The sequence below is a fragment of the Psychrobacter sp. genome (genome assembly GCF_049295055.1).
Classification (GTDB): domain Bacteria; phylum Pseudomonadota; class Gammaproteobacteria; order Pseudomonadales; family Moraxellaceae; genus Psychrobacter.
In genome coordinates, this window is sequence record NZ_JBAQQF010000056.1 from 1 (window position 1) to 44376 (window position 44376).

The window sequence follows — 44376 nt, forward strand, 5'->3', positions numbered from 1 at the left end:
GCGTAGGCACAGCAAGCCAGAAAAACTCATCCTAGTCTCGCGTGAAAAATAACGTATCTGTTTTATTGGGTATCGACTATAACTAATATAAATGACCGCTCTAAACAACTTCTTTAAATAATTTTTAGAAATAAAAGCAACTTAGCCATAACGCCCGGTAATATAATCTTCTGTCGCTTTTTGTGCTGGGTTGGTGAATATTTGATCGGTTTCACCCATCTCTACCATGTCACCCAAATACATATAAGCGGTGTAGTCGGATATGCGCGCGGCCTGCTGCATATTGTGCGTTACGATAGCAATCGTATAGTCATTTTTTAAGTCGGTAATCAAATCTTCAATAGCACCGGTAGAGATAGGGTCAAGCGCTGAGGTTGGCTCATCTAACAGCAATACTTCAGGTTTGGTTGCCACACCACGGGCAATACAAAGCCGTTGTTGTTGACCGCCTGACAATGACAATCCCGAGGCCTTAAGTTTGTCTTTGACCTCGAGCCATAATGCCGCTTTTTTCAATGCCCACTCGACACGCTCGTCCATTTCTGCTTTGCTTAGCTTTTCGTATAGACGTACGCCAAACGCTACGTTGTCATAGATTGACATGGGAAACGGCGTAGGTTTTTGAAAGACCATACCGACCCGCGCACGTAGCAGATTGACATCCATCTCTTTCGCCAGAATGTTGTGACCATCAAGGGTGATTTGACCTTCGGCATGCATGTTAGGATATAAGTCATACATACGATTAAGCGTGCGCAATAGCGTTGATTTACCGCAGCCTGAGGGACCGATAAACGCAGTTACATTTTTTTCTGGAATGTCGATATTGATGTTTTTTAACGCTTTAAAATCACCATAATAAAAATCTAAATCTCGAATAGCAATCTTAGCAGGCGGCATATTGTCAGGCATATCCGCCATGGTTTGTTTGGTCAGATGAGCGCTATCTGGTTGCTTTTGCTGGCTATTAGTAGCCGTTGGCTGACCTAGTAAACGACCTTTGATATTATTTTTATCTGTTTTCTGCTTAGCGGCTTTTCTTTCTAGTACATCAGTCATAATCGTATCCAATTATTTTAGAATATTGTCAATATGGGTGCTAAACGCGCGCTATAAATTGGCTACTTAGTCTCTCTTTAGATAAGCAGTTTTTAATAACTAGCTATCTCGTATGATCTTTACCACCGATAAAGCGCGCCGCAATATTTAACAGTAATACCGTCGCGGTAATCAGTAGTGCCGCCGCCCAAGCCAATGCATGCCAGTTGTCATACGGGCTCATGGCAAACTGATAAATAGTCGTCGGCAGGTTGGCCATCGGTTGGCTCATATCGGTACTAAAGTATTGGTTATTTAACGCGGTGAATAGTAACGGCGCAGTCTCACCGGTAATACGAGCAAACGCTAACAGTACGCCTGTGGTCAGACCGGCTTTGGCGGCTTTAAGCGTGACCGTACTGACCAGCTTCCACTTCGGTGTACCCAGTGCATAGGCTGCTTCACGCAGGGTATTAGGCACAAGATTTAACATGTTCTCCGTCGTACGTACGACAATGGGGATCACAATTAACGCTAATGCCAATGCACCTGCCCAACCTGAAAAGCTTTGTCCTTTGACCATCAACGCATAAATAAACAGACCAATGACGATGGATGGTGCAGACAGTAAAATATCATTTAAAAATCGAGTCACTTTACCTAACAGGCTGCCATGTGAAAATTCAGCTAAATATATGCCTGCCATCATCCCGATGGGTGCACCAATCGCTAAACCTGAAAAAGCCAGCATCACCGAACCAATAATGGCATTACGCAGACCACCTTCTCCCATCGGTGGCGGCGTATCTGCTGTAAAAACAGGCATGCTAATTAAACCTTGAAAGCCTTCAACGAACAGTGTAATCAAAATCCAAACCAGCCAAAACAAACCAAAGGCGATCGCTGATAGAGCAAAACCAAGCCCCAATCTATTGATAAAACGACGCTTGTTATATAAGCGCTTGTCATAGCGCTCGTCAAAGCTTGAAGCAGGCTGGCTAGTCTGGGCAGTAGGAGTAGTGAGCGTTGCTAAAGTCATCAGACGTTTATCCTTTTTGGGGCAGATAGTGCTTGTAAATAGTCGATGTAAATATTGCCAGTTATCTAGCAGCTAACCAATATCAGTAGTAGCTAGGTACTAACTACGGTTAATTGCCAGCTTTTTGATCAATACGCATGAGCATCAGCTTAGATATCGATAGCACGATAAAGGTAATGACAAACAGGATTAATCCCAAATGCAGTAATGACGCTAAGTGCAGCTCACTTGAAGCCTCCGCAAATTCGTTAGCCAATGCCGATGTAATGGTTACGCCAGAAGTGAATAGGCTTGGGCTGATATTAAAGGCATTACCAATCAAAAAGGTCACTGCCATCGTTTCCCCTAATGCGCGTCCAAGCCCCAGAATCACGCCACCAACTACGCCGGCTTTGGTATAAGGCAAGATAATTTTGAACATGACTTCCCACGTGGTAGCACCCATGCCGTAAGCGGATTCTTTTAATAAGTCAGGTACTACAGAGAAGACATCGCGCATGGTGGCGGCAATAAAAGGAATAATCATAATCGCCAGTATTAATGAGGCGGTAAACATACCCAGTCCCATCGGCGCACCGGTAAATACTTTACCGATAATAGGCAAGGGTCCAATATTTTCAATAAACCAAGGCTGAATGTGATCGCCAAAAAATGGCGCAAATACAAACAATCCCCACATACCGTAAATAATAGACGGGATGCCCGCCAATAGCTCAATGGCAATACCTAAGGGCTTTTTCAAAAAGTTGGGGCATAATTCTGTTAAGAAAATAGCAATCCCAAAGCTGACGGGAACGGCAATACAGATCGCGATAAAGGAGGTGACGACCGTCCCATAAATGGGCGCGAGCGCACCGTATTGATCGTTCACCGTATCCCAGTTATTGCTGGTATAAAATCCCAACCCAAACTCGGTGATACTTGGCCAAGCACCCACAATTAACGAGAGCAAGATGCCGCCAAGTGATAATAAAACCAAGATGGCAAATGCTTTGGTGGCATTCACAAAAACGACATCGTAGCGTTTCTGTTTTGCCAATTGGGACCTTAAATCATTCATAAGTGTCTCAGCGTTGAATAGAATCAAGTCAAAATAGTAAAAGAGTCAATGAGGTTTTATCACAACAAACTTAAAAAAATCTTTAAATTTTCTGTGATAAAACCTCTCAAACCCATACCGGAGAATAGTGGTTTGAGAGGTTGGCTCGACAGTGATTATGCAATCACTAGGATAAACAGGTTACGGTGCAGGCTTATAGACAGGTTGGCCGTCGCTGCCTTTGACCTCATTCCATTTTGCTTTAAATAAAGTAACGGCAGTGTCAGAGAAGGGAACGTAGTCAAGTGCCAAAGCATCATCGCCACCTTGACCGTATGCCCAATCAAAGAATGCTAATACACCAGCGACTTGCTTGGCGTCTTGTGGCTGCTTATGTACTAAGATAAAAGTGGCAGCAGCGATTGGCCATGCTTCCTCTGTTTCAGAGTTAGTAATGACTTTATAAAAGCCTTCTTGTTGTGACCAATCGATATCACCAGCAGCAGCAAAGGTTTTGGCAGAAGGTTGAACAAAGTTACCTGCAGCGTTTTTAAGAGCCACGTGAGCCATGCCGTTTTGCTTCGCATAAGCGTATTCAACATAACCGATAGAGTTCTTCATACGTGTGACGTAGCTTGAAACGCCCTCGTTACCTTTACCGCCCGCACCAGTTGTTGACGTTGGCCATTTGACGGTCTTATCGACGCCAACGCTGTCTTTCCAGTCGTTTGAAACTTTGGCTAGATAATCGGTAAAGTTAAAGGTTGTGCCCGAACCGTCTGAGCGGAATACCGTGGTAATAGCAGCGTCAGGAAGGGTTAAATCGGGGTTCATGGCAGCAATTTTAGGATCGTTCCAGTTGCTTATTTTGCCAAGATAGATGTCTGCAAGCATTTCACCATCTAGCTTTAATTGACCGGGCTCAATACCATCAATATTAACGATAGGTACTACACCGCCTATGACAGTTGGGAATTGAATCAGACCCGCTTCGTTTAACTCGTCTGGTGTCATTGGCGCATCAGAAGCGCCAAAATCAACCGTTTTCGCAACGATTTGTTTGATACCGCCAGATGAGCCAATAGACTGATAGTTAACTTGACCACCTGTGGCTTTATTGTAGGCATCTGACCACTTAGCATAGATAGGCTGCGGAAAAGAAGCACCAGCGCCGGTAATACTCATCGATACATTTTCAGCTGACTTAGCATTGGAATCGCTACTAGAAGCCGTGGTTGCTTGCGCTGTTGGGGCAGGCTCATTGCTTTCATTGCTAGTGGTTGATTGATTACAAGCAGCTAAAGTAAAGGTACTAGCGACTGCTATAGCTATTAATGAATAACGCATTATTTCTCCTAAAATTAATCAATTTTGAGTATCAAGCATTTATAAACAACCATGACCATGGTTTTCTGAGGTTTGCTGAAATGATGCTCTACGGTTAATAAGGAGAGTGTGCCAAATGAATATGACAGTTTGATGACATCAAGCGTTTTATTAAAAAATAGCGGCTTATAAAAAGATGGTGATAAAAAAGACTATGATAAAAGAGCAGGCACAAAAAAAGCATAGCCAGTAATGTTATTACTGACTATGCTCATATTTACCAATGCTACTCGTTAAAAGCGTTTTTTGACTTAACTAAATAAGATTAAACCTTAGCAGCGCCTAGCAATTGACCCATTTGTACTGTTGAGCCATGCTTCATGGCATTTTGCCAATCAGTTTTTGCCGCTTTTGGTAGTACGACAATCGCGGTCGAGCCTAAATAGAAACGTCCAAGCTCGTCACCCTTCTTAAAACTCATGTCATGATCGGCTTCTTGAATGTCATCGGTACGTGTGATTTTGCCAGTCGCCACTGTTTCAATCCCAGCGACAATCATTGCACCGACCATCACAACAGCCGCTTTACCATAGGCGGTATCAAACAAACACACGAGACGTTCGTTACGAGCAAACAAATCTGGCACGTTGGCTGCCGTCGTATTATTAACCGAAAATAGGGTGCCAGGGACATAACGGGTTTTGGTCAATGTACCGTCAAATGGCATATGGACACGGTGGTAATTACTTGGCGCGAGATAGACAGTGGCAAAACTACCATCAGCAAAATAATCGCCGTCAGCATTGTCAGCCAGTAGCTGCCCGATATCATAGTCACGACCTTTGGCTTGTAGGAGCTTATGGTCATTGAGTTGCCCAAGCTGAGATATCATTCCATCAGCAGGACTGACTATACCGTTGACAGCGGTATCGATAGTGCGAGCATCGTCTTGGAGCTCACGGGTGAAAAAATCATTAAAGCTCTCATAAGCGTTTAAACTTTGACGCTCATATTCATCTAAGCTAACATCATACGCTTTAGCAAAGCTACGAATGAAAGCGCGTTTGACCCAAGGATGACGACTAGCCGCTAAGCGTCCAGCCGCTTTACTGATTTTTTGCTGCGGTACAAACTGTTGTAAGGTAGTAAATACATTCATAATAGAGGACCAAAGAAGTAGTTAAAGAAGCAGTTATTGAAATAAAAAAATGTGTTCTAGAAAATAATAGATAGTTGCATTTTATCATGGTCAGCAGCTGACTGTATGACCATAATCGTTAAAGGAAGTAAGTAATGAAAGCACTTATTCAGCGGGTAAATCATGCTAGTATCACTGTCGATGACTGCTGCATTGGCTCCATTCAGCATGGAGTATTGGCATATATTGGTTTGGGTCACGATGATAACTTACAAAGTGCGCAGCGGATGGTCGATAAAATCCTGACTTATCGACTCTTTGAAAATGATGACGATCCAGCCAAATACGGTAAGCTTGATAAAAATGTTCAGCAAGTAGGTGGTGGATTATTACTGGTATCACAATTTACCTTGATGGCAAAAACCGATAAAGGTCGTCGCCCTGATTTTGGCGGCGCGATGGCAGCTGATGCTGCTCAGGTATTGTTTGCACAACTGGTTGATTATGCCAAGACCCAGCATCCTACCGTTGCAACGGGGCAGTTTGGCGCTGATATGCAAGTTGCGAGTGTCAATGATGGACCACTAAACTTTTTATTAGAAGTTAATTAAGCAATTGGGATTGATATTAGGTAGGAGACGTTTAAAGTAAATGTCATCAAGCTGTCATAATTAATACGTTTAATAGGGAGAAGCTAACGCGCGCGTTTATTGCCTTTTCTGATAGGTTGAATGTTATCCTCTAACACCGAGAATGCCGTATGTATAATGAGCAAATTTTGATTGTTGAAGATGAATCGGCGATTCGTGAGATGATCGTCATGACGCTGGAGATGGCTGGATTTGAGAGTTTGCAGGCCGCCGACGTGTCAGAGGCGCATCAGCAAGTGGTAGATCATAGGCCAGCGCTGATTTTACTCGATTGGATGCTACCTGGAGATAAAAGCGGTATTGATTTTTGCCGTATGCTAAAAAATGATGTGCTGCTCGCTGAGATACCGGTCATTATGCTGACTGCCAAAAGTGAAGAAGATAGTAAGGTTCACGGTCTCGATGCTGGCGCCGATGATTATATGACGAAGCCTTTCTCTACCCGTGAATTAATCTCAAGAATCAAAGCGGTATTGCGGCGCAGTAGTGCGCTTGGTGGCGATAAGCCGATCGAAATAGGCAAGCTAAGCCTAGACCCCAAAGGTAAGCGTTTTATGGTTGATGATAAAATCATCGAGATGGGCCCGACAGAATATCGATTATTGGCGTTTTTTATGAGTCATCCAGAGCGTGCTTATACGCGGGCACAGCTGCTAGATCAAGTGTGGGGCGGCAATGTTTATATTGAAGACCGGACGATTGATGTGCACATTCGGCGTTTACGAAAATTACTACAACCTTATGATTGTCATACGTTAATTCAAACGGTACGCGGTACGGGTTATCGATTTTCTAGCCTAATTGAATCGAGTTAATAACTATAAAGTTGTAATCTGATAAAAAATGTTACTTAATAAAAAACGTCATTTAATAAAAAATGTCATGTAATCGAAACCTAATAGAATGTAGCTAATAGTGGGAAAAACGATGAATGAGCAAAATAATGCCAATGGAAAATGATCAACAAGGCAAATTAGAGCCAATCTCCCAGCACAATACAACCGACCAACTTAAAAAAATAAGAAGCGCCTTAAGAGCCTTACGTGATGCCGTGATTTTGCTCAATGACGATGATGGCTTGGAGTGGTGGAATCAGGCAGCAGAAGATTTGTTATTATTGCAATCAGCCGATAAGGGCAAGCACATCTTTGATTTTATTAGGGTGCCTGAGTTTCGTCAATACTATCAGGCGGCAATGACACCTAACACCGACGTCCATGAGGGTATACATATCGTCTCGTGGCGCGATCCTAATCGCTATCTGAAATGTGAGCTCACGCCCTTTGGTGACGAAAAACTACTGATTATTTATGATGTGACGCGCTTGCAGCATTTGGAAGAGGTGCGCCGCGACTTTGTGGCAAATGTCTCGCATGAGTTACGTACACCATTGACGGTGATGATGGGATATCTAGAGAATTTCTCAGATCAACCTGATATGCCAGCGCATTGGCGACGTGGTTTTGAGCTAATGACCCAGCAGACGGCTCGCATGAATAGAGTAGTAAATGACTTATTACTGTTATCTCGAATTGAAATCGAAGAGACTCATGAGCTCAATTACATTGATATGACCAAACTGCTTACCCATGTCTATGATGATGCGCAGGCGTATAACCAAGAATATGGGCATACCATTCACTTGCAGATAGACACTTATGACGGTCTGCAAGGCTCCGAGATGTACCTAAATAGTGCGTTATCCAATTTAGTCATTAATGCCATTAAATACACGCCGAAGGGTGGCAATATAGCTATTAGTTGGACCAAGACAGCAGAAGGCTGCCGATTTGCCGTCGAAGATAATGGAATTGGGATTGCCCCTGAGCATATCGCGCGTTTGACTGAGCGCTTTTATCGTATCGATAAAGGTCGTAGCCGTGCCACAGGCGGTACAGGATTAGGGTTAGCAATCGTAAAACACGTCTTGTATCAGCATGAAGCTAACTTACAAATTGAGTCAGTAGAAGGAGTAGGGTCGACCTTTAGTATGGTGTTTCCAGCTGCCCATATTCGCTCAGCAGCGACGAGTTGATACCAAAGTGGATCTCTTGATAGCTATAAATAGTGCATTGTTAATCCAATGAAAATATCTGCTTCATCGTTAATTTTTCCTTATCTGATAAATGGTTTTTATGAATTAATATTAGGGTATTTTAATTTATAAGTTTTGCAACTGGCTTAATTTTTTTGCAAAAGTGGGTAAGGGTTCACTGCGCTGCCATTAATATAAATGCCATAATGAACATGCGGCGGCGTGCCTTTAGCATTACCACTATCACCAACATAACCGATGATATCGCCTGTATTGACCCAATCATTAGGAGAGATGTCAGCATAGTCTTCTAGATGCGCATAATAATGTCCTGCGCCGCCGGGTCCAACGACGACTACCACGCGTCCACCCAATCTATCGTCTCCAACCTTGCTAATGATCCCTTGCGTAGTCGCTTCAATTGGCGTGCCACGCGGGGCAAAAATATCAATGCCTTCGTGTGAGCGCCCTTCGCTACGAGCGCCGCCCCAAGTGTCGGTTAAATGACGGTCTGGTAGCGGGCTTGGTAGGCTGTTTTCTGTAGGCAGTTCTTGCTGTAACAAACTAATCTGTTGCCATTTGGCCACCACAAATGACTGGGTTTGTTGGCCAATATTCGGTAAAAGTTTATCGAATACAAACAATAGTGCTAGTAGCAAAGCAGCCTTAATCAATACCTTTAACACGCGACTTATCAATGTTGGTTGTGCTGGTTGCGGCGACTGACTTCCTTCGTTTAGTTGCATCAATATCTCTTTATTTATTGTGTTATTTTCACTAATATTATATTGGTCTTGTCTTTTAACGTTTGTATCGCATTGTTATCTCTGGTTTTTATCCCCATAAATATAAGTGCAGTATTATTGTTTTATCTGATAAAACGCTGCTACTAAACTATCAACGCTGTTATTAATGGTTGGTTTTTTATTAATGATTTTCTATGAATCACACTCTATGACTGACTTTTTATGACTACTTTTGACACTGCACTTATTATTGATACTGAAACTGATCAAGGTCGTGACCCACGACCTATCCAAGTGGCGACGATTAATGTGGCTACTGGTTTTGAGTGGATGAAATACTTTAATAGTGGGCGCTCGATATCAGCAGTCGTCACTAGAATTCATGGTATCACTGATAATGATGTGGCTGGGCTTGAACGTTTTGAATTGGATGATTTTGAATTACCACAGTACTTAATTGGTCACAATGTACGCTTTGATTGGCGTGTCATTGGCAGTCCCTCTGCCAAGCTGATCTGTACTGTGAGACTGGCGCGTGTGGCGTTTCCCGAATGGAGTGCTTATGGTCAGTCCAAGTGTATTGAGCAATTATTAGGCAAGGGTGAGGCGAGTAGAATGACGATTGCCGCCCATGACGCGTTGGGTGATGCACGGATGTGTTATTTACTCTATCAGGCTTGCTGCGAGCGTTTAGAGATTGCGCCGACGGATTTTGTGGCTGCCCATGCTATCTCCAATAAAGCCAATCCTGTGAGTAAAATGCCATTTGGTAAACATAAAGGACAGCTGATTAAAGAAGTGCCCATCAGCTATGTTAAATGGATGCTCGGTAATATCCATAATATGCAGCCGTCGCTTTATTCGGCATTGACTAAGCGTATCAAAGCAGAAGAGGAAACAGTAAAGTCGCAAGATTAAATAGATTGATTTGAAGCTAAATGGAGTATTGAATCTATTGCTGCTTTTTCAACCAATCAATCGCCATTTGCCATAGCTCAGGTGCTTTCGCATTGGTTCTACTACTAAAATAACGCATATGACCGATATGGTTTAGCCCAAAATCTTGCGGATTTAAAAAGCGTTTTTCAACCGGCATTTGCGTAAATACGCGAATCATGTCATCCATATTTTTGCTATTGGCAATCTCGTCATCGCTAAAGCCTAGCCATAATGCTGGCATGGCAATGTCATCATAAAAGTGAGTGTGGATACTTTTGCCAAGCGCCGTTTTGATATAACCTGCGCCATTGCACCATTCGCGCCATTGACGAGCGACGCCACGCGGTAGCGGTTCGCCCATGCCGATTTTATCCGAAGGCGTATAACCTAATACCAAGTTCGTGAGTGGGATAAAGGCATCCATAAAACCCATTGCTTTTAGCTTATAAGGCATATCCATGTTTTTGATACGACCTGATGAGCAGGCGACATTAAATACGGAAGCAATAGATTGGTAATTGGGCATCAAGCCAATCAGCTGACCACCGGCGCTATGACCAATTAAGTGGTAAGTGGCATCGGCAAACTCGTCCTGCAAAGCATCGAGGATAGCTGGCATGTCATGACGGCCCCAGCTGATTAAAGAAGCATCACATTTTGCCAAATCGGTAGTGAGCGATTCACCGATACCTTCATTATCAAAGGTCAGCACACCAAAGCCCTGTTCTGCTAAATAATGGGCAAAATTGTGATAAAACTGACGCTTGATACCAGTCGCAGGGGCGATCATGACGGCTTTTTTTACAGCTGCTATAGGATGGTAAACGGTGGCGGTTAGCACTTGATTACGCTCAGTCATTATGGTCAGTGAGTAAATGTCGATATTAGCGTTGGTAGTTATGTCTTGTTGATCTAAAGAAAGTTGCACGTGTGGTTATACCTTTTGTTATCCAGATGGGCTCTATCATTTTTGTTGATTATAAATACTTCATTAACAGTGATTTATGGACGTCAAAGTAGCTATTAGAGCTTACGAAAATGTAGTAATTGCGTAGTGTTAAATAGCCATTAACACGAGATAGGATGGCTTGTGTTAAGATAAATGCTGACAATTATGCTTAATAGTATTTGTCTTAATGATGGGCAATTCATATATCGTTGAAAACTATTGTAGAGTATTCTAGAACTGTAAAAAATAACTTTAAAAACTATCAAGTCAAAATAATATTTTAAGTCGTATTAAGGAAGCTTTATGCAAATGAAAATTAATAATACCAATTATGAAGTGATTACCAGTCAAGATATTACCAATATTGAAAAAGCGGTGGATAAATCAAAATTAACGATGCCGTTGGTGGCAGTTTATTGTGGCTCGCGTTTGGGTAATGATGTGGTATATGAGCAAGCGGCGCGCGAGCTTGGCCTTGCGTTGGCAAACAATGGCATGGGCTTGGTTTATGGCGGTGCAAGTATCGGTTTGATGGGTGCAGTCGCGGATGAAGTCATTCGAGGCGGCGCACAAGCAGTCGGTGTGATTCCAACCTTTATGCTAAAGCACGAGATTGCCCATGAGCAGCTAACTTGTCTACATCTGACCGATACCATGCACACGCGCAAAACAGTAATGGCAGAATATGCCGATGCCTTTATTACTTTACCAGGGGGGCTTGGAACCTTAGAAGAAATCATGGAGATTGCCACATGGCGTCAATTGTATCAGCATGAAAAGCCGATGATTATTCTTAATATTAATGGCTTCTACGATCGTATGATTGAGCATTTAAAATATACCGCTGACCAAGGCTTTATGAAGCAAGAAGACCTTGAGCGCTTGGTAGTTTGTAATACGATTAACGAAGCCATTGACCTGCTAAAGACACTGGTAAAAATAGACGACGCTGTCGATACTGAAAAAATGGCTGGCAATTAAAAGCTAACATAAATAATGTTTATGACAATATCTTGAAAGAAAATAGCATTAGAAAAAAGCTACTGTTAGTTATACTAAAAAGGAGAGAATGACTCATAGTGAGCCATTCTCTCCTTTTCTTCATAGTTTTTTAGAATAGCTCACTACCAATCTTGATAGATGATAGCGACCATTAATAGCTAACAACTTACTGCATTTCAGTGGCGTTTAAATCATCTAATTCCATCTCGCAAATACTATGATTTACGCCAGCCATCGCTAGCGGAAAGCCGCGTTCTTTAGCTAAAGTACGGGCAAGCGTATCAATAGCCATGCTATCGTTATGCACTAAATACGCCCATTCGTGAGCATAGCGATTCCGGTCTGCTTGCGTATCATCATCAAGCAAGCCGAGCGCTGTCAGTTCATCGACAATTTGATCCGCCGCTATTAACGTTGATGACGCTTTGACATTCTCAGCGCGCGCATAGCGTATATTAGAATACAAACTCACATCGGCGACACGCAAGGTATCGTCCTCACCGGGAATTTGTTGCCCACCATATAAGGCATTACCAACCGTACGCGCACTATGGAAGGTCGGTACAAACTCAGCCACGTAATCAATAGCTTGCTGGCTACGCGCTTGTAGAGGCGCTTTATCCCAGCCATCTTCGATATAGTGCACGTATTGCTGAGGCAATTCAGGTTGGGCGCTGTCTTTGCTAGAAGCAACCAATCCATCATCAAACAGCGTGATAAATTTACTCATGCCATGTATCTGAAAATAGCCACCCGGATAAGGGGTTAGCTGTGCCATCCCTTCTGGTGTACCGCGATTGCCATAGACGATAATCTCTGGTATCTGTCCGCCAGTGTCACCCCAGTGGGTAATATAAGAGGATTTAAATTCGACCATACGCGTGACTTTTACGCCGACCATATCGTCGATCACACCCGTACGAAAGCCACAAGCATTGATTAAGTAATCAACTTCGATAGACTCAAATTTGCCATTAGGCTCTGAAGAAGCAGCTTGCTGATAATCAATACGCCACTTAGTGACATGATGGTCAGCGTTTGAGCAGTTTTCACAATCGACAGGCATCACTTGCTTAACCTGAGTGTCAGTAAAGACATGGGCATGCTCATAACCTTCTAATGCCAATTGTGCAGAGGCTGCTAAGCGAAAGATATTCCAGCCGTATTCTTGTACGACAATCAGTGGAAATTTGACTTTATTTAAATCCAGATATTTAGCGACTGGTATCATCCACTCGTCAACCGTATGAGGCACTAGGACTTGCTCACGCTCAGACAGCTCAATCAGTTGCTCATGATTATATAACTGATAATAATCTTCAGGTTCGCCCAGTACTTTGTTATTGGCATCTTGCTCAATAAGCTCACGATAAGCGTCGGTCAATATATCAAGACGCGGCAGCAAATCTTCGGGCAAGCCTGCATCGCGGGTCGGAACGGCAAATACCGTTGGGCGTACATCGATGGTATAAGGATAAAGACGTAAGATATCAATGCATTGTTTGAGCAGTGCGACGCAGTCTTCGTCAGGAATTTCACGATATAGATTGCCACCGGCATGCAGATGACACATCGGCGGACCGTCAATCAGCGATTTATTTTTTTCAAATACATAAGTTTCAAGCCCTAACGCCGCAAGGCGGATAGCAATCGTTGCCCCTGCCGTGCCACCACCAAGAATACCGACACGTTTGGTGGAATGCGCTTGATTTATCATAAAAGAGTGAGTCATTTTCGTGTTTATATCCTTAATAGCATTTGCATCAAGTGTTATGTAAAGCGGTACTTGGCATATTCATTAGCTGGCTTATGTATACTGATATGCGTGCAGAGGCAGTCAAGTTCAACAGTCATAATAAGCCTCAATGGTCATATTTTCCATTGTGTAGTAATTCTTAATCTACATGGCTATATTGTACGAAAAACTACAACTAATAGGATGGCAAATACGTAAGTGGATACATGAGTTTTGTCAACGAATAGCTATGATAAACTATAAGATAGGATATGTAAGTTCGCCCAATTTGTAATCTTTATGTGCTTTTGTAAGTTTATAGGGTGATAGAAACGACTATCTAGAAGCATATGTTATATTAAAAGTGCTTTAAATCAGATTTAAGCCTTTTGTCTTATTATTGCCTAAATGGTAAGACGACAATAAAATCCAATAAAAATGTATGACAACAATGACAAGGAAGTTATTATGAAACGTATTCTTATGTTATCTGCACTCTCAGGGGTCTTAGCGCTAAGTGGTTGTTCAACGTTAAACAACATGTTTGGCAATGACGATTCTGGTATGCATGATGTGCAAGCCACCAATAAAAATACCGCACCAGTCATGAGTAAAAACGGTATGTTGGTCGATGCAAGCAATTCTATGACCTTATACACTTTTGACAAAGACTCTATGAATAAGTCAGAGTGTGGTAGTGCTTGCCTACTAGCTTGGCCAGCATTTATGGCACCTAGTAATGCAAAAGCCTCTGGACAGTTTGCGGCATTTCAACGCGAAGATGGAAAATACCAGTGGGCGATGAATGGCAAACCTTTATATTTTTATGCGAATGATACAAAGGTTGGTGATAAAGATGGTGATAATAAGCTTGGCGTTTGGCATATCGTTAAAACCAAGTAAAAGCTAATCACGATATCAGCATCAAAAAAGCAGCCATTATAATGGCTGCTTTTTTTTAATGGTTTTTTTTGACAGTCGATTATTTTTTAACAATAGCAATAGCAATAACAACAGAGCACAGTTTTAGGGCTGACTCTTTTATGCTCAACGAACTATAAAGTTAATAGTAATTAGTCTAGATTACTTTATAAGTTACTTTATAAGTCATTTTATAAGTTATTTTACTTTTTTCTGTGCAATCACTTTTTTCTCTACCAATTCGCCATCGATTTGAATAGGTACATTGGTCGTGATGCCATCAGCAAAGGTCGTCATACCATAAGCAGTACGATCGATGTTACCGGTCGCGCGGAAGCCAATGACAGGCTCTTTAGTCATCGGGCTATTACCAATTTTCTTTAACGTCACATTCAAGGTGAGTGGTTTGGTTTGACCTAGCAAGGTAAAGTCACCCGTTACTTTTGCTTGTTGCGGATTGATAAAATCTACTTTGGTAGATTTAAAGGTCATCGTTGGGTACTTAGCAACATTAAAAAAGTCATTAGTCTTCAAGTGTGTATCACGAGCAGCCCACGCGGTATTAATACTGTCTGTATCAATGACGAAACTCATTTGGGTTTTGTCAGGCGCTTTCATGTTGTAATTCAAAGTGCCATCAACTTTATCGAAATGGCCCATTGTCGTTGAAAAACCTAAATGCTCCACAGAAAAACCAACACGAGTGTGTGAGTTATCGAGCTGCCATTGGGTAGGCAATGCGGCACTGGCTAATGTAGCGGCTGTAAGAGTCGATGCTATGAATAAAGCTTTTACGGTCGTGGTTAAAGCGTTTGCCATTATATTTTCCTTTATAAGGTTTTATTATAAGTTGCGATGGTATAGATAATATACGTCGTTTATAACGTATTAATAATTAAAAGTCAGTAGTTTTATTAATAATACCTTAACGACAGTGGTTGATTACAAGTGATTTATTGATGAATCAAACTGTTAATCAATGCGCTAAAGAAACGCTTTTAGAGGCTATTATCATTAAATAAAATGGCTTTTTTGTTATCGTCCTAGTCCCGATATACTTGCATCAAAAGGTAAAAACCGTTAAAATCGCTCTTTGATTTTCCCGCTGGGGAAAGGCTAAGAGAGTGGAAGTGTGGTATTGGGTGCTGGAATAAGCCAGTGACGCAGTTGCCAGACTGATAGATGCCCTTAGTGCCTCAGTTACGTATGCGCGGTCTGACGACTATTTTGATGTGTCGTCAACATGACTTAGCATACATCGGACATAGAGAGTTTATTATGCGTAAAGATATCCATCCTAATTACCAAGACGTTTTGTTTCATGACACTAACGCTGACGTGTTTTTCTTAACTCGTTCAACCGTTAAAACCAAGACCACTCGTGAATACGAAGGCACAGAATATCCATATTACCCACTTGATATTTCAAGTGCATCGCATCCGTTCTATACGGGCGAGCAACGTAAATCTTCTACTGAAGGCCGTGTTGCTAGCTTTAACAAACGTTTCGGCGCATTTGGTGGTCGTAAGAAAGCTGCTGACACTGATACTGACGCTGCAGAATAAGTCATACGTATTGCGTGACATTATTTTGAGGATACGTTATCTCAAGCATGCACTGTTATCGTATTAAGAACATAAAAAAACCGCTGATCACTCAGCGGTTTTTTTTATTTTGAGTTAAGCGTTAGATGATTTTCAGCTATTCAGCTCAGCGCTGCAAGGGTTCAGCAACTGTATGATCAGCTCTGATAACTGCTGCGCCCAATAGCCGTACATGAGGCTACTGGGATGAAAGCCGTCACTGGCAAACATCACGGCGATATCGATAGGCGTACCGTTCGCATGCTCTGCTATCATCCGCGGAAAATCAGTTGCCATGTAGGTTACGCCATCATGCTCAGCACAAACTTGTTGTAATATCTGATCAAGTTTATTCGCTTTTGCCCCTATAAAACCATTTAGCGGGACAGGTAGTGCAGGCATTTTCGCCATTTGTGGCAATCTTGAAAAAATCAGTGTACGCACACCAAATTTGCGCTGGGCAATCGCAATGATTTGTTCAAGTTGCTGTTGCCACTTAGCTGGCGAAACGTTAGCGGTGGTGTCATTGACGCCGACACTTAGCACCATCACATCAATAGGCTGGCTAGGGGCAGGTAGGATATAGAGCCTACGCAAAATATCAAAGCTAGTATGTCCAGTAGTCGCTTGCAACGACCAATTCAACGCATCAAAATGATTATGAATAGCGGGCTGCTGCACCAAGATTGGTATCAGCTTACCGGTTAGCGCTTCTTGCTGCGTCTCACTGCCAACACCAGCTGCTGCCGAATCACCAACGATCATTAAGTTTAGCGTTTGCTTGGACTCGTCTTTTGGCGTATCGGTAGAATTTTTTAGCTGCACGTTTAGTTGTACATGTCCATGCCTTTCCCCATTTGGCTCAGGCAAACGCACGGTATCACGCTTAATTTTGCGACCTTGATAGAGATATATCGGGGCAAGTAGCACATCCTTTGCGACCGCGGCAATTTTATTCGATGTTATTTTAGAGGCTACCATCCTGCGCGCTCCCGAATAGTGGTGAGATTCTCGTCAATTAACAACTGGCCATCGACATATACATCGCGCAGTAAATTGTTTTTTTTATCTTTCAGATTATCAGCTTTGATAGTCTGTAATTGTCCGTTACTGTCTTTTATTAGCGCTAGACGACCTTTTTTAGAGCGTTTAGAATGGCTAGTGACGGGATCTTTGTAGATATCTTTCCACGTACCATTGATTGAGATGGCGCTCGCTTTCATTGCCCAGCTCATCGTGTCGCGATTGACTTGTTGCAGTAAGCCGCCACCCATACCAAAGGTGATATTATCGGCGCTAAAGCCAGCTTTCATGACCACATCGATAATTTTACTTAAGCTTTGCGGTCCGATACCATCCCCTTGGATAATACGCACATAATCAGGCAAGACTTTATAGCCTTTACTATTCAAAGTCGTACCAAACTTCACTGTTAAGCGCTCTAAGGCTTCACGGACAACCTTGGTCGGCTCGCCGCTATCTGGCCGGATAACCAGCGTCCCACCCATATTTTTAACGTCTTCTTTTAACGTATCGCCCCAAATATTATCAATAGCATGCCATAAGTCATAGCTATCAGAGACCACTGAAAATGCTTTACCTTCACCGCCAAACTGCTTAATCATATTAGCAAAAGCATCAGTTTCACCTTCGCGTCCCCATGCGGTCATGGTGCTATGCTCAGCAGCAGGAATGGAAAATGCGGGCATATCATTGCCCATTTGATACCAGCGACTGGCAGCGACCAAGGCAGTCATAGAGTCTGTACCGGAGAAGTTGACTAAATGCGCCAAACTTCCTAACGATACCGACTCCAAGCTAGACGCGCCACGTGCCCCAAAGTCATGCAAGCGAAAGGGTAGCGAATCAGTGTTATCAGCGGACTTCTCAAGAGCCGCTCGAATAATACCTTTGCAATAGCGTGATACACTCGCAACCGTCGATGGATACCAAATCGCCCGCAATAGGGACGTTTCAATGTAGCTCGGTAGCCAGTAGAATTCAGGGTCGGTATTAATGACTTGGCAAACCACATTCGATACCGGCACGATTGTCCCTTCAGGAACCGCTTCAATACGTAGCGGCATATAACCACCATGCTTATCGACCAAACGCTCCCAACCGTCACGATTAAAAGTTAAGCCATGGGCGTGAATGAGTATCTCAGCCTCATCAATATCTTGATGAGTAATCGGCGTGCTTAGGTATTCTTTAATAAAAGCTTGCAAGCCGAAAAACACCACATCGTAATCGCCACCACGCGCCTCGACATAGCTGGACATATATTCGCTGCCAGCTGGGTATTGAACCCAATGTGAGGTTTTATAGCTGTCGCTATTAAGAATTAAATTATTAAGATTGCTAGTGTACATCACAGAACTCCTCTGCTTTGAGATGCCGCAATGACTGCGGCGATTAGCCTTTGCCGTCTATCGGCTTGGGCAGGAAAATTTATAACATTTTATCTATAGTCAATCCTAAATAAAAGAAGTACAAATATTATAACGTGCTGCTGGAATAAATTTTTCTTGCTTGCTGTGCCTGCGCAGACAGAGGCTACAAAAAATTCATACCAGCATCACTGTATTCTTTTAAAAGTGGATCAACTATATAATCTTTAATGAAAAATTATTGATTGAAAAGTAAGTTGAATAACACCTTACAAGCCAACCATTTTCATAATAATGGCATAGTGATCTTCAAACATCATTTTAGAATCAAGCTCTGCAAGCGGTAACCAAAAAGCTTGCGCCGCATCGTCACCGCCTTTTACTTTTGGTAAACCTTTTGGGTCATTTTTAAGCTGAAAATAAAATGCTTGGGTAATAGTACGACCGCGCGCAGAGCGATAAGGATCATCAAAGGTATGTTGACTGTGGCGCGAGCCGCGTAATACGGGTTCAGGGACTTTTAGGCGAGTCTCCTCGCGGAGCTCACGGATACAGGCATCGAATAGGGTTTCTTTTGGATTAAGGAAGCCACCCGGTAGCGCCCACAATCCTTGCCCTGGCATACTGCGGCGCTCAACGAGCAAAATATGCCCTGATTGGACGACCAAAGCATCTGCAGTCATAAAGGTTGGCGGATAAGGAGCAGATTCCCATTGTTTTTTATACTTATCAATAAAGCCGGCTTCTTCATGCAGCTGCTGATATTCGGCTGTCTTTTTGAAGTCGTTTAATATTTTTCGGGTTGATTCAGGAGTGCGCTCAGGAGTAGGGGTTGCGCCCATGAGATAACTGTCGCGGATAGGCGTGGCCGATAGATTGTGATAGCTAGGAACAGAAATTGATGCCCAGTGAGGGAATAGTGATAAGTAATAGGATGAATTGTCTTTAGAGTGTCCAATTAAGCCGATATTACTCTGCGAGTCACCAGTGACCGACCTTACTCCAGCCTGCACGTATTTTAGCCAACGCGTGTCATTATAGAGCGCATCATCGAGCGCCACGCAGTGAATACGTGCTGCCTCATCTGTGGAATAAGCGCCTTTAATCATAGCGGTGCGTTCAGCGACCGAAAACGGATTGCGTAAGCTACGCGGTAGATTGGCTGAGCCGATAAGTATAATCACATCGTCTGCGCGCTTTAATGCCTCGTCAATCACGGCTTTATGTCCGCTATGGAACGGCTGAAAACGACCGATAAATACTAAATAGCGATAATGCTGGGCGTCTCTTTCATCTAAACCAACCGTACTTTCTGCTGGGCTTGCTGCTTGGTTTTCTACTGGATTTGCCTCTAGGGCATGTTCCGATAATCTACTCATAAACGCCAACTCCGTGCGATACACGTATCAATTACTATCAATTTTTTATTCAAAATTATTCAATGGCGCTAATACTGACACAGCAGCTAACTTGCTGACAAGTGCAAAGATGTTTTCTGAGGTTTAATTGTCACTGAACCTTTGAGCCTGATAGAGAGAAGACAAGGCTAAGCTAAGCTAGTGGCTGTGCTTGTCAATCCAAGCTGCAACGGTTGGCCAAATCTCTGTAGCGGCATTCCGACTCATGATTATTCGACTGTGGCTATAATTTTCCAAGTCACCATTACTGATGGAGAATTCGCGAAAGTGGTTAGCAGGATTGTCAAAATCATTTAAAAACAGCTGACAACCACTGTCTGGGGCAATGAAATGATCGCCTTTGGCACTGATCGCGTAGATAGGCGCTTTAATCTTGGACATCTGCTGGCGATAATCAAAGTCTTTTGTATCATTGCAGGCTTGGTCGCTGGCTTGGATGTTCTGTCGGTTGCTATCTTGCATAGCCAAACTACTTTTAAAGTTCTTGTTCAGGTTCCAGTCATACCACTGAGTCATGGTATGGTAACTTTCATTAACGGTGCCTAGCTTGAATGGTTTTGCGGGCAAGAAGCCAAGCATTCGAGTGATTGATTTGGTCAGTAAAATTTTAGCGTGGCTTTTACGGTTCAGTGCCGCGCCATAAGCTTGGCAGGCAAACATACTGATGCTATTTATTTTATTAATATACTGTTTGTCTTGGGTCAAAAGTTTTTGAATCAAAAACATTGTTAAGCAAATACCGCCGCCACTATGAGTCACACAATGCAAGTTATCTAGTTTTAAGTCATCAAAAAAATAGCGAAAAGTGGCATCGAGATCATAGAGAGCGACGGTCTCGAAATTAAACTTATTCTTTTGTATAGAACTAGTACCGTGTCCGCGCCATTCCATGATGTAGCAAGTATGCCCAAGCTTCGCCAGATATCCTGCAATGCCCAAGCAGACTTTTTTGTCCGAAAATGTACCGTGAGTTAAAAGGACATTCTGACCGTTAGCCGTATTATTAGCTGTAGGACTATCCTTTAGGCTATCAAATACTTTCCATACGGCAATCTGTTCACCGTCTTTAGTGCTCACTAGGTTTAGGCTTTCTGTAAGCATCAAGGTTGCCTCATATAAATATACTGCTGATACGTCCAAACGTTTAATTTATACTTAATATTATTGCTAAAGTTGATTCATTTTAAAAAGAATACAGTGCTGCTAGGATGAATTTTTTGAAACCTCTGGAATAAGGAAGTCGCACCGCAAGCGAGAAAAATTTGTACCCTTTGTACTCATAGTACCTTGTTATAGCGGTGCCTATTTTATTCTCAACTGACTATATCGTTTATTACTAAAGCTATGAAATACAGATCGGGCTTTTGTAGCATAGCTCATACTTAACAGACAAAGATTAAATGTATTCTTAAATATTAAGATGGTGTGTTGTCATTTATGCTTGATAATAATGGTAGCTGCCTTAACATAGACTTTATTGCCAACACTGTATGTATCAGGAAAATCAATAGTGTACTTCAGCGGTAAGATACGCTTAAATCACAGTAGCGCGGTCGGAATTACGGTCTAAGTACGGTATAATCGACGATATTACTTGATAACCATCGCGAATAGGGCAATACAATGAACAGCAATGATAAATCGCGATGAGTCAGCAATTTCATATTTTCCCGAATAAACGACACAGCAGCCTTGATAGATATGGCGCTAATATCTTAGTGTCATAACGCCTACAGATAAATAAGGAATAATTATGAGTGAAAATAACGTAACAGATACTGCGCCTGCGGACTATGAGTCAGCGTTAGATACTGAGCAAACTGAGACTAAAAGTAACATCACCATCACTGAGGCCGCCCAAGGTTATTTGGCGGACTTACTGTCCAAGCAAGATACCGATGGTATTGGTGTACGTATCTTTGTTGAGCATCCTGGTACGCCGCGTGCTGAGTGTTGTATGGCTTATAATCAGCCGGGCGAAGAAGACAGTGCTGATTTGAAATTCAGCTATGACAATTTTTCTGCTTTTATTGAAGCGGCGTCAGTCCCTTATTTAGAAGATGCAGTTATTGATTATAATAAAGACCGTTTCGGTGGTCAGCTGACCTTCCGTGCACCAAACTCTAAAGTACCAAAAGTGGGTGCTGATGCCAGCGTTGAAGAGCGGATTAACTATATTTTACAGTCAGAAATTAATCCAGGTTTAGCAGCGCATGGCGGTGATGTGCAGTTACTTGAGCTGATCGATGAAGAAGGCATTGGCTTGACTGCGGTATTGAAATTCGGCGGCGGTTGCCAAGGCTGTTCAGCCGTTGATATGACGTTGCGTCAAGGCGTTGAAGTACAGCTGAAACAGCAAATACCAGAACTAACGCAAGTGATTGATGAGACTGATCATACGCGTACTGAAAATGCGTACTATAAATAACCGCTAAATAAATGCTAAGTAACCGTCAAAAAGCAGCTAAATGATAAATGTAGATGGCTACTAGAATATTGCTACTAACTGTCTCATTAGTTTGGTTACTTATGAATATTAGTCATTAAGCGATAAGAAATTTGCTGTTTTATTCATATAGAAGCTGAGTTATGATTAACTCAGCTTTTTTTATGTCTTTAGTTTTTGTAGCGATGCTAAAAGCACATTTTTTATAGTAGCTTATAGCAATGTTTTGCTAGTGACATTTTAGATAATTAATACTTTTGATAACTAACTTTTTACTTTATATTTAGGAGCACGTTATGAGTAATGAACAATCAGCTAACCAACCACAGCAAAAGCAGCGCCTTGAAACGCTGGCTATTCACGCTGGTTATAGCGTTGAACCGACCACTAAAGCAGTTGCAGTACCCATTTATCATACCAGCTCGTATGCCTTTGATAATACCCAGCACGGTGCCGATTTGTTTGATCTCAAGGTTGCAGGTAATATTTATACCCGTATCATGAACCCGACCAATGCGGTATTAGAAGAACGCGTTGCCGCACTTGAGGGTGGTATTGGTGCGCTTGCGGTTGCATCAGGGATGGCTGCTATCACTTATGCCATTCAAACGATCTGTGAGGCTGGTGATAATATCGTCGCAGTTTCGACTTTGTATGGTGGTACTTATAATTTATTTGCCCATGCGCTGCCGCGTCAAGGTATCGAAGTCCGCTTTTTTGACTATAAGAACCCTGAAGCGATTCGTGATTTAATCGATGATAAAACTAAGATGGTATTTGCTGAGAGTATTGGCAACCCATTGGGTAATATTATAGATATTCAAATGCTTAGTGATATCGCTCACGAGTATGGCGTACCAGTAGTGATTGATAGTACGGTTGCGACGCCTGCGCTATGTCGTCCGTTTGAGTTTGGTGCTGATATCGTTATCCATTCATTGACCAAATATATGAGCGGTACAGGCACTTCGATTGGTGGTGCTATTGTCGATAGCGGTACCTTCCCTTGGGGCGATTACCCTGAGCGCTTCCCGTTATTAAACACCCCTGATGCTAGCTATCATGGCGTAAATTTCGTTAAAGACGTTGGCACTGCTGCCTTTATTGCTCGTGCTCGCGTTGCGCCTCTTCGTAATACTGGCGCGGCACTCAGCCCACTCAATGCTTTTGGTATTATGCAAGGTATGGAGACGTTAAGCTTACGTATGGAGCGTCATGTACAAAATGCGCAAGCCGTTGCTGAATATCTGCGTGATCACGATAAAGTAGCGTGGGTAAAATATGCTGGCTTGCCAGATCATCCGGATCATGAGCTTGCCAAAAAATACATGAAAGGTACGCCATCTGCTATTTTGACCTTTGGGGTAAAAGGTGGGCTTGAAGCAGGTGCACGCTTCATTGATGCGCTGCAACTGATTACGCGCTTGGTCAATATCGGTGATGCTAAATCATTGGCTTGTCATCCAGCGACGACGACACATCGTCAGCTCAATGAGCAAGAGCTTGAAAACGCAGGCGTGAGTACTGATATGGTTCGTTTGTCGATTGGTATTGAACATATCGAAGACATCAAAGCAGATTTAGAGCAAGCATTGGCTTCTGCTTAGTTTGCAGTTCTTTGCTTTAAAAGCAGATTAGTTGATAAAATAAAAAGCCCATATCGATTTGATATGGGCTTTTTTTATTCATTAAGCTGTAGATAGATATAGTCGGTTCAAAATAAATACGATTGTCACAATATTCTGCTGGTATCAATTTTTCTCGCTTGCTGTGCGCTTCGCTAGACAGAAACTGCGAAAAACTTATACCAGTAAACCTGTATTCTTTTTAAAATTAATAGACTAAATACTGCTAAATATTAGGCTTTACTACTTAAACAGACAACACACGTTTTGCAATTTCTTGGTAGTTTTGCGACGCTAAACGTGGACCGAACTGCTGAATCACTTGTGCGGCTACTTCGCTGGCAAGACGACCACATTCTGGCAAGCTATATTGTTGCGATAATGCGTATAAAAACACACCAGAATAGTTATCGCCGGCCCCATTGGTATCGATAACGTTGGTGACTGCTGGCGTAGCAACATCATGGACTACAACCTCTGAATCTGCATCAGGTTTGTGAGCGATAACGGCCCCCTTTGCGCCATCAGTCACGACGGCAATCTGGCAATAATCAAGTAGCGCACGTGCGGCTGCTTTTACTTGCTTTTTATCGGTGAATAATTTTGCTTCTTCGCTATTACAAAATATCACCGCGACTTTGTTGCCGAGCATATTAAGTAAACCGTCTTTGGCAAACTTAACCACGGCTGGATCGGCAAAGCTCACCGCAATCTTTGCATTATGAATACCCGCTTGCTGACGTAACTGAGTCATTGCTGGCTGGATACCCTCAGACATGGCTAAATAGCCTTCTAAATATAGCCAATCAGCCTGTGTTAGCGCTTCAAAGTCGACGTTATCAGCGGTAATGTCGCTTGAAGTACCAAGGAATGTTTGCATGGTGCGCTCGCCATCTTCGGTGACTGCAACCACACATGAGCCGGTCACACCACCTGCATGGATGGACTGTGGCGATGTCGCAACACCAGCTTCATGCAAGTCTTTTAGGTAAAACTCACCTTGCTTATCATCACCAACGCGGCACGCATAAAAAGGTTTACCGCCTAAACTTGCAAAAGCATACATCGCATTGGCCGCTGAGCCACCACCGGCTTGTTTTGATGGTTCAATATCGGCAAGCTTAAAATAAGCTAATAACTGTTGTTGCTCTTCAATACCTGCCAGCGTCATATTGCCTTTAGTTAAGTCAGTTTCTTCTAATGCAGCATCTGACAACAGATATTCGTGGTCAACCAAGGCATTGCCTATCGCCATTACATTGTACATTGCGTATGTCTCCTCAATAAATTTATAAATGTGTCTGTTGTTTTTATCTAAAAGCTATTCAGCTTGTAGCTCAAGTAAGCGCTGATATAAGGCGTTCTTTTTCACCCCAGTGATATCGGCGCCTAAGGCAGCAGCTTTTTTAACGGATAAATCTTCTAGCAAGCGTTGTAATAATTTATCATGGATGCTGATATCGTCATCATCTTGTGCCACCTTGACCCCAGCGACGACCACAACGATCTCACCGCGCTGCTGATTGTCATCTGCTTTGACAAACTCAACCAAAGCGCCAAGCGTACTCTTATGTACCGTCTCAAAAGTCTTGGTCAATTCACGACAAAACGTCACTTCGCGCTCTGGGCCAAATATCTCTGCCATATCTTCTAAGCTGGTAATGATACGATGCGGCGCTTCATAAAATATCAAAGTTTCAGTACGCGTATTTAGAGCAGAGAGTTGTTTTTGGCGACCATGGGTTTTTGCTGGTAAAAAACCAATAAAGCTAAAGCGATCTGAGGGCAGACCTGCAACTGACAGCGCAGCGATGGCAGCGGAGGCGCCAATGATAGGGGACACTCGAACGCCTGCAGCATGGGCTGCCTGTACCAATTGGTAACCAGGGTCACTGATGAGTGGCGTACCAGCATCACTAATTAAAGCAACCGAATGACCTTGCTCAATCATCTCAATAATTTTGGGCGTTTGAATGGCGCTATTATGTTCATGATAAGCCCAAAGCTTATTATGTCCTTTTTGTTTAGCTGTGCTATCAGAGTCATTTTCGATATCATTTTTATTATTGTGTACCGTTACCTCTTCGCTATCATCATCCTTATTACCTTTGGTGTTGATGCCAAAATGTGACAATAGCTTACCTGAGGTGCGCGTATCCTCACAGGCAATGATGGCGACCTGCTTTAAGACATCAATCGCATGCGGCGTCATGTCGCTCATATTGCCAATCGGCGTGGCAACGATATATAGACAAGCTGGCATCGCGGTAGGGCTAGACATGAAAACCTCGGGTCATTAATTTGATAGATAAAAAGGGGATGGAAATAGGTAGATAATTGCATACAGCACAATAATTGATAAAATATCTCTCATATATCGCTTATAAAAAAAGTATCGCTCATACAAAGAGTGAATGATTAAATCAACATAAGCACGCACAGAAGCAAGCAAAGGTGGTTAGTTTAGCATGTTGTGCTATGATAATTCTGAAATGTTAAGTAGGCTAATAGACGTAATGGTGAATGATAAACCTTTGACGCTAACCTCGCCAAAGCAGCGCCAAGGCAGCCGTTTTGAGCAACAGGCCTGCGAGTTTTTACAAGCGCAAGGGTTAATATTAATTGCGCAAAATTGGCAGCAGCCAAAAGTAGGCGAGCTGGATTTAGTCATGTTAGAAAAAGGGCAGGCGTGGTCGACACTGGTATTTGTTGAAGTGCGTCAAAGGAAACGTTCAGAATTTGGGGATGCGGCGCTCAGCGTGACTGCGAGTAAACAACGTAAAATTATCAAAGCAGCGCGCTATTTTTTACAGCAATATCCTAAATATAATGATTATGAATGCCGATTTGATGTGATAGCCTACAATACTATCGACAATAATAACCATAAAAATGAGATAGCTAACCCATCAAAGACTCACTTAAAAAATGAGCAACCTGAATGGCTACAAGGTGCTTTTATAACGGCAGCTTGGTAGTAAAGGTTTGTGTTTGTTTATTTTCAGATTGCTTGATTTAAAGCTACTGACCTGAAAGATACTTACTTTAAAACTACTTACTTGAAAGATACTTGTTTTAAAGTCATTCTAATTTGATAACAGATTAATGGCTGTATCAAACTATATTTACTAAAAACCTAACCGTCTACTATAAAAATTAAGTAAAGTAGCTGCATTCAAAGTGATTCATTGAATCAAATTTATATCACTACTTTTACATCGTTACTATCAATTGTTCAATTATTATCAACCCTGTTCTAAGAGGTAAATCATGACACGGATGTATTTGCGCACTGCTATTTTTGGCTCATCACGCCGTACCGCGATTGGTATGATACTAATGTCCAGCGTTATGGCGACTGGCTGTACCACCAACTATTTGACCAATAGTACCGAAGGCAATTATGGCGTGCCGATGACCGAGCGCACCATTCCGCAGCGTCTGCTCGATCGCAGCATTGAGCATACTGTCAAGATTAACGTGTATGGTTTGCAGGAAAATTTGCAGCAAACCAGCCGCATGAGTATTGATAGCTTTAATAGTACCGTATTGCTCACTGGCGAAGTACCGACTGAGGCAGTCAAAACCGAAATCGGAAAAGTCGTTGGCTCTATGCCAGACGTGCGCCAAGTATACAATGAGCTGACGGTTGGTGCTTCAAAAGGCTATAGCCAAACCGTTCATGACGGCTATATCACATCGAAGCTAATGGCAAAAACAGCCACCGCTAATGGTGTTAAAGCCTCACAGATAAAAGCAGTGACTAATAATGGCGTAGTTTACATCATGGGTCGTATGACACCGACGCAACAAAGCTATTTGATTGATATCGCTAACAGCACTGTTGGTATCACAGAATTGGTGCTACTGACCACCGTTGTCGATGATAGAGGTATAAAGCTTGGTAGCGATGACATTATGTATGAGGATAATTTAGCCAATCCTACCAAAGGGCCAATTGCTAATAATAGAGTAGCCGTTGAGGTCAATAGTTCGGTAGCGCCTGATACTGTTATTAATGCCACTCCGATTGTTATTACAGAAGAGGGAACGCCTGTTAACGAACCTTCATCGAGCCCCTATATTGACCTTTATAAAGACCAGTAAGTAGACTGCCTAATACCTATCAATTATAGTCTACTAAGTTATAGTCGATTTACTTTAAAAATACAGTATTGCTGGTATGAAACTTTCGAAACTTCTGTTTTGTAAAGTACATAGCAGGGGAGAAAATTTTGCATTAGCTGTACTTTTTACCAGCAGAACATCATTATAATCGCACCTTTTTATTTTAAAATTGTGATAGCTGATCTTGTTTTTTAGACGTCTCAAACCGTCAAAACGATACTCACAATAAGCCTAAATATTCATAACAGTAAAAGCACGATAAATCCGCAGTTAGCCCGTAAGATATGAACAGTAAAAATATATGAGCAGTAAAGACCAGATAAGATGCTATATATAAAATAACAAACAGTCATGGCACTATCGTTGATTGAATGATATTAGCGGAACGATAATGACTGACTGACATATAATAGGGATACTGCTATGAAGATTTTAAGTAAGGATGCACAGCGAACCAAAGCAATTACGCCAAAAATCATCAGCGCAGGGGTTACTGCGGTATTGGCAGTCGGTGGCATTGCCCTAGCAACACAGCAAGCACAAGCTTTCTCAGCGCTTGCTGTCGTCAATGGTATCACTTCGAGTGGCGGTGTTGGGGTCAGTAAAGATATCTTATATGGCGACGAGCCGTCACAAGATTTGGATATTTACTATCCTAAACCCTTAGCGCAAGCGATGAAGGCGCAAACCACTATCCAACAAAATTACCCGATGGTGGTGTTCGTGCATGGCGGCTCTTGGGAAAACGGTAATAAAGAAGAATATGCGTTTGTCGGCCAAAGTTTGGCTCAAGCAGGCTATGTCACCGCAGTGATTAATTATCGTAAAGCCCCTGCGCATGTATACCCTGATTACGTTGAGGATACAGCACAAGCGATTGCGTGGAGCTATAAGAATGCGGAGCGCTTTCATGCTGACCCAAAACGCCTAGCAGTCGTTGGGCATTCTTCTGGCGCATTTAATGCGGTTGCTGCCGTCGCTAACGAGGATTTTTTAGCACCTTACGGAATTAAGCCAAAAGATATCAAGACGGTGGTTGGTATTGCTGGCCCTTATAGCTATGATTTCCGCAAATTTGATAGCGTGACGGCTTTTGCGGCCGATGCCACACCAGATGAAGTGATGCCAGACCGACAAATCAAAGGCGAGCAACCACCGTATTTATTACTGACTGCCGAAAAAGATAAAGTGGTGTACCCTACTAATACTATTAAGATGACCAAAGCATTGCAAGAAGCTGGTGTTACCGTGCAAACGGGTGAAATTGCAGGTGCCAGTCATGCTACTAGCATTGGGGCGATGGCGCCGCCATTACGTTGGGTCAATGACGTACGTGCGCAAGTCGTGAGCTACTTAGACAAAACGCTTAAATAATTAGCGTGGGCTCCATATATCAATGAGCTGTTATGCGTACAAGCATCAACTCATTGTTCAGCCGCTCATGCTGTCATTAATGCTTAGGCGCAGTTGCGTAAGACAGTACTGTAAGATAGGCAAACTCTTGTTATAATGTCGTCACTTTAACTGTATACCCTATTTTAAACCTTAAGGCAGAATATTCTATGAGCATGAACGCTGACGATTTGATTGCATTTTTACAAACTCACTTTCCGGATGCTTTTATTCAAGCTGCTAATCAAGGGACTAAGTTTGATGTACGCGTGGTTGATGCCAGCTTTGAGGGCAAACGCGCCGTTCAGCGTCAGCAAGCCGTTTATGCTCTAGTAAATGACAAGATTGCCAGTGGCGATATTCACGCGCTCAATATTCAAGCTTTAACGCCTGCTGAGTGGGAAGTTCAATCACAAGGCTAAGATATTTTCTTTGAACTAGATTTTATACCGCTGGCAATTATTGTTGCCAGTTTTATACTATCTGGTTTTTCACCATTTTTTATACTTATCGTTAGGTTGTCACCTTTATGGATCAATTTTTAATCACTGGTAGTAGTCGTATCGCAGGGGAAGTTAATATCTCAGGCGCCAAAAATGCCGCGTTGCCGTTACTTGCAGCCATGATATTGGCCGAGACGCCAACGACATTGCATAATGTACCATCGTTGCAAGATGTGCGTACCTTGATTGAGTTGATCGGTGGCATGGGTATCAATATCCAAAAGCAGGACGATACGGTCACGTGCGACACCAAAAATATCGACAATTTTTATGCGCCGTACGATTTGGTCAAAACCATGCGCGCATCAATTTTAGTACTAGGGCCATTGCTGGCACGTTTTGGCGAGGCAGAAGTGTCTTTGCCGGGCGGCTGTGCGATTGGTTCGCGTCCTGTTGATCAGCATCTAAAAGCTTTTGAGGCGATGGGTGCTACTATTACGGTAGAAAATGGCTATGTGATCGCGCAAGCGCCGAAAGGCGGCAAGCTACTTGGCTGTAATTTCTCTTTTGATATGGTGACTGTTGGCGGTACTGAAAACGTTATCATGGCAGCAGCCCTAGCTAAAGGCACGACTGTTTTAGGTAACTGTGCGCTTGAGCCAGAAGTGGTTGACTTGGCCAATATGCTAGTAGCAATGGGCGCTAAAATCAGTGGTATTGGTACAGCAACCATGACTATCGAAGGCGTTGAGCGTTTGCATGGTTGCGAGTATTCAGTCGTGCCAGATCGTATTGAAACCGGCTCATATTTAGCAGGCGCGTTGATGACGCGCGGTGATGTATTGACCAAAAACACCTCTGCGCTATTATTAACACCTGTATTAGAAAAGTTTGAAGATATGGGTGCGATTATTACTAGTGGTGATGATTGGATTCGTGCGCAGATGAAAGGTCGTCCAAAGTCAGTTGATATTCGTACTCAGCCCCATCCAGGCTTCCCAACGGATATGCAAGCTCAAGTCATGGCCATTTCTTGCTTGGCTGATGGTACGAGTACTTTCATCGAAAATATCTTTGAAAATCGTTATATGCACGTTCCTGAGCTTAACCGCTTAGGCGCATCTATCCAAGTAGATGGTCATACTGCCGTGGTTAAAGGTGTTGAGTGCTTTACTGCTGCGCCGGTGATGGCGACCGATTTGCGCGCTTCGATGTCATTGGTGATGGCAGCTGCTGCTGCTGAAGGCGAAAGCTTAATTGACCGTATTTATCATATCGATCGTGGCTATGAGCATGTTGAAGAAAAATTACGTGCCTTGGGTGTGAATATTGAACGTATCAATACCAACGATTAGCGTATTAATAGCTAAATGCTAAGTTTCTCAATTTTAAGTTTCTTAATTTTAAGTTTCTTATTCTAAATGAATAATCCCTCTTATAAATAGAGGGACATCAACCGTACATGGACACGACGCCATTATGACTGAGCAAAACGATCAAGCAACTGATAGCTTATTAAATGAAGTGAATGATGAATTTACAGGTTTAACATTGGCTTTATCTAAAGGGCGCATTTTAGAAGAAACGATGCCGTTGCTACGCGCCGCTGGCGTTGAATTACTAGAAGACCCTGAAGCATCGCGCAAGCTTATTTTTCCAACCTCAAATCCTAATGTCCGCGTATTAATCTTACGTGCTAGTGACGTGCCTACTTATGTAGAACATGGCGCAGCTGATTTTGGTGTGGCTGGTAAAGACGTATTGCTCGAGCATGGTGCCAATCATGTTTATGAGTTATTGGATCTAAAAATTGCCCAATGTAAGCTAATGACTGCTGGCGTGAAAGATGCGCCATTGCCGAACCGTCGTCTGCGTATTGCTACTAAATACGTCAACGTTGCCCGCGCTTATTTTGCCAGTCAAGGTCAGCAAGTAGACGTGATTAAGCTGTATGGCTCAATGGAGCTTGCGCCATTGGTTGGTTTAGGTGATTTGATTGTTGACGTAGTCGATACTGGTAATACATTACGCGCCAATGGGCTTGAAGCACGCGACCATATCTGTGATGTATCCTCTCGTCTTATCGTCAATCAAGTCAGCTATAAGCGTAAATTTGTACTCCTTGAGCCTATTTTAAATAGCTTTAAAGACAGCATTGCCAGCAATTCATAAATTATCCTCTTATAAAATGCTATCAATCATTGGTAATATAAAGCATTGTTATACAAAATTTTAAACCAGTTTAGCGCTCTAGAGTAGATATAGCGTGCTAAACTGGTTTTATTGTATTCGCTTGCCAGATAATAAAAGCTTAGTATAATCTTAGTCAGATAACTATAAACACCCTGATATATAAGCTCTTATAATTTCTCATTTATTTTTTATCTATGCTAAAACTTTTGTTTTTCACAGCAGTATTCCATGTTTAAATATAGGATAAAGTCATGCGCCAATTAAGTACTCAAGATGCCGATTTTGACAGTCAATTGACACAACTGCTTGCTTTTGAAACGGTCAATGATGCTGATTTACTAAAAACTGTGGATGATATCATTGCTAAAGTGCGCAATGGTGGCGATAGCGTCTTGATAGCGTTGACGCAGCAATTTGATCAGCATCCAGCGACGACGATGCAAGCATTAGAGCTATCTAAAGAGGCACTTGCTGAAGCCTTTATAAATCTTGATGATAAAGTAAAAACAGCGTTGATCACAGCGGCGACTCGGGTACAGACGTTTCATGAACGCCAAGTACAAGAGACATGGCATTATGATGATGAGCTGGGCAATCGCTTAGGTCAGAAAGTCACGCCACTCGACCGCGTCGGTATTTATGTACCTGGTGGTCTGGCGTCTTATCCGTCTTCTGTATTGATGAATGCGATTCCTGCTAAAGTGGCTGGCGTGGCTGAAGTTATTATGGTCGTGCCAGCGCCAAAAGGCATACTGAATACTTTGGTATTGGCAGCGGCACATTTGGCAAAAGTCGATCGTGTCTTTACTATTGGCGGTGCGCAAGCGGTGGCTGCCTTGGCATACGGTACCGAAACGATTCCAGCAGTAGACAAAATCACTGGTCCGGGTAATAAGTATGTCGCAGCAGCCAAACGTGCCGTATTTGGACAAGTTGGCATTGATATGATTGCGGGTCCTTCTGAAGTGTTGGTTTATGCAGAAGGCGAGGCGCAAGACCGTGCTGATTGGCTCGCGATGGATTTATTATCACAAGCAGAGCATGACCGCATTGCTCAAGCGATTTTTGTTACTACTAGTCAAAAGCAGCTTGAAGAAGTCGCGGCTGAGATTGAAAAAGCATTGGCAGAGTTACCAAAAGCCGATATCGCCCGTGATTCTTTAAAAAACCGCGGTGCCCTTATCTTGGTTAAAGACCGTGCAGAAGGTATGGCTGTCATTAATCGAGTGGCGCCTGAGCATTTAGAGTTATCTGTCGATGACCCTGATGCACTGCTTGATAGTATTCGTCACGCGGGCGCTATCTTTATGGGTCGTCATACGCCAGAGGCGATTGGTGACTACTGTGCAGGACCCAATCATGTACTGCCAACATCTGGTACCGCACGTTTTTCTTCACCGCTCGGTGTCTATGACTTTCAAAAGAAATCATCGATTATTTATTGTAGTGAGGCTGGTAGTAAGCCACTCGCTGAGACGGCAGATATTTTAGCGCAACGTGAGGACTTAGAAGCCCATGCGCGTTCAGCCCGTTATCGTTATCAGTGATATTTTTTGATTGCTTCAACAGTAGGTGTTTTAAAATTTACGGTTGAAATTTATTTTTAATAGTCTCTGTGGCTAATAGTAGGATAACTTATGAGTGAGTTAAAGGTAGACACCAGACTTTGGTCATCTAAAGCGCGTAATTTATCGCCTTATGTCCCTGGCGAGCAGCCCCAGCATGACAATTTATGCAAATTAAATACCAATGAAAACCCATTTCCGCCATCACCAAAAGTCGCTGAAGCAATTACAAAAGTGTTAGCGCGGCAAGCGGACGACCTGCGTTTATATCCAGCACCTGAATCTGATGATTTACGTGGCGCATTGGCAACGCTTTATAACCTTGATATAAATCAAGTATTCGTTGGGAATGGCTCAGATGAAGTATTGGCGCTCGTGTTTGCCAGCTTTTTCTTAAAAGAGCGCCCTGTTTTAGCGCCTGATATCAGCTATAGCTTCTATCCAGTTTATGCTACTACCTTTGGTATAGAGCTGGTACAAATTGCGCTTGGTGATGATTTTAATATCGACCCTGATGATTATCGCCAGCCTTGTAGCGGTATCATCATTGCCAATCCTAATGCCCCAACCGGTTTATTATTATCGCTTGCTGATATTCGTAAGCTTGCCGATGAGCACTCTAACTCAGTGATTGTGATTGATGAAGCGTATATTGATTTTGCTGAAATAGAAGAAGGCAGCTCAAACTCACAGGTTTCAGCCGTCAGTCTTATTAATGACTTTGATAATTTACTGGTTACGCAAACCTTTTCAAAGTCGCGCTCGCTTGCTGGATTACGAGTCGGCATGGCATTCGGTAATGCTTCACTAATCGAGGCACTGACCCGTATGAAAAATAGCTTTAATAGCTATCCATTAGATAAGTTGGCTCAAGCTGGCGCTACCGCTAGCGTGTTGGATCACGAGTATTTTGAGCAAACCTGCCAGCAAGTGATTGATTTACGTACATCGTTGACGGCAGAGCTGACGGCACTGGGCTATGACGTTCTACCATCGCATGCCAACTTTGTATTTGCTCGTCCAAATGACGGTGATGCCATGACAGTGGCGAATGCGTTACGTGAGCAGGGTATTATTGTGCGTCATTTTGATAAACCCCGTGTGCAGGAGTATTTGCGTATTACTATTGGTACGGCAGCACAGCATGAGCGCTTGATTCACGCATTAAAAGCGCTGCAAGCAGTTACGGATGTCGAAGCTAACTGATACTGAGCTTGACTTTAATATTGAAATGAAACGATATTTATAAGCAATAAAAAGAGCCTGCTAATATTATGTTAGTAGGCTCTTTTTATTGCTTTAAGCTGTCTTTAAATATAAGCTCAGTCGTTATCTGCTGTAGCAAGGACAGATAGTAAGTTACCGACTTTATCGAGGCATTCTTGGTATTCAGCATCACAGTCAGAAGCAATGGTAATACCGCCACCTGCCCACAAACTGATTTGGCTTGTATGGTCTGCTATATCACCTGATGCATGGTTAGCTTGCAGCGTACGAATCAATACATTCCATTGACCACTCCCATCAAAGTTCATATAGCCCATGGTGCCGCAATAGGCACCGCGCGGCGCTATTTCTAATTCTGCAATAATCTCTACCGCCCGTTTTTTTGGCGTCCCAGTAATTGAGCCTGCAGGCAAACTGCCAAACAAGACGGCCAACGGATGCGTATCTGCCTTTAACTCAGCGGTAATGGTGCTGACCATATGATGCACATTACTAAAGCTCTCAATCGCAAATAACTGTGGCACTTTCACGCTACCGATTTTGGCATATTTACCCAGATCATTACGCAGTAAATCGACAATCATCACGTTTTCGGCACGGTCTTTTTCACTATTGATTAATTGCTGCTTATAGGCATCGTCCTGTTCAGCAGTTGCACCACGCGGCATCGTTCCTTTGATCGGTTTGGTGCGAATATGATGTTTGCCTGTGTTATTGTCTTTTGTAAAAGTAAAAAATAACTCAGGCGAGCAACTTAATAATTCAAACTGACGCTCTGGCGTATTAGTATTGATTTCACTATTAGAATAATTTACCGCTAAATAACCTGCAAATGGCGCTTGAGTATTACCATGTAAAGCAGGTAAATAATCGATAAGCGCAGTAGCTGATTTATTACCGTCATTTAAGTCACTTACATTGTTTATATCACTTATAGTACTAAAATCGGCACTCCATACTTGGGTCAGATTGATTTGATAGCAATCGCCTTGCTGTAAGTAGTTTTGAGTTTGGTTAAATGCCTGCTGATAATCATTTTTATGCCATTTAGCATCTAGCTTTAAAGGTAACAATGGATATTTAGCGTTATTAGCTATATCTATACGGGATAGTTTGCTATTCAGTTTATCCAAATAGGTCATGAGTGCTGCTACAAGCTTATCTTTTTTCTTATTATCAATACTCTTATCGGAATCATTACTGAGAGTCTTAACTGTTAGCTGCCAACCTTTTTCATCGTCTTTGCTAGGTGATAAATAAATATCATAATGCCCCAGTAGCGCACATGCCAGCTCGATTTGAGCCGCTGGACTTAACTCATGAGCAGCAATATCATAGCCAATAAAACCTATCAATCCATGATGATAATTGGACTTCTCGTTATTGTTATTGATCGAAGTCGAGATCTCGTTGTCGCTCTCATAAGCCTGACTATAAGCAATTAATTCATCCTGCCAGTCGCTATAACTCATATACGCTGTAGTAATTGCATTATCATTATTATGATAAATAGCGCGGCAATTTTTTTGGATTTTATAGAGATTTGCTTGAGGAATGCTTACTTTTTTATCAGAATATGAGGTCTCGTCCGCACAATAAAAAACGGACCAACTTACCTTTGGCAATAACCCAATCACGGGTCGCCCATCATTATTGAGCCAAACCAGTTGCCAGTTTGCCTTGGCATCTTGTGCTAGCAAGTAACGCCGTAGCTGCGGCATCAATTCTGCAGCAGTTAAGTCACCAAAACGCCAGCTAGATTTAGTAGCTGGCGATAGGGCAGAAACTGTCTGTACAGTAGTCTTATGATGTGATGCGACCATAGTCTACGCGTCAAACTTTTTAATGATTAAAGTAGCATTAGTACCGCCAAAGCCAAAGCTGTTGCTCATTAAGGTTTCAAGCTTAACGTCACGCTTTTCAGTGACGATATCAAAGCCTTCAGCGTTGGGATCTAGTTGCCCAACATTGATACTTGGCGCAATAAATCCTTCTTGCAGCATCAGTAAGCAATAAATTAGTTCTTGCGCACCGACCGCACCCAAGCTATGACCCGTCATAGATTTGGTGGAGCTAATAGCAGGTACTTTACTGATATCATTATCAAATACTTTCGCAATGGCTTTAAGCTCAGTGATGTCACCTAACGGCGTGCTCGTACCATGACTGTTAATGTAATCAACAGTTTCTAGACCTGCTTCGGCTAATGCTTGCTGCATACAGCGTACCGCGCCTTCACCACTTGGCGCAACCATTTCTGCACCGTCAGAGCTGGCACCGTAGCCGACTATTTCGGCTAAGATATTCGCACCGCGTGCTTGAGCATGCTCAAGACTTTCTACAACAACTATCGCACCACCAGCTGCAATGACAAAGCCATCACGGTCTTTGTCATAAGCTCTTGAGGCGAGTGTTGGCGTGTCATTATATTGGGTGCTGACGGCGCCCATCGCATCAAACATACATGACTGCGTCCAATGCTCAGCTTCACTACCACCGGCGAGTACCACATCGGCCTTACCCAGCTGAATCAGCTCAGCAGCATGACCGATACAATGCGTCGAAGTTGCGCAAGCAGAAGAGATAGAGTAGGAGACACCTTGGATTTTTAAGCCAGTGGCTAGCGCTGCGGATACCGAGCTGCCCATCGTTTTTGGTACTGCCATGGCACCGACACCGCGCAGACCTTTTTCTCGCATGGCATCGACAGCATTGACGATGTTTTCTGTTGAAGCACCACCTGAGCTAGCTACCACACCCACGCGCGGATTGCTGTTGATGGTCTCAAGTGACAATCCAGCGTGTTCAATGGCGTTTAAGGCACTGACATAGGCATAAAGACTCGCGTCACTAAAAAAACGTTTTAGTTTACGGTCAATGCCTGAAGTGTCAAGCTCTGAGTGATCAATACTGCCGCTAACGTGTGATTTGAATTCGTGCTCAGCATAAGACTCATTAAATGTAATGCCAGAGCGCCCTTGTTTAAGAGCATCTGTGACCGTAGCCAAATCATGTCCGATACAAGAGACAATCCCTGCTCCAGTGATAACAACACGGCGCATATTCTATTCCTTATGAGTAACGATTTTTGGTAATTACCTTTAATTATCTTTTTTAAATATTCATTTCTATTGTTTAACTTAGCGTCGAACTTATCAATTTTTCATACTAAATATATTACAAAAAAGACAGTGTTTGAGCGTTAAATAGTGCTTCTAAAACTATGGTTACGGTAGTAATAAAATCATAAATAATATAAATAACTTTTTATAAATGCTAGTACAACTGTACTTTGAATTATGGCATATGATAACGTATCAAAGGAGCAAAATCCTTGTGTAAATGCAAAATAGTGACAAAACGGTATTTATTGTCAGAAATAGATATCTGGTGCTTTTTCGATATTTTTAGCAGAGGAAGCGTTGTTATCATAGCCATGCAAATAGAGTAAACTTATTGAACGTAAACACAATTAATAGATATAATAATAATGCTGTTGAGTTATAAGTAAAGGATACTTTTAGATACAAAAGGGGCTCTAGCAATAACATTGTTCGCACTGACATTCATAATAATTGTTCGCTAAAATGGCACACAGATTATGACTATAAAAAACAATCAATTTATAAAAAGCAGTTTATAACAAGCAACCAATCATCATATTAAGGATATCACGATGGGAAAGCGTAGCACTTTATCTAAAGGCATAAGCACTGTTGGAACTTTTACTCGCAGTAACCTAGAGCGTATGGGCGCCATGATTGATAGCGCCAATGCCAAAACGGGCAAGCCGCGTCAATTTAAGGCCGTAAATTTAGGCGATGAAGATTATCAACAAGATTTATTCCGTGAACAGACATTAAAGGCAACCCAGCAATTATTAGGGACACGTTTCGCAACTTATGGTAAATATGCCAAAAAAGTAGTGCCGAACAGTTTATTTGAATCGACCGTTGATGGTGCTTTCGCCCAAATCGCAAAGCTTGCTGCCAATTGGAGCCAACTTGATTTGCCTAATGAGCACCGTTTTGCCAATATCGCCAGCTTAGATGATGAAGAACGTTATGCGCTAGCTACTGATATCGCCAATCAAAACCGTGCCTTAGCAACGATAGGCGGTTTGACGGGTCTAGCAGGCCTTCCAGGTTTGCTTGCCGATACGTTGTGGCTATTATTAGTATCACTGCGTACGGTTTATCAGTTGGGTGCTGTCTATAATAAGCCGCTAACCGGCAAACAAGGCATCAAGATGGCTTATGAATTGCTAGCGAATGCTGACCTGAGCAAGATGCAAGAAAAACAGGCACTACTTGCAGGTATTGGTGTCGGTAAAGGTTTACTGGATAATGCGCAAAGCAGTGGCTTGCACAACGAGCTTAAAAACCTAGGTCTAAAGAATAAAAATGTGAATTTTTATGCCGAACAAGTTGATAATATTGCCAGTCAGGTCGGTATCGATTTAGATAAAATTAATTTATCATGGATACGCCGCTTCCTACCTGCTACAGCAGTGATTATTGGTATGCGCTATAATAGCCAGCTGATTGATGAGGTGATAGGTGTTGCTCAGGCGACCTTTGCTCCAGAAGCAAAGCTTGCTAACCGTGCTATCACTGATGACAGTAGTAGCGAAGAAAAGGTGAGTAAGCCTGCTAGTAAAAATGAGCAACAAGATGTTAAGAATAAAGAGTCGGCATCAAAAGATGCTACTAAAAATGCTGAAAAAGATACTGAACGTAAAAACACAGAGTCAAAAGATGCAAATTCTAAAGAATCGGATTCTAAAGCAGTAGATTCTAAAGATAGCGCTAAAGAAGTTAAGAAAAAAACTAACGATAAACAAGATGATACGCAAAAAAGCACAGAGAAAAAGACTGATAGCAAGGATGATAAAAAGGCTGATGATATCAAGAGTGACAATAAGAAGGGTAGTGCAGATGAGTCATCTGACAGCCAATCGAGTAAAACAGATAAAGCGGTTAGCAAGTAGAGTAAATAAAGAGAGCAAGTAAAGTATGAATGCTTATTTATTCTCTGTTTTGTTTTAGTAAACTGCTACCGTTAAATTTTTAGCGGCTCGTTATATATCCTCAATATTGGCGATATCCTCTTATTTCTCTTGAAAAATAAGAGGGTATCGCCATATAGCTATCGTAAATGGTTGTTTATTTATAGATGTCTTATCTACACTATGCGTGACTCTACTTTTGATAGCCTATTTAGCAAATGGTTCTTTAGCTAATTTTAGTTAAAAACCGATAAAATGCTATTGTGGTAGGCTCAATGCATATCTATCCAATGTTGTAAAGTGAAACTACTCATAAGTGGTTGAAATAGCAGCAACAACTCTTTATAATACACTGTCCTAAAAATGGGTGTGCCAAAATCTGTCATTAGTGTCAGATGGCTGGCGCAATGCTCCATTTTTTTGTTTTATACCAAACGGGAGAAGCATGCCTTATGGCAACAACTAACCAATTGATTCGTAAGGGTCGCAAAACCATCAAGGAAAAGTCAAAAGTTCCTGCGTTGGAAGCGTGCCCACAGCGTCGCGGTGTATGTACTCGCGTATATACTACCACCCCTAAAAAACCTAACTCAGCCATGCGTAAAGTATGTCGTGTACGTTTGACTTCAGGCTATGAAGTATCAAGCTATATCGGCGGCGAAGGTCATAACTTACAAGAGCACAGTGTTGTTCTAATCCGTGGTGGTCGTGTAAAAGATCTACCAGGTGTACGTTATCACACTGTTCGTGGTGCACTAGATTGCGCAGGCGTAAAAGACCGTAAGCAAGGTCGCTCTAAATATGGTGCTAAGAAGCCTAAAGTTTAATAACTAACGTTATTAAATAAGCTTTTTTGTATCACCCATTAACTGTGCATGGGTCTGATGTTGACAATGTTTTTACTAAATTAGTCATTAACTGTCATAACATACCGCCATGCAGTAAGGCTGACTGACAACTCGATATAACGCCACCTAATTTTAACTGGTGCGAGATTGTGAATGTCAGACATTCCTGAAGAAAAGGACTATTATTATGCCAAGACGTCGCGTCGTTGCTACCCGTGAGATCCTACCGGATCCTAAGTTTGGTAGCCAAACTGTTGCAAAATTCATCAACCATGTCATGAGTCATGGTAAAAAATCTACTGCTGAGCGTATCGTTTACGGTGCACTTGAAACAGTCGCTCAAAAACGTAACATCGAAGATCCAGTATCTTTCTTTGAAGACGTGCTTGAAAATGTACGCCCAATGGTAGAAGTAAAAGCTCGCCGTGTTGGTGGTGCAACTTACCAAGTACCAATGGAAGTACGTCCCTCCCGTCGTACTGCCTTGGCTATGCGTTGGTTAGCTGAAGCTGCTGCAAAGCGTTCTGAAAAATCAATGGCTTTGCGTTTAGCAGGCGAATTGAATGATGCTGCTGACGGCAAAGGTAATGCTATGAAAAAGCGTGACGAAGTTCACCGCATGGCAGATGCCAACAAAGCATTCTCTCATTACCGTTTCTAAGCTATTTTTAATCAAGCTGTTTTTTATTAATAAATATTTTTAATAGCAGCTTTTTTGATAGTAGCTTTTTAACAGTAGCTTTGGATTGCTGGCTTAGGCCAAGCAATCCTCGTATTATTTATCAATTCTATTGATTGTCGCCATTATTAATAGGTGGTTTTATTGTTTTGATCGCAAGATACTTAAACAGTTAATCACTTTAGATGGCGGACATCTGTCAAGATGCTGTTCTGAAAGGGATACTACTCTGCAAAGCCTGCAAAGTAAGTTTCCTAAGTTTGATGCCGCAATATTCTTAGTATTTACTCTTTTTTGTCCGTATTAGGCCCAATAATTAGTAAGTAATATTACGAAGCCAAACGGCTTTGTCATAGAGTATGAGGTAGAGACACAACACATTAATCTATACACGACTTTCCCTAGGAAAACACTATGGCTCGTAAGACTCCCCTAAAGCGCTATCGTAATATTGGTATCTCAGCGCACATTGATGCTGGTAAGACGACTACTACTGAACGTGTTTTGTTCTATACCGGTGTTAGCCACAAGCTTGGCGAAGTACATGATGGCGCAGCCACTATGGACTGGATGGAGCAAGAACAAGAGCGCGGTATTACTATTACCTCAGCGGCAACGACTTGTTTCTGGTCAGGTATGGCTAAACAGTTTGATGAACATCGTATCAATATCATTGACACCCCAGGTCACGTTGACTTCACGATTGAAGTTGAACGTTCTATGCGTGTACTTGATGGCGCTTGCATGGTTTACTGTGCAGTAGGCGGCGTGCAGCCACAGTCTGAAACCGTATGGCGTCAGGCAAATAAATATAAAGTTCCACGTCTTGCATTCATTAACAAAATGGATCGCGTTGGTGCTGACTTTTACCGTGTCATCGAACAAGTTAAAACTCGTTTAGGCGCTAATCCAGTAGCTGTTGTTATTCCAATTGGTAAAGAAGATGATTTTGAAGGCGTCATTGATCTTGTTTCAATGAAAGCCATCTATTGGGATGAAGCGTCTCAAGGTATGGAATACGAAGAGCGTGAGATTCCAGCTGAATTGCAAGAAAAAGCAGAAGAGTTTCGTGAAATATTAGTCGAGACTGCAGCTGAAGCTTCAGAAGAGTTAATGAATTTATATTTAGACAATGGTGAATTGTCTGAAGATCAAATCCATGACGCTATTCGTCAACGTACTATTGATAACGAAATTGTTCCATTGCTTTGTGGTACTGCCTTTAAGAACAAAGGCGTACAAAAAATGCTAGATGCGGTTATTCGTTATCTGCCAGCCCCAATGGATGTACCTGCTATTAAAGGTATTCTTGATGATAAAGATGAGTCTGAAGGCTTCCGTGAAGCATCAGATGAAGCACCTTTTTCAGCTTTAGCATTTAAGATCATGAATGACAAATTCGTTGGTAACTTAACCTTCGTCCGTGTTTATTCAGGAGTTCTAACGCAAGGTAGCAGCGTTTATAACCCAGTTAAAATGAAACGTGAGCGCGTTGGCCGTATCGTACAGATGATGGCGAACTCGCAAGAAGAGCTTGCAGAGATTCGTACTGGTGACATCGCCGCTTTAGTCGGCATGAAAGATGTGACGACTGGTGATACGCTATGTGATGAGCAAAACGTGATTACGCTTGAGCGTATGGAATTCCCAGATCCAGTTATCAGCTTAGCGGTTGAGCCTAAGACCAAAGCTGACCAAGAAAGAATGTCAATTGCTCTAGGTCGCTTGGCGAAAGAAGATCCATCGTTCCGTGTCCATACTGACGAAGAATCTGGCCAGACTATCATCAGTGGTATGGGTGAGTTGCATTTAGAAATTCTTGTTGACCGTATGAAGCGTGAATTCAACGTTGAAGCGAACATCGGTGCGCCGCAGGTTGCTTATCGCGAAACAATTCGTGAAACAGTTGAACAAGAAGGTAAATTCGTACGTCAAACTGGTGGTCGTGGTAAGTTTGGTCACGTTTGGTTACGTCTTGAGCCTATGGATCCAGCTGGCGACGTGTTGTACGAGTTTAAAGAAGAAGTGGTTGGTGGTACAGTACCAAAAGAATTCCACGGTGCGGTTGATAAAGGTATTCAAGAGCGCATGAAAAATGGCGTACTTGCTGGTTATCCAATCGTTGGCGTAAAAGCGACTTTGTATGACGGTTCTTATCATGATGTTGACTCGGATGAGTTATCATTTAAAATGGCTGGTTCTATCGCTTTCAGAAAAGGCTTCATGGCTGCTAACCCAACACTACTTGAGCCAGTCATGAAAGTAGAAGTTGAAACACCTGAAGATTATATGGGCGACATCATGGGCGATCTTAACCGTCGTCGTGGTATGGTTCAAGGCATGGAAGATTTACCTGGTGGCACCAAGCAGATTCGTGCAGAAGTACCATTAGCAGAAATGTTTGGTTATGCGACGCAAATGCGCTCAATGTCACAGGGCCGTGCAACGTATTCGATGGAATTCCAAAAATACGCTGAGATTCCAAAATCAGTTGCCGCTGACATCATCGCTAAGTTCAACTCTAAAGATGGCGACGAGTAAATAATCTTGATTTAATAATGACAATATAGAGCAGGTCTTTATATTGTCATGGAAGAATACACCAATAATTGGTTAAAAGACTTGTTATTGGTGGCAAATTTCTTATAATATCTGCACATTAGTATGTGCACCCTTTTAACAATTATCTTAATGTGGTTAAAATTGTTTTAAATACTGTCTCAATATTATTTAAGCATTGACCCCAAATAAAGAGGAATATCCCCATGGCAAAGGCCAAGTTTGAACGCTTAAAACCACACGTTAACGTCGGCACCATCGGACACGTTGACCATGGTAAAACAACCCTTACCGCTGCAATCGCAACTGTTGCT

General features: G+C 42.4%; 39 protein-coding genes. 22 read left to right on the plus strand and 17 right to left on the minus strand.

All coding sequences use genetic code 11. The features are described from left to right. Positions 1-141: 141 nt before the first annotated feature. From pstB to asd, 5 genes are all read right to left on the minus strand, one after another. Complete coding sequence (gene pstB / locus WAZ74_RS08660) at positions 142-1059, minus strand: phosphate ABC transporter ATP-binding protein PstB (RefSeq protein ID WP_422307876.1); 918 nt, start codon at positions 1057-1059, stop codon at positions 142-144. A gap of 103 nt (positions 1060-1162) precedes the next feature. Beyond that, positions 1163-2077, minus strand: a complete 915-nt coding sequence (pstA, locus tag WAZ74_RS08665; protein ID WP_422307878.1) for a phosphate ABC transporter permease PstA — start codon at positions 2075-2077, stop codon at positions 1163-1165. A 109-nt stretch (positions 2078-2186) separates the two neighbouring features. Continuing rightward, the gene (gene pstC / locus WAZ74_RS08670) at positions 2187-3137 is read right to left on the minus strand and encodes a phosphate ABC transporter permease subunit PstC (RefSeq protein ID WP_422307880.1); all 951 of its coding nucleotides are present in this window, start codon (positions 3135-3137) and stop codon (positions 2187-2189) included. 180 nt (positions 3138-3317) lie between these two features. After that, complete coding sequence (gene pstS, locus WAZ74_RS08675) at positions 3318-4463, minus strand: phosphate ABC transporter substrate-binding protein PstS (protein ID WP_422307882.1); 1146 nt, start codon at positions 4461-4463, stop codon at positions 3318-3320. Positions 4464-4767: 304 nt separating this feature from the next. Then, positions 4768-5601: an archaetidylserine decarboxylase gene (gene asd, locus WAZ74_RS08680; protein ID WP_422307884.1), complete on the minus strand. Its 834-nt coding sequence runs from the start codon at positions 5599-5601 to the stop codon at positions 4768-4770. 134 nt (positions 5602-5735) lie between these two features. On the opposite strand from asd, the gene dtd reads away from it, so the two are divergent. From dtd to phoR, 3 genes are all read left to right on the plus strand, one after another. Further along, positions 5736-6191: a D-aminoacyl-tRNA deacylase gene (gene dtd / locus WAZ74_RS08685; RefSeq protein WP_422307886.1), complete on the plus strand. Its 456-nt coding sequence runs from the start codon at positions 5736-5738 to the stop codon at positions 6189-6191. A 149-nt stretch (positions 6192-6340) separates the two neighbouring features. Continuing rightward, positions 6341-7045: a phosphate regulon transcriptional regulator PhoB gene (gene phoB / locus WAZ74_RS08690; RefSeq protein WP_422307888.1), complete on the plus strand. Its 705-nt coding sequence runs from the start codon at positions 6341-6343 to the stop codon at positions 7043-7045. Positions 7046-7161: 116 nt separating this feature from the next. Further along, positions 7162-8265 (plus strand): phosphate regulon sensor histidine kinase PhoR, encoded by a 1104-nt coding sequence (phoR, locus tag WAZ74_RS08695; RefSeq protein WP_422307890.1) that lies wholly within the window; start codon positions 7162-7164, stop codon positions 8263-8265. Between the two features lie 146 nt (positions 8266-8411). Here the strand turns inward: phoR and WAZ74_RS08700 are convergent, their stop codons facing one another. After that, positions 8412-9011: a M23 family metallopeptidase gene (locus WAZ74_RS08700; protein WP_422307892.1), complete on the minus strand. Its 600-nt coding sequence runs from the start codon at positions 9009-9011 to the stop codon at positions 8412-8414. Positions 9012-9233: 222 nt separating this feature from the next. On the opposite strand from WAZ74_RS08700, the gene WAZ74_RS08705 reads away from it, so the two are divergent. Then, a complete protein-coding gene (locus tag WAZ74_RS08705) occupies positions 9234-9929 on the plus strand; it encodes a putative quorum-sensing-regulated virulence factor (protein ID WP_422307894.1) in 696 nt (231 codons plus the stop codon). Positions 9930-9963: 34 nt separating this feature from the next. Here WAZ74_RS08705 and WAZ74_RS08710 read toward each other — a convergent pair whose 3' ends face one another. Beyond that, complete coding sequence (locus tag WAZ74_RS08710) at positions 9964-10809, minus strand: alpha/beta fold hydrolase (protein WP_422307933.1); 846 nt, start codon at positions 10807-10809, stop codon at positions 9964-9966. A 393-nt stretch (positions 10810-11202) separates the two neighbouring features. On the opposite strand from WAZ74_RS08710, the gene WAZ74_RS08715 reads away from it, so the two are divergent. Next, positions 11203-11880: a TIGR00730 family Rossman fold protein gene (locus tag WAZ74_RS08715; protein WP_422307896.1), complete on the plus strand. Its 678-nt coding sequence runs from the start codon at positions 11203-11205 to the stop codon at positions 11878-11880. A 187-nt stretch (positions 11881-12067) separates the two neighbouring features. On the opposite strand, the gene WAZ74_RS08720 is transcribed toward WAZ74_RS08715, so the two are convergent. Continuing rightward, positions 12068-13633: an FAD-dependent oxidoreductase gene (locus WAZ74_RS08720; RefSeq protein ID WP_422307898.1), complete on the minus strand. Its 1566-nt coding sequence runs from the start codon at positions 13631-13633 to the stop codon at positions 12068-12070. Between the two features lie 471 nt (positions 13634-14104). Between WAZ74_RS08720 and WAZ74_RS08725 the strand changes: the two genes are divergently transcribed. Then, positions 14105-14539, plus strand: coding sequence for a hypothetical protein (locus WAZ74_RS08725; RefSeq protein WP_422307900.1), 435 nt, complete (start codon positions 14105-14107; stop codon positions 14537-14539). A gap of 216 nt (positions 14540-14755) precedes the next feature. Here WAZ74_RS08725 and WAZ74_RS08730 read toward each other — a convergent pair whose 3' ends face one another. Next, a complete protein-coding gene (locus tag WAZ74_RS08730) occupies positions 14756-15376 on the minus strand; it encodes a YceI family protein (RefSeq protein WP_422307902.1) in 621 nt (206 codons plus the stop codon). Positions 15377-15835: 459 nt separating this feature from the next. Between WAZ74_RS08730 and WAZ74_RS08735 the strand changes: the two genes are divergently transcribed. Beyond that, the gene (locus tag WAZ74_RS08735; protein WP_422307934.1) at positions 15836-16123 is read left to right on the plus strand and encodes a type B 50S ribosomal protein L31; all 288 of its coding nucleotides are present in this window, start codon (positions 15836-15838) and stop codon (positions 16121-16123) included. A gap of 132 nt (positions 16124-16255) precedes the next feature. On the opposite strand, the gene WAZ74_RS08740 is transcribed toward WAZ74_RS08735, so the two are convergent. The 4 genes from WAZ74_RS08740 to WAZ74_RS08755 form a co-directional block, all read right to left on the minus strand. Then, positions 16256-17122, minus strand: a complete 867-nt coding sequence (locus WAZ74_RS08740; protein WP_422307904.1) for an SGNH/GDSL hydrolase family protein — start codon at positions 17120-17122, stop codon at positions 16256-16258. Further along, on the minus strand, positions 17116-18513 hold the full coding sequence (locus tag WAZ74_RS08745) for a nicotinate phosphoribosyltransferase (protein ID WP_422307906.1): 1398 nt from the start codon (positions 18511-18513) through the stop codon (positions 17116-17118). Before WAZ74_RS08745 ends, WAZ74_RS08740 begins: the two co-directional genes overlap by 7 nt. A gap of 287 nt (positions 18514-18800) precedes the next feature. Then, positions 18801-19910, minus strand: coding sequence for a bifunctional nicotinamide-nucleotide adenylyltransferase/Nudix hydroxylase (locus WAZ74_RS08750; protein WP_422307907.1), 1110 nt, complete (start codon positions 19908-19910; stop codon positions 18801-18803). 177 nt (positions 19911-20087) lie between these two features. After that, entirely contained in the window at positions 20088-21050 is a 963-nt protein-coding gene (locus tag WAZ74_RS08755; RefSeq protein ID WP_422307909.1) for an alpha/beta fold hydrolase, read from the minus strand. 652 nt (positions 21051-21702) lie between these two features. Between WAZ74_RS08755 and nfuA the strand changes: the two genes are divergently transcribed. Together nfuA and WAZ74_RS08765 are read left to right on the plus strand one after the other, a co-directional pair. Next, positions 21703-22377: a Fe-S biogenesis protein NfuA gene (gene nfuA / locus WAZ74_RS08760; protein WP_422307911.1), complete on the plus strand. Its 675-nt coding sequence runs from the start codon at positions 21703-21705 to the stop codon at positions 22375-22377. A 314-nt stretch (positions 22378-22691) separates the two neighbouring features. Next, a complete protein-coding gene (locus WAZ74_RS08765) occupies positions 22692-24002 on the plus strand; it encodes an O-acetylhomoserine aminocarboxypropyltransferase/cysteine synthase family protein (RefSeq protein ID WP_422307913.1) in 1311 nt (436 codons plus the stop codon). A gap of 265 nt (positions 24003-24267) precedes the next feature. On the opposite strand, the gene WAZ74_RS08770 is transcribed toward WAZ74_RS08765, so the two are convergent. Together WAZ74_RS08770 and rsmI are read right to left on the minus strand one after the other, a co-directional pair. Continuing rightward, positions 24268-25287: an adenosine kinase gene (locus tag WAZ74_RS08770; protein WP_422307915.1), complete on the minus strand. Its 1020-nt coding sequence runs from the start codon at positions 25285-25287 to the stop codon at positions 24268-24270. A 54-nt stretch (positions 25288-25341) separates the two neighbouring features. Continuing rightward, a complete protein-coding gene (rsmI, locus tag WAZ74_RS08775; RefSeq protein ID WP_422307917.1) occupies positions 25342-26301 on the minus strand; it encodes a 16S rRNA (cytidine(1402)-2'-O)-methyltransferase in 960 nt (319 codons plus the stop codon). Positions 26302-26488: 187 nt separating this feature from the next. On the opposite strand from rsmI, the gene WAZ74_RS08780 reads away from it, so the two are divergent. From WAZ74_RS08780 to hisC, 8 genes are all read left to right on the plus strand, one after another. Continuing rightward, entirely contained in the window at positions 26489-26998 is a 510-nt protein-coding gene (locus WAZ74_RS08780; protein ID WP_422307919.1) for a YraN family protein, read from the plus strand. 292 nt (positions 26999-27290) lie between these two features. Continuing rightward, positions 27291-28127 carry a BON domain-containing protein gene (locus tag WAZ74_RS08785; RefSeq protein WP_422307921.1) on the plus strand — a complete coding sequence of 279 codons (837 nt, stop codon included), beginning with the start codon at positions 27291-27293 and terminating at the stop codon, positions 28125-28127. Positions 28128-28571: 444 nt separating this feature from the next. Continuing rightward, positions 28572-29522, plus strand: coding sequence for an alpha/beta hydrolase (locus WAZ74_RS08790; protein WP_422307923.1), 951 nt, complete (start codon positions 28572-28574; stop codon positions 29520-29522). A 188-nt stretch (positions 29523-29710) separates the two neighbouring features. Continuing rightward, positions 29711-29962, plus strand: coding sequence for a BolA family protein (locus WAZ74_RS08795; protein ID WP_318779297.1), 252 nt, complete (start codon positions 29711-29713; stop codon positions 29960-29962). Between the two features lie 107 nt (positions 29963-30069). Next, on the plus strand, positions 30070-31338 hold the full coding sequence (gene murA / locus WAZ74_RS08800; RefSeq protein WP_422307924.1) for a UDP-N-acetylglucosamine 1-carboxyvinyltransferase: 1269 nt from the start codon (positions 30070-30072) through the stop codon (positions 31336-31338). A 124-nt stretch (positions 31339-31462) separates the two neighbouring features. Next, positions 31463-32155, plus strand: a complete 693-nt coding sequence (gene hisG, locus WAZ74_RS08805; protein WP_422307925.1) for an ATP phosphoribosyltransferase — start codon at positions 31463-31465, stop codon at positions 32153-32155. Positions 32156-32427: 272 nt separating this feature from the next. Further along, entirely contained in the window at positions 32428-33723 is a 1296-nt protein-coding gene (gene hisD, locus WAZ74_RS08810; RefSeq protein WP_422307926.1) for a histidinol dehydrogenase, read from the plus strand. Positions 33724-33813: 90 nt separating this feature from the next. Further along, positions 33814-34947: a histidinol-phosphate transaminase gene (gene hisC, locus WAZ74_RS08815; protein WP_422307927.1), complete on the plus strand. Its 1134-nt coding sequence runs from the start codon at positions 33814-33816 to the stop codon at positions 34945-34947. A 116-nt stretch (positions 34948-35063) separates the two neighbouring features. On the opposite strand, the gene WAZ74_RS08820 is transcribed toward hisC, so the two are convergent. Further along, positions 35064-36791 carry an anthranilate synthase component I family protein gene (locus WAZ74_RS08820; protein ID WP_422307928.1) on the minus strand — a complete coding sequence of 576 codons (1728 nt, stop codon included), beginning with the start codon at positions 36789-36791 and terminating at the stop codon, positions 35064-35066. A 3-nt stretch (positions 36792-36794) separates the two neighbouring features. Further along, a complete protein-coding gene (locus WAZ74_RS08825; protein ID WP_422307929.1) occupies positions 36795-38030 on the minus strand; it encodes a beta-ketoacyl-ACP synthase II in 1236 nt (411 codons plus the stop codon). Between the two features lie 614 nt (positions 38031-38644). Between WAZ74_RS08825 and WAZ74_RS08830 the strand changes: the two genes are divergently transcribed. The 5 genes from WAZ74_RS08830 to WAZ74_RS08850 form a co-directional block, all read left to right on the plus strand. Further along, positions 38645-39958: an EcsC family protein gene (locus tag WAZ74_RS08830; protein WP_422307930.1), complete on the plus strand. Its 1314-nt coding sequence runs from the start codon at positions 38645-38647 to the stop codon at positions 39956-39958. Positions 39959-40428: 470 nt separating this feature from the next. Continuing rightward, on the plus strand, positions 40429-40803 hold the full coding sequence (gene rpsL / locus WAZ74_RS08835) for a 30S ribosomal protein S12 (protein ID WP_011281154.1): 375 nt from the start codon (positions 40429-40431) through the stop codon (positions 40801-40803). A 208-nt stretch (positions 40804-41011) separates the two neighbouring features. Next, complete coding sequence (gene rpsG, locus WAZ74_RS08840; RefSeq protein WP_422307931.1) at positions 41012-41485, plus strand: 30S ribosomal protein S7; 474 nt, start codon at positions 41012-41014, stop codon at positions 41483-41485. 432 nt (positions 41486-41917) lie between these two features. Continuing rightward, on the plus strand, positions 41918-44044 hold the full coding sequence (gene fusA / locus WAZ74_RS08845; RefSeq protein ID WP_422307932.1) for an elongation factor G: 2127 nt from the start codon (positions 41918-41920) through the stop codon (positions 44042-44044). A 224-nt stretch (positions 44045-44268) separates the two neighbouring features. Next, a partial coding sequence (locus tag WAZ74_RS08850) for a GTP-binding protein (protein WP_227679051.1) occupies positions 44269-44376 on the plus strand: 108 nt, incomplete at its 3' end.

Bases quoted from the DNA above. Each gene is read 5' to 3' on its own strand.
- WAZ74_RS08795 (WP_318779297.1), top strand. From the start codon at position 29,711: ATGAGCATGAACGCTGACGATTTGATTGCATTTTTACAAACTCACTTT.
- WAZ74_RS08730 (WP_422307902.1), bottom strand. From the start codon at position 15,376: ATGGCAAACGCTTTAACCACGACCGTAAAAGCTTTATTCATAGCATCG.
- nfuA (WP_422307911.1), top strand. From the start codon at position 21,703: ATGAGTGAAAATAACGTAACAGATACTGCGCCTGCGGACTATGAGTCA.
- WAZ74_RS08715 (WP_422307896.1), top strand. From the start codon at position 11,203: ATGCAAATGAAAATTAATAATACCAATTATGAAGTGATTACCAGTCAA.
- dtd (WP_422307886.1), top strand. From the start codon at position 5,736: ATGAAAGCACTTATTCAGCGGGTAAATCATGCTAGTATCACTGTCGAT.
- pstB (WP_422307876.1), bottom strand. From the start codon at position 1,059: ATGACTGATGTACTAGAAAGAAAAGCCGCTAAGCAGAAAACAGATAAA.
- pstA (WP_422307878.1), bottom strand. From the start codon at position 2,077: ATGACTTTAGCAACGCTCACTACTCCTACTGCCCAGACTAGCCAGCCT.
- hisC (WP_422307927.1), top strand. From the start codon at position 33,814: ATGAGTGAGTTAAAGGTAGACACCAGACTTTGGTCATCTAAAGCGCGT.
- WAZ74_RS08710 (WP_422307933.1), bottom strand. From the start codon at position 10,809: ATGACTGAGCGTAATCAAGTGCTAACCGCCACCGTTTACCATCCTATA.
- WAZ74_RS08790 (WP_422307923.1), top strand. From the start codon at position 28,572: ATGAAGATTTTAAGTAAGGATGCACAGCGAACCAAAGCAATTACGCCA.
- WAZ74_RS08745 (WP_422307906.1), bottom strand. From the start codon at position 18,513: ATGTACACTAGCAATCTTAATAATTTAATTCTTAATAGCGACAGCTAT.
- WAZ74_RS08720 (WP_422307898.1), bottom strand. From the start codon at position 13,633: ATGACTCACTCTTTTATGATAAATCAAGCGCATTCCACCAAACGTGTC.
- WAZ74_RS08735 (WP_422307934.1), top strand. From the start codon at position 15,836: ATGCGTAAAGATATCCATCCTAATTACCAAGACGTTTTGTTTCATGAC.
- WAZ74_RS08820 (WP_422307928.1), bottom strand. From the start codon at position 36,791: ATGGTCGCATCACATCATAAGACTACTGTACAGACAGTTTCTGCCCTA.
- murA (WP_422307924.1), top strand. From the start codon at position 30,070: ATGGATCAATTTTTAATCACTGGTAGTAGTCGTATCGCAGGGGAAGTT.
- hisG (WP_422307925.1), top strand. From the start codon at position 31,463: ATGACTGAGCAAAACGATCAAGCAACTGATAGCTTATTAAATGAAGTG.
- phoR (WP_422307890.1), top strand. From the start codon at position 7,162: ATGAGCAAAATAATGCCAATGGAAAATGATCAACAAGGCAAATTAGAG.
- WAZ74_RS08705 (WP_422307894.1), top strand. From the start codon at position 9,234: ATGACTACTTTTGACACTGCACTTATTATTGATACTGAAACTGATCAA.
- WAZ74_RS08770 (WP_422307915.1), bottom strand. From the start codon at position 25,287: ATGTACAATGTAATGGCGATAGGCAATGCCTTGGTTGACCACGAATAT.
- WAZ74_RS08740 (WP_422307904.1), bottom strand. From the start codon at position 17,122: ATGGTAGCCTCTAAAATAACATCGAATAAAATTGCCGCGGTCGCAAAG.
- asd (WP_422307884.1), bottom strand. From the start codon at position 5,601: ATGAATGTATTTACTACCTTACAACAGTTTGTACCGCAGCAAAAAATC.
- WAZ74_RS08825 (WP_422307929.1), bottom strand. From the start codon at position 38,030: ATGCGCCGTGTTGTTATCACTGGAGCAGGGATTGTCTCTTGTATCGGA.
- WAZ74_RS08725 (WP_422307900.1), top strand. From the start codon at position 14,105: ATGAAACGTATTCTTATGTTATCTGCACTCTCAGGGGTCTTAGCGCTA.
- rpsL (WP_011281154.1), top strand. From the start codon at position 40,429: ATGGCAACAACTAACCAATTGATTCGTAAGGGTCGCAAAACCATCAAG.
- WAZ74_RS08755 (WP_422307909.1), bottom strand. From the start codon at position 21,050: ATGCTTACAGAAAGCCTAAACCTAGTGAGCACTAAAGACGGTGAACAG.
- rsmI (WP_422307917.1), bottom strand. From the start codon at position 26,301: ATGTCTAGCCCTACCGCGATGCCAGCTTGTCTATATATCGTTGCCACG.
- WAZ74_RS08700 (WP_422307892.1), bottom strand. From the start codon at position 9,011: ATGCAACTAAACGAAGGAAGTCAGTCGCCGCAACCAGCACAACCAACA.
- pstC (WP_422307880.1), bottom strand. From the start codon at position 3,137: ATGAATGATTTAAGGTCCCAATTGGCAAAACAGAAACGCTACGATGTC.
- pstS (WP_422307882.1), bottom strand. From the start codon at position 4,463: ATGCGTTATTCATTAATAGCTATAGCAGTCGCTAGTACCTTTACTTTA.
- WAZ74_RS08765 (WP_422307913.1), top strand. From the start codon at position 22,692: ATGAGTAATGAACAATCAGCTAACCAACCACAGCAAAAGCAGCGCCTT.
- WAZ74_RS08780 (WP_422307919.1), top strand. From the start codon at position 26,489: ATGTTGTGCTATGATAATTCTGAAATGTTAAGTAGGCTAATAGACGTA.
- hisD (WP_422307926.1), top strand. From the start codon at position 32,428: ATGCGCCAATTAAGTACTCAAGATGCCGATTTTGACAGTCAATTGACA.
- WAZ74_RS08750 (WP_422307907.1), bottom strand. From the start codon at position 19,910: ATGAGTAGATTATCGGAACATGCCCTAGAGGCAAATCCAGTAGAAAAC.
- rpsG (WP_422307931.1), top strand. From the start codon at position 41,012: ATGCCAAGACGTCGCGTCGTTGCTACCCGTGAGATCCTACCGGATCCT.
- fusA (WP_422307932.1), top strand. From the start codon at position 41,918: ATGGCTCGTAAGACTCCCCTAAAGCGCTATCGTAATATTGGTATCTCA.
- WAZ74_RS08785 (WP_422307921.1), top strand. From the start codon at position 27,291: ATGACACGGATGTATTTGCGCACTGCTATTTTTGGCTCATCACGCCGT.
- WAZ74_RS08830 (WP_422307930.1), top strand. From the start codon at position 38,645: ATGGGAAAGCGTAGCACTTTATCTAAAGGCATAAGCACTGTTGGAACT.
- phoB (WP_422307888.1), top strand. From the start codon at position 6,341: ATGTATAATGAGCAAATTTTGATTGTTGAAGATGAATCGGCGATTCGT.